The 57,671-nt window shown below is 35.6% G+C and carries 48 protein-coding genes, 2 tRNA genes and 4 pseudogenes (2 of these 54 cut by a window edge); 23 read left to right on the top strand and 31 right to left on the bottom strand.

What is annotated here, in order from left to right; translation table 11 throughout:
• On the bottom strand, window positions 1–2,065 hold the 5' portion of the coding sequence (ileS, locus tag HUB95_RS03250) for an isoleucine--tRNA ligase (RefSeq protein WP_209452285.1). It extends 1,295 nt beyond the left edge of the window; only the first 2,065 of its 3,360 coding nucleotides appear in the window; the start codon lies at window positions 2,063–2,065; its stop codon lies off the left edge, out of view.
• A gap of 176 nt (window positions 2,066–2,241) precedes the next feature.
• Between ileS and HUB95_RS03245 the strand changes: the two genes are divergently transcribed.
• Window positions 2,242–3,708 carry a peptide MFS transporter gene (locus HUB95_RS03245; RefSeq protein WP_007548626.1) on the top strand — a complete coding sequence of 489 codons (1,467 nt, stop codon included), beginning with the start codon at window positions 2,242–2,244 and terminating at the stop codon, window positions 3,706–3,708.
• 139 nt (window positions 3,709–3,847) lie between these two features.
• On the opposite strand, the gene miaB is transcribed toward HUB95_RS03245, so the two are convergent.
• A complete protein-coding gene (gene miaB, locus HUB95_RS03240) occupies window positions 3,848–5,167 on the bottom strand; it encodes a tRNA (N6-isopentenyl adenosine(37)-C2)-methylthiotransferase MiaB (RefSeq protein ID WP_197907213.1) in 1,320 nt (439 codons plus the stop codon).
• Between the two features lie 230 nt (window positions 5,168–5,397).
• Here miaB and HUB95_RS03235 point away from each other — a divergent pair, with 230 nt between their 5' ends.
• The gene (locus HUB95_RS03235; RefSeq protein ID WP_167482809.1) at window positions 5,398–5,541 is read left to right on the top strand and encodes a hypothetical protein; all 144 of its coding nucleotides are present in this window, start codon (window positions 5,398–5,400) and stop codon (window positions 5,539–5,541) included.
• Between the two features lie 194 nt (window positions 5,542–5,735).
• On the opposite strand, the gene hemJ is transcribed toward HUB95_RS03235, so the two are convergent.
• Window positions 5,736–6,164: a protoporphyrinogen oxidase HemJ gene (gene hemJ / locus HUB95_RS03230; RefSeq protein WP_010082641.1), complete on the bottom strand. Its 429-nt coding sequence runs from the start codon at window positions 6,162–6,164 to the stop codon at window positions 5,736–5,738.
• A 55-nt stretch (window positions 6,165–6,219) separates the two neighbouring features.
• Between hemJ and pdhA the strand changes: the two genes are divergently transcribed.
• Together pdhA and HUB95_RS03220 are read left to right on the top strand one after the other, a co-directional pair.
• Window positions 6,220–7,200: a pyruvate dehydrogenase (acetyl-transferring) E1 component subunit alpha gene (gene pdhA, locus HUB95_RS03225; protein ID WP_209452284.1), complete on the top strand. Its 981-nt coding sequence runs from the start codon at window positions 6,220–6,222 to the stop codon at window positions 7,198–7,200.
• 408 nt (window positions 7,201–7,608) lie between these two features.
• Entirely contained in the window at window positions 7,609–8,532 is a 924-nt protein-coding gene (locus tag HUB95_RS03220; RefSeq protein ID WP_006279888.1) for an RluA family pseudouridine synthase, read from the top strand.
• A gap of 7 nt (window positions 8,533–8,539) precedes the next feature.
• On the opposite strand, the gene HUB95_RS03215 is transcribed toward HUB95_RS03220, so the two are convergent.
• Window positions 8,540–9,802 carry an MFS transporter gene (locus HUB95_RS03215; RefSeq protein ID WP_209452283.1) on the bottom strand — a complete coding sequence of 421 codons (1,263 nt, stop codon included), beginning with the start codon at window positions 9,800–9,802 and terminating at the stop codon, window positions 8,540–8,542.
• Window positions 9,803–9,863: 61 nt separating this feature from the next.
• Window positions 9,864–11,666: an aspartate--tRNA ligase gene (aspS, locus tag HUB95_RS03210; RefSeq protein ID WP_209452282.1), complete on the bottom strand. Its 1,803-nt coding sequence runs from the start codon at window positions 11,664–11,666 to the stop codon at window positions 9,864–9,866.
• 196 nt (window positions 11,667–11,862) lie between these two features.
• Between aspS and HUB95_RS03205 the strand changes: the two genes are divergently transcribed.
• The 3 genes from HUB95_RS03205 (at window position 11,863) to HUB95_RS03195 (ending at window position 15,103) form a co-directional block, all read left to right on the top strand.
• Entirely contained in the window at window positions 11,863–12,294 is a 432-nt protein-coding gene (locus HUB95_RS03205) for a hypothetical protein (protein WP_006279891.1), read from the top strand.
• 3 nt (window positions 12,295–12,297) lie between these two features.
• On the top strand, window positions 12,298–12,921 hold the full coding sequence (ccmA, locus tag HUB95_RS03200) for a heme ABC exporter ATP-binding protein CcmA (protein ID WP_015589045.1): 624 nt from the start codon (window positions 12,298–12,300) through the stop codon (window positions 12,919–12,921).
• 886 nt (window positions 12,922–13,807) lie between these two features.
• Entirely contained in the window at window positions 13,808–15,103 is a 1,296-nt protein-coding gene (locus tag HUB95_RS03195; RefSeq protein ID WP_209452281.1) for a Na+/H+ antiporter NhaC family protein, read from the top strand.
• 299 nt (window positions 15,104–15,402) lie between these two features.
• Here the strand turns inward: HUB95_RS03195 and HUB95_RS06360 are convergent, their stop codons facing one another.
• The 4 genes and pseudogenes from HUB95_RS06360 to HUB95_RS03175 all read right to left on the bottom strand — a co-directional run bounded on the left by HUB95_RS06360 (window position 15,403) and on the right by HUB95_RS03175 (window position 18,118).
• Window positions 15,403–15,528, bottom strand: a complete 126-nt coding sequence (locus HUB95_RS06360; RefSeq protein ID WP_256433070.1) for a hypothetical protein — start codon at window positions 15,526–15,528, stop codon at window positions 15,403–15,405.
• A 72-nt stretch (window positions 15,529–15,600) separates the two neighbouring features.
• Window positions 15,601–16,742, bottom strand: a pseudogene (locus HUB95_RS03185) (transposase).
• 221 nt (window positions 16,743–16,963) lie between these two features.
• Window positions 16,964–17,827, bottom strand: a complete 864-nt coding sequence (locus HUB95_RS03180; protein ID WP_015589047.1) for a gamma-glutamyl-gamma-aminobutyrate hydrolase family protein — start codon at window positions 17,825–17,827, stop codon at window positions 16,964–16,966.
• Between the two features lie 218 nt (window positions 17,828–18,045).
• Window positions 18,046–18,118: transfer RNA gene (locus HUB95_RS03175), tRNA-Phe, on the bottom strand.
• 79 nt (window positions 18,119–18,197) lie between these two features.
• Between HUB95_RS03175 and coaD the strand changes: the two genes are divergently transcribed.
• Complete coding sequence (coaD, locus tag HUB95_RS03170) at window positions 18,198–18,704, top strand: pantetheine-phosphate adenylyltransferase (protein WP_015589048.1); 507 nt, start codon at window positions 18,198–18,200, stop codon at window positions 18,702–18,704.
• Between the two features lie 68 nt (window positions 18,705–18,772).
• Entirely contained in the window at window positions 18,773–18,964 is a 192-nt protein-coding gene (locus HUB95_RS03165; protein ID WP_006279326.1) for a zinc-finger domain-containing protein, read from the top strand.
• A 16-nt stretch (window positions 18,965–18,980) separates the two neighbouring features.
• Here the strand turns inward: HUB95_RS03165 and HUB95_RS03160 are convergent, their stop codons facing one another.
• Genes HUB95_RS03160 through rpsB form a run of 7 tightly spaced genes read right to left on the bottom strand, consistent with a single transcriptional unit; the run spans window position 18,981 to window position 23,576 of the window.
• Window positions 18,981–19,607, bottom strand: coding sequence for a phosphatidate cytidylyltransferase (locus HUB95_RS03160; RefSeq protein ID WP_015589049.1), 627 nt, complete (start codon window positions 19,605–19,607; stop codon window positions 18,981–18,983).
• Complete coding sequence (gene uppS / locus HUB95_RS03155; RefSeq protein ID WP_015589050.1) at window positions 19,597–20,292, bottom strand: polyprenyl diphosphate synthase; 696 nt, start codon at window positions 20,290–20,292, stop codon at window positions 19,597–19,599. Before uppS ends, HUB95_RS03160 begins: the two co-directional genes overlap by 11 nt.
• 6 nt (window positions 20,293–20,298) lie before the next feature.
• The gene (locus HUB95_RS06145; RefSeq protein ID WP_039964055.1) at window positions 20,299–20,562 is read right to left on the bottom strand and encodes a hypothetical protein; all 264 of its coding nucleotides are present in this window, start codon (window positions 20,560–20,562) and stop codon (window positions 20,299–20,301) included.
• A gap of 5 nt (window positions 20,563–20,567) precedes the next feature.
• Entirely contained in the window at window positions 20,568–21,125 is a 558-nt protein-coding gene (gene frr, locus HUB95_RS03145) for a ribosome recycling factor (protein ID WP_007549203.1), read from the bottom strand.
• Between the two features lie 7 nt (window positions 21,126–21,132).
• Complete coding sequence (pyrH, locus tag HUB95_RS03140) at window positions 21,133–21,876, bottom strand: UMP kinase (RefSeq protein ID WP_015589052.1); 744 nt, start codon at window positions 21,874–21,876, stop codon at window positions 21,133–21,135.
• A 10-nt stretch (window positions 21,877–21,886) separates the two neighbouring features.
• Complete coding sequence (gene tsf, locus HUB95_RS03135) at window positions 21,887–22,747, bottom strand: translation elongation factor Ts (protein WP_015589053.1); 861 nt, start codon at window positions 22,745–22,747, stop codon at window positions 21,887–21,889.
• Window positions 22,728–23,576, bottom strand: coding sequence for a 30S ribosomal protein S2 (gene rpsB / locus HUB95_RS03130; protein WP_015589054.1), 849 nt, complete (start codon window positions 23,574–23,576; stop codon window positions 22,728–22,730). The genes tsf and rpsB overlap by 20 nt, the downstream gene beginning before the upstream one ends.
• A gap of 191 nt (window positions 23,577–23,767) precedes the next feature.
• Here rpsB and HUB95_RS03125 point away from each other — a divergent pair.
• From HUB95_RS03125 to HUB95_RS03110, 4 genes are all read left to right on the top strand, one after another.
• Window positions 23,768–23,844 (top strand) — tRNA-Asp (locus HUB95_RS03125).
• A gap of 129 nt (window positions 23,845–23,973) precedes the next feature.
• Window positions 23,974–24,345 carry a preprotein translocase subunit YajC gene (yajC, locus tag HUB95_RS03120; RefSeq protein ID WP_015589055.1) on the top strand — a complete coding sequence of 124 codons (372 nt, stop codon included), beginning with the start codon at window positions 23,974–23,976 and terminating at the stop codon, window positions 24,343–24,345.
• Window positions 24,346–24,425: 80 nt separating this feature from the next.
• Window positions 24,426–26,237: a glutamine--fructose-6-phosphate transaminase (isomerizing) gene (gene glmS / locus HUB95_RS03115; RefSeq protein WP_141457364.1), complete on the top strand. Its 1,812-nt coding sequence runs from the start codon at window positions 24,426–24,428 to the stop codon at window positions 26,235–26,237.
• 229 nt (window positions 26,238–26,466) lie between these two features.
• Complete coding sequence (locus tag HUB95_RS03110) at window positions 26,467–27,363, top strand: Rpn family recombination-promoting nuclease/putative transposase (RefSeq protein WP_209452280.1); 897 nt, start codon at window positions 26,467–26,469, stop codon at window positions 27,361–27,363.
• A gap of 114 nt (window positions 27,364–27,477) precedes the next feature.
• On the opposite strand, the gene HUB95_RS03105 is transcribed toward HUB95_RS03110, so the two are convergent.
• From HUB95_RS03105 to hemC, 3 genes are all read right to left on the bottom strand, one after another.
• Entirely contained in the window at window positions 27,478–27,669 is a 192-nt protein-coding gene (locus HUB95_RS03105; RefSeq protein WP_070356842.1) for a hypothetical protein, read from the bottom strand.
• A 96-nt stretch (window positions 27,670–27,765) separates the two neighbouring features.
• The gene (murB, locus tag HUB95_RS03100; protein ID WP_141457145.1) at window positions 27,766–28,653 is read right to left on the bottom strand and encodes a UDP-N-acetylmuramate dehydrogenase; all 888 of its coding nucleotides are present in this window, start codon (window positions 28,651–28,653) and stop codon (window positions 27,766–27,768) included.
• Entirely contained in the window at window positions 28,644–29,522 is an 879-nt protein-coding gene (hemC, locus tag HUB95_RS03095) for a hydroxymethylbilane synthase (protein ID WP_015589059.1), read from the bottom strand. The genes murB and hemC overlap by 10 nt, the downstream gene beginning before the upstream one ends.
• 1,040 nt (window positions 29,523–30,562) lie before the next feature.
• On the opposite strand from hemC, the gene odhB reads away from it, so the two are divergent.
• Complete coding sequence (gene odhB / locus HUB95_RS03090; protein ID WP_197907166.1) at window positions 30,563–31,735, top strand: 2-oxoglutarate dehydrogenase complex dihydrolipoyllysine-residue succinyltransferase; 1,173 nt, start codon at window positions 30,563–30,565, stop codon at window positions 31,733–31,735.
• Window positions 31,736–31,773: 38 nt separating this feature from the next.
• Here the strand turns inward: odhB and HUB95_RS03085 are convergent, their stop codons facing one another.
• On the bottom strand, window positions 31,774–31,950 hold the full coding sequence (locus HUB95_RS03085) for a tetratricopeptide repeat protein (protein WP_141457140.1): 177 nt from the start codon (window positions 31,948–31,950) through the stop codon (window positions 31,774–31,776).
• Window positions 31,937–35,401, bottom strand: a complete 3,465-nt coding sequence (locus HUB95_RS03080; protein WP_209452279.1) for a tetratricopeptide repeat protein — start codon at window positions 35,399–35,401, stop codon at window positions 31,937–31,939. Before HUB95_RS03080 ends, HUB95_RS03085 begins: the two co-directional genes overlap by 14 nt.
• A gap of 219 nt (window positions 35,402–35,620) precedes the next feature.
• On the opposite strand from HUB95_RS03080, the gene secA reads away from it, so the two are divergent.
• A complete protein-coding gene (gene secA / locus HUB95_RS03075) occupies window positions 35,621–38,281 on the top strand; it encodes a preprotein translocase subunit SecA (protein WP_244662721.1) in 2,661 nt (886 codons plus the stop codon).
• A gap of 3 nt (window positions 38,282–38,284) precedes the next feature.
• Here secA and HUB95_RS03070 read toward each other — a convergent pair whose 3' ends face one another.
• The 5 genes from HUB95_RS03070 to HUB95_RS03055 all read right to left on the bottom strand — a co-directional run bounded on the left by HUB95_RS03070 (window position 38,285) and on the right by HUB95_RS03055 (window position 40,738).
• Window positions 38,285–39,097 (bottom strand): ankyrin repeat domain-containing protein, encoded by an 813-nt coding sequence (locus HUB95_RS03070; protein WP_244662720.1) that lies wholly within the window; start codon window positions 39,095–39,097, stop codon window positions 38,285–38,287.
• Window positions 39,073–39,213, bottom strand: coding sequence for a hypothetical protein (locus HUB95_RS06140; RefSeq protein ID WP_242049534.1), 141 nt, complete (start codon window positions 39,211–39,213; stop codon window positions 39,073–39,075). The genes HUB95_RS03070 and HUB95_RS06140 overlap by 25 nt, the downstream gene beginning before the upstream one ends.
• 336 nt (window positions 39,214–39,549) lie before the next feature.
• On the bottom strand, window positions 39,550–40,191 hold the full coding sequence (gene fsa / locus HUB95_RS03065; RefSeq protein ID WP_015589064.1) for a fructose-6-phosphate aldolase: 642 nt from the start codon (window positions 40,189–40,191) through the stop codon (window positions 39,550–39,552).
• 39 nt (window positions 40,192–40,230) lie between these two features.
• Window positions 40,231–40,572 carry a hypothetical protein gene (locus HUB95_RS03060; RefSeq protein ID WP_041573517.1) on the bottom strand — a complete coding sequence of 114 codons (342 nt, stop codon included), beginning with the start codon at window positions 40,570–40,572 and terminating at the stop codon, window positions 40,231–40,233.
• The gene (locus HUB95_RS03055) at window positions 40,553–40,738 is read right to left on the bottom strand and encodes a hypothetical protein (RefSeq protein ID WP_006280029.1); all 186 of its coding nucleotides are present in this window, start codon (window positions 40,736–40,738) and stop codon (window positions 40,553–40,555) included. Before HUB95_RS03055 ends, HUB95_RS03060 begins: the two co-directional genes overlap by 20 nt.
• Window positions 40,739–40,936: 198 nt before the next feature.
• On the opposite strand from HUB95_RS03055, the pseudogene HUB95_RS06600 reads away from it, so the two are divergent.
• The 6 genes and pseudogenes from HUB95_RS06600 (at window position 40,937) to HUB95_RS03010 (ending at window position 49,155) form a co-directional block, all read left to right on the top strand.
• Window positions 40,937–42,023 (top strand): annotated as a pseudogene (locus HUB95_RS06600) (IS3 family transposase).
• A gap of 56 nt (window positions 42,024–42,079) precedes the next feature.
• Window positions 42,080–42,193, top strand: a pseudogene (locus tag HUB95_RS03030) (BRCT domain-containing protein); the annotation flags it as partial.
• Window positions 42,194–42,455: 262 nt separating this feature from the next.
• A pseudogene (locus tag HUB95_RS03025) lies at window positions 42,456–43,339 on the top strand (Rpn family recombination-promoting nuclease/putative transposase).
• Window positions 43,340–43,359: 20 nt separating this feature from the next.
• Window positions 43,360–44,073: a pyrimidine dimer DNA glycosylase/endonuclease V gene (locus tag HUB95_RS03020; protein WP_015588934.1), complete on the top strand. Its 714-nt coding sequence runs from the start codon at window positions 43,360–43,362 to the stop codon at window positions 44,071–44,073.
• Window positions 44,074–44,182: 109 nt separating this feature from the next.
• A complete protein-coding gene (locus HUB95_RS03015) occupies window positions 44,183–45,658 on the top strand; it encodes a cytoplasmic incompatibility factor CifA (protein ID WP_209452277.1) in 1,476 nt (491 codons plus the stop codon).
• 53 nt (window positions 45,659–45,711) lie between these two features.
• Complete coding sequence (locus HUB95_RS03010; RefSeq protein ID WP_275945956.1) at window positions 45,712–49,155, top strand: cytoplasmic incompatibility factor CifB; 3,444 nt, start codon at window positions 45,712–45,714, stop codon at window positions 49,153–49,155.
• 461 nt (window positions 49,156–49,616) lie between these two features.
• Here HUB95_RS03010 and HUB95_RS03005 read toward each other — a convergent pair whose 3' ends face one another.
• From HUB95_RS03005 to HUB95_RS02995, 3 genes are all read right to left on the bottom strand, one after another.
• A complete protein-coding gene (locus tag HUB95_RS03005) occupies window positions 49,617–51,020 on the bottom strand; it encodes an ankyrin repeat domain-containing protein (RefSeq protein WP_209452276.1) in 1,404 nt (467 codons plus the stop codon).
• A gap of 524 nt (window positions 51,021–51,544) precedes the next feature.
• Window positions 51,545–51,919: an ankyrin repeat domain-containing protein gene (locus HUB95_RS03000; protein WP_256433087.1), complete on the bottom strand. Its 375-nt coding sequence runs from the start codon at window positions 51,917–51,919 to the stop codon at window positions 51,545–51,547.
• The gene (locus HUB95_RS02995; RefSeq protein ID WP_209452275.1) at window positions 51,916–52,506 is read right to left on the bottom strand and encodes an ankyrin repeat domain-containing protein; all 591 of its coding nucleotides are present in this window, start codon (window positions 52,504–52,506) and stop codon (window positions 51,916–51,918) included. Before HUB95_RS02995 ends, HUB95_RS03000 begins: the two co-directional genes overlap by 4 nt.
• A 733-nt stretch (window positions 52,507–53,239) precedes the next feature.
• Here HUB95_RS02995 and HUB95_RS06130 point away from each other — a divergent pair.
• Both HUB95_RS06130 and HUB95_RS06125 read left to right on the top strand, forming a co-directional pair.
• Window positions 53,240–55,189, top strand: a complete 1,950-nt coding sequence (locus HUB95_RS06130) for an ankyrin repeat domain-containing protein (RefSeq protein ID WP_244662717.1) — start codon at window positions 53,240–53,242, stop codon at window positions 55,187–55,189.
• A gap of 244 nt (window positions 55,190–55,433) precedes the next feature.
• Complete coding sequence (locus HUB95_RS06125) at window positions 55,434–56,558, top strand: TomO hydrophobic C-terminal domain-containing protein (protein WP_244662716.1); 1,125 nt, start codon at window positions 55,434–55,436, stop codon at window positions 56,556–56,558.
• A gap of 121 nt (window positions 56,559–56,679) precedes the next feature.
• Here HUB95_RS06125 and HUB95_RS06120 read toward each other — a convergent pair whose 3' ends face one another.
• Window positions 56,680–57,417, bottom strand: coding sequence for a hypothetical protein (locus tag HUB95_RS06120; RefSeq protein ID WP_244662715.1), 738 nt, complete (start codon window positions 57,415–57,417; stop codon window positions 56,680–56,682).
• Between the two features lie 30 nt (window positions 57,418–57,447).
• Window positions 57,448–57,671 carry the 3' portion of a recombinase family protein gene (locus HUB95_RS02980; protein WP_209452274.1) on the bottom strand. Its footprint extends 1,300 nt past the window's final position, so 224 of the gene's 1,524 nt are visible here — the last part of the coding sequence; the start codon falls outside the window, past its right edge; its stop codon occupies window positions 57,448–57,450.

Below are 57,671 nucleotides of genomic sequence, written 5' to 3'. Positions count from 1 at the left end.
CTTCTTTATCGAGTAGCAAATTACCACCACAAACAATAGATCCAGAAAGCATAAGAAAACGCAGTGCATCAGAACCGTATCTATCAAAAACCTCCATTGGATCTGCATAGTTATTCAAACGTTTGGACAATTTTTGCCCTTTTACATCCAAAACAACACCGTGGCATATGCAGTTCTTAAATGGTTCCCTATCAAACAAAGCAGTGGACAATACAAAGAGCGTATAAAACCACCCCCTGGTTTGCGCTATGTATTCAGTGATAAAATCCGCAGATTCAAACCACTCCTTATTTTCAAACGGATAGTGGATTTGCGCAAATGGCATCGAGCCAGATTCAAACCAGCAGTCAAACACGTCAGGTACACGGCGCATAACTGATTTTCCTGTTGGATCATCAGGATTTGGTCTTGTTAAAGTATCGATAAATGGTCTGTGCAAGTCGTCTATTTTAACATTAAAATCTCTCTCCAGTTCTTCTATTGAACCATATACATCTACTCTTGGATATCTCGCATCATCTGATTTCCATACAGGGATTGGCGTACCCCAGAATCGATTGCGTGAAATTGACCAGTCGTGTGCCCCTTCAAGCCATTTTCCAAATTGACCATCTCTAATGTGGTTTGGTATCCAATTAACTCTCTTATTTAGCTCTACCATTCTGCTTTTGAATTTTGTAACTGCAACATACCAAGAAGGCATAGTGCGATAGATCAAAGGAGTGTCAGTTCTCCAGCAGTGTGGATAATTGTGAATATATTGCTCAGTTTTAAACCAATTCCCTTGCTCTTTTAATTTTTTTATTACTGTATCATTGGTATCAAAAACATGAACCCCTGCCAAATCTGAAACTTCAGCAGTAAATTTTCCACTGTTATCAATTGGACAAATAACTGGAATATCATGGCTTTGGCAAAGGTAAAAATCTTCCTCACCAAATCCAGGAGCAGTATGCACAACGCCAGTACCATCTTCTTCTGTCACATAATCAGCGATGAAAACGCGGAATGCATTTTTCGTATCTTTAAAGTAATCAAATAGTGGTTTATAAGGAAGACCTGCAAGATCATTCGCTTTAAGTTTTATATTGCAGTTTTCATATGGAATATTGTTTTGTTCAGAGTGGCTGATAAATTTCTCTAGGTAGCTTTCAGCAAAAATATAAATTTCACTGTTCACTGAACTCCTTTCATTAACTTCTGTCATCCCAGTGCTTCGACACTGGGATCCAGAAATAGATTCCAGCGTCACGCGCTGGAATGACATCAAGGAGTGAACTGAAACTGCACAATACTCAATATCTTTCCCTATCGCCAAAGCCAAGTTGCTCGGCAACGTCCAAGGAGTTGTAGTCCAAGCAAGTAATTTACACTTTCGTTTAACACTTTTAAATTGCTGTGGGTTTTCTAAAAGCTCAAATGCAACAGTTACAGCTTTGCTAACTTTTTCTCTATACGCGTTATCAAGCCTTGTTTCGAAATTAGATAATGGAGTTTCGCATGCCCAGCTATATGGTACAACGCGCATTGATTCATACACCAGACCCTTATCATAAAGCTGCTTGAATGCCCACATGACCGACTCCATGAATGATTTATCCATAGTCTTATAGTCATTGTGAAAGTCTACCCACCTTGCTTGCCTATTTACATACCTCTCCCACTCTGATGAAAATTTCATCACAGAAGTACGGCAATGATCGTTAAATTTATCAATACCAAACTTCTCTACTTCAGTTCTGCCAGATATTCCAAGTTCCTTTTCTGCTCCCATCTCAGCCGGTAATCCATGGCAATCCCAGCCAAATCTACGTTCAACCCTTTTTTGAAGCATAGTTTGATATCTTGCAAATGCGTCTTTGATGAAACCAGTGAGTAAATGTCCATAATGCGGAAGTCCATTTGCAAACGGAGGCCCATCGTAAAAGACAAAACAATTATCCTTGGAACGTTCTTCAACTGACCGCTCAAAAACTTTGTTTTCCTGCCAAAATTTTATGATTTCCTTTTCTAACGATGAAAAATCAGGACTACTTACTGTATCAGGATAATGCTTTGACTTCATGTTCGCTATGTAAAACTAAAGAATATAGGGCTTTCTGAAAAATTACAAATTCAAAAATATTTCCGTAGCTCACACCCCAACAAACTATTCTGCCGAGCTTCCAATACCTTTTTTTAAGTTTTACTTGCAGTTTTTATTGTTTTACTTAACATTAACCCAAGCTTTAGGGGTATTTTATGGATCAGAAGACAGATAAGTTTCCACAATTTTTAAAAATGTTGTGCTTTGTTGAAATGTGGGAACGTTTCTCTTACTATGGAATGAGGGCACTTTTGGTCCTATTTTTGACTTCTCACTTAGGTTTCACTGATGAGAGGGCCTTTACTATTTACTCATTATTTGCTGCAACAGGTTATGCTATACCAATACTTGGAGGTTTTTTAGCTGATAAGTTGATGGGATTCCGCAACATGGTGTTGCTTGGAGGGATAGTGATGATAGCAGGTCATGCTTGCATGTCATTGGTTAAGTTTGAACCAGGTTTATTATATTTAGGTTTATCTCTAATAGCCATAGGTACTGGTATGTTTAAAGGGAACGTAACTAACTTACTTAGTTCATGCTATGGCAAAGACGATCCTGAACGTAGCAGAGGCTTTACTTTATTTTACGTAGGTGTGAATATTGGAGCAATATTGGCTTCTATTTCATGTGGTTATGTAGCCCACTTGTTTGGCTGGCACTACGGCTTTGGTTTAGCTGGTATTGGGATGTCTATAGGGCTAATCTTTTTTCTCAAATTTCAGAATCTTTTAGGAGATAGCGGCCTTTCTCCTTATCCAGAGCTTATGAATAAGCGCATATTAGGGATTAAAATTTTTGGTATAGTATTGATAGGAAGCTTTTTGTCATCATCAATAATTGCTAAAATGCTTATACATAGTGAATTTTTTACTAATATGCTCATATTTATTGGAATAACAGCTCTGGGCATATTTATTTATATAATATCTAAATTATCAGCAGAACAAAGACGAAAATTAGTGGCATTATCTATTCTTGTGGTATTTTTCTTGTGTTTTTTTGCTTTAGAAATGCAGCTTGGCTCTTTGGTTAACTTATTCACCGAAAGAAACGTTATTAACAATGTATTAGGTATAACAATCCCAGCTTCAGTTTCTCAAGCCATAAATCCTTTGTCAATTATAATATTTGGCTTTCTTTTTGGAACATACATGAAGTTTAAGCAAAAATATGCAACTTCCATGTTTACCCTTGGCCTTCTGACAATGGCTATGTGTTTTTTCACACTGTACATAGGATGTTTAAACTCTAACATTGAAGGTAAAGTAGAATACTTATATTTAATAATTGCTATCTCCTTTATGGGACTGGGAGAATTATGTATTGCTCCATTAGTCCAAGAACAAGCAACTACACTAGCCCCCAAAAACCTTAGAGGAGTAGTGATGGGTATAGTAATGCTGTCATTAGCGTTTTCTAACCTAGCCGGAGTTGCAATATCAAAATTTATGTCAGTTCCTTCAGTAAATGGTAAAATAAATTATTTAGAATCTTTAGAAATATATAAAGAGGGTTTTTTAAAGGTGGGAATATTTAATTTAATGCTCGTTATTGTATTTTTATTCTTCTTCAATTTTATACATAAAGTTGTTACTAACTCATCTTGTACAAAAAATTGATATAGGTAAGCTCAAATTTGTAGGTTTAAGGTACCCGTTCAGCAGAGGTAGCAATTAAACTTTGTAACTTTTGAAAAAGATTATGATTGCATTTTTTCAATACTCTTTGCTTAAGATTTATATTTAACGCTGCTTAAAATCAGTGAAATGCACACCCCAGCAAACTACTCTGCCGAGCTTCCAACACTTTCACATTTACTATTTTGTCCCTGTATTTATCTTCAGAATCATCAATGCACACTGATTGCATATATGGGCTTTTACCAATAATTTGGTTTTGGTGTTTACCTTTTTTATCGCTAAATAGAACAGGTATAGTTTTACCTACCATACTCTGGTTAAACTCAAGTTGTTGCTTACTAATTAATTTCTGTAAACGAAGAAGGCGCTCTGTTTTAACCTCTTCTGGTACTTGATCTTTTCTTTCCGCTCCCGGTGTGCCTGGTCTTGGGCTGTATTTAAAACTATAAGCCTGAGCATATCTAACTTTTTCTACTAATTTCATAGTTTCTTCAAAATCTTTTTCGGTTTCTCCAGGAAAACCAACAATAAAATCAGAAGAAAATTCGATTTCAGGTTTCAATTTGCGAAATCTGTCTATTATTTCCAAATACTCCTCTGCAGTGTGTTTCCTGTTCATCGCGTGCAATATTTTATTCGAACCAGACTGCACAGGCAGGTGAACAAACGGCATGAGCTTTGGCTCTTCCGCATGTGCCAAGTAGAGAGATTCATGCATATCTCTTGGATGAGAAGTTGTATAACGAATCCTCTCTAGCTTTTCAATTTTAGCAATATGACTAATTAATTTTCCTAAATCCCACACTTCCCCTTCGCACTCCCCATGGTAAGCATTGACGTTCTGACCAAGCAAATTGATCTCATTTGCCCCATTTGCAACTAATTTCAATGCTTCACGAAATATTTCATTCACTGGCCGTGAATACTCAGCTCCACGAGTATAGGACACTACACAAAACGTACAAAATTTATCACAACCCTCTTGTATGGCAAGAAACGCAGAAGACCCCTGGCTATTGCCATAGCATTCATCTGGCAATTTATCAAACTTTGCAACTTCAGGAAAATCAGTGTTTATTACATGACCTTTACTTCTGCTTGCTTTGACTATCAGCTCCGGTAAGGTAGCGATACTCTGCGGACCAACAACAATATCAACAAAAGGAGCCCTTCTGAACACTTCTTCTCCCTCTGCTTGCGCTACACACCCAGCCACCACTATAGTCATTTCTTTTCGTAACGAATGAATCTTCCCAAGCTCTGAGTAAAGTTTTTCTGCTGCCTTCTCTCTAATGTGACAAGTATTCAGTATCACTAAATCGGCTTTCCCTGCATCACTAACAACGTTGAACCCCAAAGGTTTAATTACATTTTCCATTAAAACGGAGTCATAAACGTTCATCTGACAGCCGTAAGTTTTAATATATAGGCCTTTCATATTTGGTATGTCTTTTTCAAAATTTCTTCACCCTACACGTAAATGTCTAACAGACCAGCGCGTGACGCTAGTGAACTTGCTAGCACAATAGATTTTGACAAAATTATACGAAAAACTGGATCCCAGTGTCAAGCACTTGGATGACAAGTTCTCGGCAACCCCTACGTCATACCATCACGGTATCTCTAGATCCCGCTAACAAGTAGCGGGATGACGGTTGTCAGGGTGTCATGAAAGTAGCTAACACTGGCTTCCATCCAAGAGGGCAGTGCCCTCTTCTTGTCATCCCAGTGCTTGACACTGGGATCCAGGAAAAAGAATGGTGTCATCCGAGTAGCTTGACACTGGCATCCAGGAAACTTAATTGCAAGTAATGCATTGAGTTTGGTGAGTATGGGTTTTGCGTTATAGAATGAAGCACTTTTGGTGAATTTGTAAAGAAATCTGGATCCCAGTGTCAAGCACTGGAATGACAAGAAAGGGAGCACTGGAATTTTTATTTCAGTATTGTACATTAGCCATGCATCTGAACAGATACGAGCTTTCTGCTTTTTTTGGGTAAGGTCAGTCAAAAAGGTTTTACAACAACCATAATAACTATAACTATTATCAATACTGTAACTGCTTCATTTAAAACGCGAAAATAAATATGTGACTTCTTATTCGAACCCATTGCAAAATTTTTCCTATATTTTGCAAGTAGCATATGAATAATTAACATCAAAAGTATTGCAAATGCTTTTACATGAAACCATCCTTCACGATATGCTTCCCTAATAACCATTAGTGTAATTCCAAGACCAAGTGAGAAAAGCATTGCAGGGTTTATGATATATCTAAGTAGCCTCTTTTCCATTGTTTGAAGCAAGCTATCATTTTCCGATCCCGGTTTTACAGTTGCATGGTAGACATAAAGCCTGGGTAAATAAAGCATACCTGCCATCCACATGATAACAGAGATAACGTGAAAAGCCTCAAGCCAGTGGTAATAGTTCATTAGCAAAAATTTAAAATTCCTGGTATTGTGTTAGTTTAATGAAAAAGAAATCGATATGAAAGCAGAAAATTTCACTAAAGAACAGATAATTGGATTCTACAGGAAAATGCTACTCATACGCAGATTTGAGGAAAAAGCAGGACAATTATATGGGATGGGATTAATAGGCGGGTTCTGTCACCTATCAATAGGACAAGAAGCAGTTGCAGTTGGAACTCAAGCTGCATCAAAATTAGGTGACGCTTTTATCACAAGTTATAGAGACCATGGCTTAATGCTCGCATGTGATTCTGATCCAAATGTTGTAATGGCAGAGCTTACCGGCAAAGAAACAGGATGCTCGAAAGGTAAAGGTGGTTCGATGCACGTATTTGACGTTGAAAAAAAATTCTTCGGCGGGCATGGAATAGTGGGAGCACAAGTTCCAATTGGCACAGGAATAGCATTTGCTAATAAATATAAGAAAAAAGATAATGTGGTATTTACATATTTTGGCGACGGTGCTGCAAATCAAGGACAAGTATATGAATCGTTTAATATGGCATCTTTGTGGGAGTTGCCTGTGGTTTACATCATAGAAAATAATGAATACGCAATGGGAACCTCCGTGCAAAGGTCAACTTTAGTAACAGAGTTATATAAAAGAGGAGAAAGTTTTGGTATTCCTGGAAAACAAGTTGATGGAATGGATTTTTTCTCTGTTTATGAGGCTACAAGCGAAGCAGCGAAACACACACGCAGCGGAAAAGGGCCTATCCTGCTTGAAATGAAGACATATCGATATCGCGGTCACTCAATGTCAGATCCTGCTACTTATCGCTTAAAAGAAGAAGTTGAAGATATGAAGCAAAATCATGACCCTATAAGCACTTTAAAGAAATACATGACAGATAATAAAATGGCTTCAGAAGAAGAGTGCAAAGTAATTGATAAGGAAATACGTGATTTAGTAAAAAAGTCGGAAGATTTTGCCAAAAATAGTAAAGAACCAAGCGTTGATGAGCTGTATACTGATGTTTATAAATTTGTTAGCTAATTTTTTTATCCAGAACTGTACAAACATTGTATAGTAAACGATGTCATCCAAATAGCTCCTTCTCCCGTCATCCAAGTGCCCTCCTTTTTTTGTCATCCCAGTGCTCTGACTACTTGGATCCAGCTGAGTTGGTGAGTATAAAAGTATAGCTAACGCAAGCTCTACGTCATGCCGCCGCGAACCGTCATACCGCGATTCATTCGCGGTATCTCTAGATCCCGCTAACAAGCAGCGGGATGACGGTTGTCAGGCTAGCTGTCATCTCAGTAGTCTCCTTCTCCTGTCATCCGAGTAGCTGACACTGGTTCCTTTATGACGGCAGTAACCCCTTCGGTGTCATTCCAGTGCTTGACACTGGAATGACACCAATAATTGACATTTCACTAGATATTCATTATAAATAATGGAATGCTACAAAGTATAAAAACCATATTAATAGAAGACGATAACGTTAGGCTGGATAGGTACATCAGAAGAATCTTTCCTGATCTAAAGCAATCTGTAATTGAAAAATCTTTAAGGAAAGGATTAATCAAAGTTGATGATTGCAAAGCAAAGTCCAGTGATAGAGTAAATTCTGGGCAAACTATAACGCTGAAGCACTTGAATTATATTGAAAACGCTAATTCTGATCGCAAATATAATGAAAAGTTAGTGAATCTACTAAGAGAGAACATATTATATGAAGACGAATATATACTAGCTATAAACAAACCCGCAGGGGTCATCGTTCAAGGTGGCGTAAAAGTAAAGATTAGCATGAGTGATTTGCTTGACCAAATAAGAGAGGGAGAAACATTTAAAATTGTCCATAGGCTAGATAGAGATACGAGTGGAGTGATAATATTCGCACGCAACGCTAATGTTGCCAGATACCTTATGGAAGAATTTAAAGGACGAAGAGTAAAAAAAACTTATTTAGCATTAACTTCTGGCATACCGAGCAAGGATAGTGGAACAATAGACTATCCATTGGTGAAAAAATATGTTTCAGGTCAAGAAAAAGTGGTCGTTGATGAAAATTCACCTCAGAATGCCACTACGCATTTTTCAATTATAGCAAAATCCAAACACAATGTTGCTTATTTAAAATTACAACCAATTACCGGCAGAACCCATCAGTTACGTGCACATTTAGCTCATATAAATTGCCCTATTCTTGGTGACGGTAAATATGGTGGTAAAAAAGCTTTTATTGATGGGATAGCAAATAAAATTCACCTTCATTCGCATTCTTTATCTTTAAAACTGCCAAACAATAAAGAAATCACTATCACCGCTCCTATCACTAAACACATCGAAAAATCCATTGAAGCGCTATTTTTCGACTGAAACGATTTCACCAATCAACTTTTCTGTCTTTGGCTTTAATTTGAAGCACAGATATTAGGCTAATTAATGTGCAGGCAGTAAGATAAATGCCTGCTGCAAGTTTTGTTTCGGTTTTTTCTATAAGCCACATGCATATGTATGGAGAAAGGCCACCAAAAATTCCTGCAGATATATTATTTGCTAAGCTTACGCCAGTGCATCTTACTTTTGTTGGAAACAGTTCACAAATAACAGAACCATATATTCCAAAAGATGCACCTACTGGTATAGTAATCAATAAGTAAGTTATTATTACTACATAGTGGTTAACGGAAGATAATAATGGTAATACACATGTACCAATCAGAGATAGCATAATCAGTACAGGAATCATTACGCGTTTTCTTCCAACTTTATCAGATAAAATTGCAAAAAGTACCGCAGATGCTGCAAATACAACCTGTATTACTATCCTCATTAAATCTTTAACACTAATAGATAAAATAACTAGCTCTTTTATTGATATATTATAAAATATTATTGCTGCGTAGACAATTGCATTCTGAGCAATTCCCAGATTGATTGAAATAATAAGCGGTCTTTTATATTTTCTTACTAGTTCTAACAATGGTGAATGTGCTAAATTATTAGCGTACTTATTAGTTTTATATGCTAAGCTTTCTTTTAATATGTACCTAGTTAAAAAACCTATTGTCCCCAAAAAAAAGCAAAAATAAAAAAGCAACTTCCATCCCCATATTTCATAGTTCTCACCTGTAACTCTTTTGCAGATAAATATCATTGTTATGCATAAGAGCGTTCCAAGGGCTCCGCTAAAGGGCTTCATACTTCCTAAGAAACCTAGATTTTTTTTATCTTTTGAATGCTCTATCGTAAATGCTGTATTAATGCTTGTTTCACCTCCTGCAGTTATTCCTTGCACTATTCTACAAAACACAAGCAATACAGGTGAAAGCAACCCTATTTCTTTATACCCAGGTATAATTCCCATAATTGTGGATGATATTGAAATTAATATTACTGAAGTAAGTAAAGTCTTTCTTCTGCCATACTTATCTCCCATATAACCAAAAATTACTGCACCAATTGGTCTAAACGCAAAACCAATTGCAAAAACACCAAGGAATTTGAGTGTACTCAAATAATGATCTTCTGATGGGAAAAAAACGTTGATGATTGTATCTGTTAATACTCCAAAAAGAGTGAGTTCATACCACACAATCATGTTACAGATCATGCCCGATAGTATTGCTTTTCGGATATTATTCATGGTCTTTCAATTTAACATAACCTAATATATCATTAACCGGTGCTCCTTGCTATAAAATTTTTCATTCAATAACCTTCAAGGATAATTCACGTAAATGCTTATCCTCCACCTTGGAAGGAGCACCCATTAGAACATCTTCACCTTGCTGGTTCATAGGAAAACAGATTACTTCACGAATATTTGGCTCATCAGCAAGCAGCATAACTATTCTATCAACTCCTGGTGCTATTCCACCATGAGGAGGAACACCAAATCTGAATGCACGTACAAGTGCACCGAATCTTGTATCAACTTCTCCCCGGCTATAACCTGCAATGGCAAAAGCTTTATACATGATATCCAGTTTGTTATTACGAATCGCCCCACTTGACAGTTCTATTCCATTGCAAACAAGATCATATTGGTAAGCAAGGATATCCAGTGGATTTTTGTCCTCTAAATCTTTCAGACCACCGTGTGGCATGGAGAATGGGTTATGAAAGAAATCTATTTTTTTACTTTTATCGTCATATACAAAATATGGAAAATCAATGATCCAACAAAACTTGAAGATATTATCATCTATAAGACTGAGTTCTGACCCTAAAAGAGTGCGTACTTTTCCTGCAATGTTTGCCGCCTCATTCTCTTTGTCAGAAGCAAAAAATACACTATCTCCTGGCTCTATGTTTGTTGCTTCTCTTATGTGGTTTAGCCTATTTTCATCAAGAAATTTAGCAATTGGGCCTTTCGCAGTTCCATCTTTATCAAACGTTATATATCCAAGACCCTTAGCACCGAATTCTTTTTGCGCATGTTCTATCTTTTTATCAAAGAAGCTGCGTGGTTCCTCTGCTGTTTTAGGTGCAGGGATGGCTCTCACTACCATACCACGCTCAATATTGCTTTTGAAAATATTGAACCCTGAATCACGAAAAATTTCTGTAACATCGCTGATTAATAGTGGATTACGCAAATCTGGCTTGTCAGAACCATACTTAAGCATTGCATCTTTGTATGTAATGCGTGGAAAATCTTTATCGACAGACTTGCGAGAAAATTTGGCGAACACTTTATATAAAGCAGATTCAATAACGTCAAATATGTCCTCTTGAGTCACAAAAGACATTTCAAGATCTAGCTGATAAAACTCTCCCGGAGAACGGTCAGCCCTTGCGTCTTCATCACGAAAACATGGTGCAATTTGGAAATATTTATCAAACCCTGAAACCATGAGCAACTGTTTGAAAATCTGCGGAGCTTGTGGCAATGCATAGAACTTGCCAGGATTTAGCCTGCTTGGCACTAGGTAGTCGCGTGCTCCTTCAGGAGAGGAAGCAGTGAGTATTGGAGTTTGAATCTCTAAAAATCCTCGCTCTATCATGAGCTTGCGGAGCTCTGCGATAATTTGTGAGCGCAAAATAATATTGTTGCGGACTTTTTCACGTCTTAAGTCAAGAAATCGATATTTAAATCTCATGTTTTCTGGGTATTCTTGCTCGCCGGTAATGCTTGCCAATATACTTCTTTCTTCTTTTGCTATTTCTTCATCAAAGTGGAACTCAACTTCCGACTCAACGCGCAAATTGTTGACTATCACCTCGATTTCTCCGGTAGAAATAGAGCTGTTTACCGTATCTTCAGTTCTAGCTTCAACTATTCCTGTAACAGTAATTACACTCTCCAATTTTAAATTTGATATCTCATCAAAAAAGTCTTTGTCATTATTAAATACTAGCTGAGTGATTCCGTAGAAGTCCCTTAAATCAACAAAAATTAGGTTACCATGGTCGCGCTTACGATATAACCATCCAGAAAGGGTAACTTCCTTTTCTACGTCGTTCTTCCTCAGTTCATTGCACGTATGAGTTTTATAGCAGTTCATATTTGTTTTACTTCTAAATTCTTTAAGAAGTATAGAAATAAACCTTATTACATACAAGCCCGTTCGTCAGATATTTGCGCAATTTTCGAAATAGAGCAGTACTGCTTTTATATTGTCTTTACCCGCAAAAAAATTGCACAATTTCTATAATTATGGTATAATAGCAAGGGTATTTTTAATGAATTAGATACAGGAAATGCCACTTACACAGATCATATTATATAGCGTAACATTACTTGCTGTAGCTGCAGTATTTCTCTTTTTGAGAAAAATATACAAAAATCGCATTAGAAAAATCATATTTCCTAGAAAAGTTTTTAAAGAAGAGTGGGAAGAAGACAGAAAATTCAATGAATTATATCAAAAAAATAAGCAAAAAGAGTTGCTGAAACAACAAGAAACGCTACGCGAGAAACAAAAAGATGTGCAAGTTTATAAAGAAGATCCAGAAATAGTTGACATAGCAAAACCGGTAGGTAAATGGACAAAGATGGTTATGATGGGTAATGGTTTAATGCAGCGTTTTGCACAATTGATACATAGAGAAGGCGGACAGAAAGGATTTTGGGAGCTGTTTGTAAAAGCTCAGGCTTCAACTCAAGGTAAACATAAGGGAAAGGGCAGATAATCCATGCTTGAATGTGAAAATTTATCCTGCACTCGTAATAATAAGGTACTATTTAAGAATCTCAGTTTTAAAGCTGAGCTAAAATCAAAGATTCTAATCACTGGTCCAAATGGTAGTGGTAAAACCAGCTTAATTAGAAGTTTATCTGGACTTTTACCGCCGGTATCAGGCAATATAAGGCACTGCGGAAAAGATATATATGATGATCCAAAATCCTATATATCTTCTATGGTCTATATAGGCCATAAGAATGCCTGTAAAGATAGCTTAACTGTTGCTCAAAACGTAGAATTCTGGGCAGGAATACGAAATACTAGAGAATTGATTGTGGCAGCTATTTGTTGCTTGCAGTTGCAACCTGTACTTAATATTAGATATGGCGAACTTTCTGCAGGCTGGAAAAGGAGAGTTGCGCTTGCTCGCCTCTTGATTTCTAATGCAAACGTTTGGCTGATAGATGAACCATTTTGTAATCTTGATAGTGCAACGTGTGAATTAGTGCTGAACTTAATCTCAATACGCTCTGAGCAAAATGGTATAGTAATTATTACAGGGCATAGCTCTACAGAGCAATTGTGTGATTTTACAACGATTGATATACGCGATTTCAATAGACTTCTTGCATAGTTTTTGGCAGCACGTTAACAACCATTAGAAACGAAAAACTTCCTTGACAAACTCCGTCAGCCCCCTTATCATGAAAGTGAAGCTATTTATTTATCTACTCTGTACAGATTAAATGACAAAAAAACTCATCGTATCTGGCGTCTCATGTTTAATTTTTTGTACTATGTGCACTCTATGTCTTTATCAAGTTCTAGGTTTTTACCTATACAAGCTGAAATACGCTTATAAAGCATTTAAAACATCAAAAACCGCCAACTTAAAAAATGGATAGTCAATATTTAGCTACCCTAGGGTTTCTTTTGCCTTTTTTTTATTTGGTGAGTTCCTTAATGTTTATGGCTAAACGACAACCGTCATCCCGCTGCTTGTTAGCGGCTAAGGGATACCGCGAAGGGATACTGCGAATGAATCGCGGTATGACGGTTAATTATTCTGCGGCGGTATGACGTAGAGCTCGCGTTAGCTATACTTTTATACTCACCAACTCAGTATCCAATCTGGATCCAAGTAGTCAGCTACTTGGATGACACCCTGTTGAGGCTGCGCTTACACATTCCACTTTCTATGCTCACCAAACAAATTTGCTTATTCGCAGCAAAATTTTCTGGATCCAAGTATTCAGCTACTCGGATGATATCTTTGTGTTTGAAGCAAAACCAGCTATAACATTTCTTCGCAAACAAATGTTCGTACAGTTGTGCGCGTGATGCTGGAATCTAGACAACAATTAGATCCTATTGTCAAGCAATAAGCTACATGTGCTATTTATTTAGTAGATTAAATATGAAGTTTAAAACTCTGCTATTGACTTCCTGTAGAACTAGTGAAAACCAAACTTGCTTAAAACCACTTAATTAGTTATAGTTATAAGTTTAGGTACAGCAAAATGACAGCTTTTGTCCCCTTGATTATTTTTTTAATCTTGTATCTTGGAAGTGGTGCTTATTTTTCTTTTATCGGAACTGATAATCCACTTCATCAGGTTTCACCAGTAATCTGCTTATTACCAGCACTATTTTTTGCTTTCTCACGTGGTACAAATAAAATTCAGCATAACATCGATACTGTTATCAAGGGCATGGGTGACAAAAACACCCTTACTATGTGTTTAATTTTTTTATTTTCTGGAGCATTTTCTGCGGTGACTCAATCAATCGGTAGCGCAGACACTGTTGCTAATTTAATTCTTAATTTCCTTCCAGCAAGATTACTGCTGCCTGGAGTATTTTTGGCTTCTGCTTTTATTTCAACTGCAATTGGCACATCTATGGGAGTTGTTGCGCTGATGGTACCTATAGCTGTTAATCTGGCAAAAAGTGGAGCTTTTGGTCTCGAAATAGGAACTGCAACTGTAGTAGGTGGTGCCGTGTTTGGCGATAACCTTTCGATGATATCTGATACCACCATTGCATCTGTTTCTTCACAGGAAGCTTCAGCAAAAGATAAACTTAAAATGAACTCTAAAGTTGCACTTATTGCCAGCATTATAACACTCATCTACCTAGCAGTTGCCTCAAATAGTACAAAAATTATTTCTATATCAAATTTAGATTATTATTCTATAATAAAAATTATTCCTTACATTTCTTTAATAATCATGGGGCTGCTTGAAGTCGCCACTTTAGTAACAATAACTATAAACATAATTATTGCTGGTGTGCTAGGAATAACTTTTTTTGACTATGCTATCATTCAATTTCCTCATGACGTGTATGACGGTTTCAAAAAAGTAAACGAAATAGTGATATTTGCTCTATTTATCGGTGGATTGAGCCATATAATGTACAAGCAAGGTCAAAAAGCGTTGCATAAACTCATCGATGAAAGCAATATCACAAAAACTAAAGCTGAATTTGTGATAGCAGGAATTGCGTCTATGTTTACTACCTTAGTTGCCAATAATACCATTGCTATTTTACTAAGTGGTGGAATTGCAAAAAGGCTTGCACAAAAACACAGTATTGCGCCACATCGCAGCGCATACTTATTAGATGTTTTTGCTTGTGCTACAAAAGGTATCTTACCTTATGGTTCCCAACTATTGCTAGCAGGTAGCATCGCCTCTGTATCACCTATTTCTTTATTAACACAGGTATATTATTGCTTTATTCTAGCGGCAGTTACAATAGGCGAAATAATCATCAACAGCAGAAAAGAGAAACATTGTGCGGCTGCAACTTAGAGTTTCTCTTTTTTTACCCATAAGGAACGGAATTACTTGACACCCTTCGCCAACCCCCTTATTATGATGTGTAGTACAATGATACAAATTAAGAATTCCCCCATCCTGTGCTGGTTCTTCGATCTGAAATCCTACTTCTACCTGATCACAACCAATGTTAATTTGTCCTATTAATGCTTTAATAATGCCGCGCTTAGTTTGCCAATCTAGCTGTTCCAGGTTCGATTTTACACTAGAATAAAAATTCTTTATGCTATTTATAATAAGACTTATTCCTTTTTCTACTGCCTTCTGATCAACTACCTTTTTTTCTCTTCTTCTATCCCTTGTAAGCGTTCTTTCATTTTTCTCATTGTCTGTTTAAATTCTTCCTCGCTTATATATCCTTTCTCTCCTGCATTTTCTTGACTATAATAATCTTCCATTAATTTTTCGATACCTTCTTTTATTTGATTTTCTCTTCTTGNCAGCCAATGGCGTCAACTTAAGAACTTTCATTAGCAAACTCTCCTAAAGACATGATGGCGTTTAGGCTTATCTACTTTATTGCGGCTGTCCCGGTCGGATTTTAACTTTAGCGCGTATACTTAAAAAGGGCTTGAAAGTTTTTTGGCGCAATAAGTACCTGATAGAGTTTCTGCCTCATTACACCAAATAAAACTGAAAAATTTAAACGATACTCAGTAATTTGATCTGGGTTCCAAGGCCCTTGTGCATCACACATATGAAGCGATAATATATTGCACATGACCAAGTTTGCCCAAAATTCTTGTAATACAGCCTCTCCAGAAAAATTCTCTAACTCTGCTCCTACTTTGAGTCGTTTATAGCACTCCTCTATGTGCCACCTTAACACATAAGCTTTGCTCCAAAGTCTCGGTCAAACTCTGTTTCTCAGTTGGCTAATGTCAGCACTATAACTCTTACTTTCTGTCCTTTCATTTTATTTTTTAGCTTTTCATTTTCTAATATAAAATCAAAATCTAATTCGCCAGCGTTCCCATAGCTTACTATAATTTCTTTTTTGCAAGCGAAAAATAAAATCTACTTCCAAATCATAATGCTGCTGAATGAATTTTACTGAAGACGATCATAGATAAATAATAATTTCTCTTGATTTAATAAACGCATTTGAGTGATAACTTCGGGTAATTGCTCTGCCGCCAACGTTTGTTCACCTATATTCCAAGCTGCAAGACGAGCACTACAAATTAGCGAAGTACACAAATCAACAAACAAATTGCCAATGGTGCCTGTTGTTCCATTTGGTTCAAACTCGGATACAATTTCCCCAGAGCTGGGTAATCTCATACCAGAACCATCTGCTGCAATAAGTCTATAGCCTCTCCAACTCAGGTTCATCCTGATAGGCTGTTTGGATGCTTAAATTCTTGAAAGCCTGTATGGCAAATCTTATACCTTGCTTTAGAAAAAGCTTGCTTTGAGGGTACATGTCAATGGCTCCATAAGTTCACATTCTATTCCCAAACTTTTTTTAACTAACTTTAAAATCATAGAAAATACTGTCGAAAAAGGAAGTTTTCTTGTTCGTGTAAAACTCAACACAATGGATTTTCTGAAAAGTTTTCGAGTATATTATATTTTTAATTTGTAGAATAAGGTTTTTTCCTTTTTGCATATTTCACCTAAAAAGGACACATTTTAGACTTCTTTGTTGAAATAAAACAGAAACAAAAGTGCTGTCCCTTGCACTCTTTGGATAATTTAATGATAAAAAATTTGGAGAGAAATTTTATACACTATCGCTGATATTTTTCCTTAAGTTGACGCCATTGCCTGAACGGATACATGACAAATCTATCGTTTATCAAATCGTCGGTAAGCCTAAAGCTATAGCCATTAAGCACGATAAAGAAAATCATTCATAATCGCTATAGCAACTAGTGTAGACACTTGACGTTCCTTGTGATTTGATAAATAGAGGTTTTTATCTGACTTCACAACAAGGGCTTCTGGATGACTTTGAAAGTGAACATTACCATGCTTATCTTCAATAGCCTCTATTACCCCCTCACTGGAAAATGCTGCAACTTTATATCCAAGTGACTCCAATTTTCTTCTATTTTCTGGTGTATTACTTACTGCTCCTGAATGAGCATCTGGAAAATATGTTGAAAACCAGCCATTTTCATTAGGTATTAGGAATTTGGCTACTACTTCTGCTAAACGACTATTTGGAACGATCTTTATCTGCTGGAGAGGTACATCCTCTTTCTGTGGATTAGGTGCTGATTTTAAATGAGATCTTCGTTTCTCTTCATCACTCACAACACTCACTACTTCAATTCCCTTTGCATTCATTATGCCTTCACATATGCCAAGCAAATGAATTACAGGGTTATCATCCACTATTTTTACAATTGCTTCAGTAACAAGCTGGCGACAAGGAGTGGGTGCTGAGTGTAAATTATCCGGAATAAATATTCTATTTATTTTGTGCTCTTTAACAAACTTTGCAACTTCAACTTTTATTCGGTCTAATGTTAGCTTCTTTGCCAATGTTTCATCTTGTTTTGCGAGATTAAGTGACTCTGTCTGAATTTTTTTAAGGCTAATTATCTTATTATAATCAATCAGTACAGTCTTAACCCCAAAGTTATTAAACATCTCATAGATATTTTGAGATAGCCCAAGTTCATGTGCTTCTTCCGTTTTCAACAAACCAACAACTACGTCATTATTTACTGTATTTTCTGCCGTCAAGACAGTTGACACTGGTTCTTCTTTTCTGGTTACATGTTGAGATGCCGGTTTTTCACTAACGCCAGCATAAGTAATATTGCTTAATAATAGAACTATAATTAATAAGATATTAAATAGTTTATTATAATATTTATATACTATGACTTGCCTCCCTAATATTTATATTACGATATAGAGTATTTTATAACAAAAAGGCAAGTTTGCCAAGAAAGAGAAGGTGGCCTGAGCAGGAATCGAACCAGCGACACAAGGATTTTCAGTCCTTTGCTCTACCAACTGAGCTATCAGGCCAACTGTATACTTTTATTTTTAGATAAAAAATGTTATTATGTCTATCAAAAGTTTTTAAAGTAGTTTATAAAAATAAAGGATGAACATTAATGACAAAATAGGAATCTATCCTGGCACATTTGACCCTATAACTTTTGGGCATATTGACATAATCAAAAGAGCGTGTAAACTAGTCGATAAATTAATAATAGGAGTTGCAGAAAACGTTAATAAGCATACTGCCTTTGACACAAAGCTACGCACAAGCATGGCTGAAAATGAAATCAAAGGACTAGGAATTGATGCAGATGTTATATCTTTTAATGGGTTGCTAGTGAAGTTTGCCAAAGAGCAGAATGCTTCTGTTATTATTAGGGGATTAAGAGCAGTATCGGATTTTGATTACGAGTTTCAAATGAGCTGGGTAAATTATAAACTTCTTCCTGAAATCGAAACCATATTTCTTCCTGCTTCTGAAGATACTCAATTTATCTCATCAAGTTTTGTAAAGGAAATAGCAAGATTAGGAGAAGATGTTAGCAAATTTGTATCAAAAGGCGTTCAAAACGAATTGATTAACCTGAATAGGATAAAAAATGGAGAATAGTGCTTGTTGTTTTTTATTTCTGAATGGGTATATTCAATATATAAAATGTTATAAGCTAAAGGAGCAGCATGTCAAAAGTGAGGGTTAATAATAGAAAAGTTTGTTGTCATGGTGATGAGAATGATGAGGGTTCTGGCCATCCATTAATATATTTAGATATGGGAGAAGAAGAGGAAATAGCCTGCCCTTATTGTGAAAAGACGTTTGTCCATGACTGCACTGTAGAAGCGGTTGGGGAGCTGACTAGGGATGAACTCTAATGGCACTTCTGCAGACTTAGCTTATGTAAATAGCAATAAGAGGGGCAGTAAAAATGAAACTGTCCATACGGTCGAGCACTCCCCCATGGCCAGGTATCATATTTCCACTATCTTTAACACCGTAAGCTCTTTTAACAAGCGACTCAGTGAAATCGCCAAGTTGCGCTAGAATAGCAATTGCAAGGCCAATGATTGGAGAATAAAAAATTGAAAATAGACCAAAAAATATTGATCCAAAAATTGTGCACACTACTCCAGCTAAAATCGCACCAAGAAGTCCTGTCCAAGTTTTTCCAGGGCTAAGAATTGGGCAAATTTTAGCTCCACCAAAATTCTTACCAAATAGGTAGGCAGTAACGTCAATTCCCCAAATGGTTAAGACGAACCATACTAATGCGTATTTTCCCTGTGGTAGATTATATAAATATATTAATGAGGCGCTTGGTAGTGCAATCAATAATAATGCAAAAACGTATAAAATTTTATTTCCTTGGGTTAGATTATACCATTCAAAAGAAGATAAAACTGCTATTGAAAAAATCAATAGGTAAAACGATAAATCACTGAAATATGTAGCAAAGGAAAATATGAATAATATTACTATTGAGGACAACATTCTAATTATAAAATTATTATCTACCATATTTTTTCTCTCTTTTTGTATAATCTTCTAATGCTTTACTCAAATCTTGACAAGAAAAATCAGGCCATAAAGTATCACAAAAATACAATTCAGCATAAGCTGCTTGCCATAATAAAAAGTTGCTTAACCTTTTTTCGCCGCCAGTGCGAATTAATAAATCCAATTTTGGCAAATCTTTAGTATACAGAAATTTTTCAAATTCCTCTTCTGATACATAAGCAATATTTTCTTTTATAATATTGCTTATAGCTTGTGTAATTTCTTGCTTTGCTCCGTAACTGACTGCCACAGTGAGTAATAAACCATCGTTCTTATGTGTCATTTCTTCTGCTTTTTTAATTTGATCCAATATTTTACTGGATAACAGACTTAAATTGCCAATAAAATTCAACTTAATGTTACAGTTGCAAATGAAATTGACTTTATCTTCATTAGTTAAAACGGAGTAAAATAAATCAAATAGACAGTCAGTTTCGTTTTTGGGTCTAAGCCAATTCTCCATAGAGAATGCATACAAAGTTAAGTAGGGTATGGTTAGGTCCGTACAATACTTGGCAATATCGTATGCAACTTCACTGCCCTTTTTATAACCATCAATTTTTACCTTTCCTTGATTGTTCGCCCATCTACCATTACCATCCATAATAATTGCTAAATGTTTCGGTAAAGATTCTTGATTCAACATTTAAATTTAACCTAATTTTGACTTGAGTGAAATTTTTTGGATTTCAATTGACACCTGGAAGGTGTCAGCTACTTGCATGACAGGAAGAGAGTTACTGTAGTGACACCAATAGTTGATACTTGAATGCAAAATTGGTGTCATCCCAGTGCTCCGACACTGGGATCCAGGAAATTTGATTTCAAACAAGTGCATCAGATAGTTGTATAGTAAAGACTGGATTCCAGTGTCAAGCACTGGAATGACATCATTTGCTATGTAAGCTTTCTCCATATCATTTAGTGATTCAGTATATCCTTTTCTTTGATGGACAATTCACCATCAATTTTTTTTATATTATTATCAGTAATATTTTGTATTTCCTTTTTAGCACCATGAAAATCATCTTCTGAGATTTCTTTATTTTCCTTCATTTTTTCTGTTTCTTCCATAATATCTCTACGTATATTTCTAATGGCAATCCGTGCATTTTCAGCAAACTGATGCAATAATTTCACTAATTTTTCACGGGTTTCTTGTGTTAAGTCCGGAAGAGCTATACGTATGGTATTGCCCTCAACAACAGGATTTAAATTCAAGTTGGCATTTAATATAGCATTTTTCACTTCACCGACAACATTAATATCCCAAATTTTAATTGATAGAGTTTTGTTATCTATAACCGAAACACCTGCAACCTGATTTAACTTTTGATGTCCACCATAGATATTTACAACTATACCATCAAGCAACGATGCGCTAGCTCTACCAGTGCGTACGCCTTTAATATCATCATGAAAGGACTGAATAGTTTTTAGCATTCTTTCTTTTGTTTTAGCTTTTATTTCATTTAACATAAATTACCTAATGTTTACAATCTGAAACTATAGTATAAGTACCTTGACCCTTAATAATATTGACTATTTTTTCTCCCTTCAAAGAAAAAACTATAATTGGAATAGAATTCTCACGAGCAAGTGAAATTGCTGATGCATCCATAACTTTTAAATCACGAGTCAATAAATCCGTGTAAGAAAGCCTATCATACATTACAGCATCCTCATTTTTTTTCGGATCAGCGGAGTATACACCATTTACTTGCGTACCCTTTAGAATAACATCACAATTCATTTCAACAGCACGTAAGGCTGCAGCTGTATCTGTAGTAAAAAATGGGTTGCCTGTGCCTGCTGCAAAAATTACCACTCTACCTTTTTCTAAATGACGAATAGCTTTCCTTCTTATGTAAGGTTCACATACAGTGGCCATGGGTATTGCAGATAATACCCTAGAAGCTATTAAATTTTTTTCTAAAAAGTTTTGTAAAATTAAAGCATTGATTATAGTTGCAAGCATTCCAATATAATCACTACTTGCTCTTTCACAGCCACTTAAAGACGCAGATGTGCCACGAAAGATATTACCACCACCAACAACAATACATACCTGAACTCCAAGCCTGTTAATATCAGCTATATCTTTGCATAATTGGCTTATTATTCCCATATCATAGCCAAAAGACTGTGACCCCATTAAAGCTTCACCAGAGATTTTAAATAACACTCTGGAATATTTTATTTCGCTTTTTTCATTTGTTGAGGGAAACATTTTTTACCATTTAGTTTGCACCACCCAAAACAAGTAACTTGTAATTAGATAATTTAATAGCACTCACCTCGCTTGACTTTATAAAATCAGAAACTTTCATTTTATCATCCTTTATGAACTTTTGTTCTAGTAAAACAACTTCTTCATAGTACTTAGCCATTCGTCCATCTACTATTTTTTTTGCTACTTCTTCAGGTTTATTTAAGCCCCTCACTTGCTCTTCAATTATAGAACGTTCATTTTTCAACTTCATTTGATCTAAATCATCTATAGACAAAGCTTCAGGCTTCATAGCAACTACATGCATAGCTATTTGTTTCCCAATCTCTTGTAGCTTCGCCTTATCACCAGATGATTGCAATGCAATTAAAGCACCAATCTTACCTAAGCCACACACATCACCATGTACGTAGCCAGCAATAACTCCATCCTTAGCTTCTAAGTAACAAAGCTTGCTTAACTCTAGCTTCTCACCAAGAACTGACGTACCATTCATAATAGCTTCCTGCACTGTGCCAATGCTTTCATACTTGGCATTTTTTAACTCATCAACGCTAGTACAGCGTTCTTGATGAGCAATTGATGCTAAATTTGAAACTAACTCTATAAATTTCTCATTCCTTGCAACAAAATCTGTTTCGCAATTGAGTTCAACCAATGCACCATAATTTTCAGTCAAACACATAACAACGAGTCCATCTGAAGCTACTCTATCAGATTTTTTGTCAGCTTTAGCAAGACCTATTGTACGTAACTTATCAACGGCTTTCTTAATGTCACCATCACATTCTTCTAATGCTTTTTTACAGTCACTTAAGCCAAGCCCTGTTCTATCACGTAATTCTCTTATATCATCTGGATTCATCTTCATTTGTTACTACCTCCCTTTCTTCTTCTTTGTAAACTTTACTACGTCTCTTTTTAGTTTGCACAATACCGTCTTCTTTTTCTTGAATAAACTCATCACCCCTTATATCATCAATCTTAACTCCAGATTTTGCTAGACTAGACTCTATTCCAGCTAATATAGAGTCGGTAGCTAATTTACAATAGAGCTCTATTGATTTTCTTGAGTCATCATTTCCAGGTATTAGATAAGTAATACCATCTGGATCAGAATTAGTATCAAGTATTGCAACTATTGGAATTCCTAACTTCTTAGCCTCCTTAACCGCTATATGCTCTTTATTAGTATCAATGATGAATAAGATATCAGGAATTGCTCCCATTTCTCTAATACCGCCAAGCGCCTTATCAAGCTTTTGCTTTTTCTTTTCAATGTTTCCCAATTCTTTCTTTGTTAAAATGCTATCCTCGTCATTTAATATTTTCTCATATTGCATCAAGGTTTTTATCGAAGAAGAAACAGTGCCCCAATTAGTAAGCATACCACCAAGCCAACGATGATTCACATAATATTGACCACAACGAATCGCTTCACTTGCAATAATATCAAAAGCTTGAAACTTTGTACCAACAAATAGAATGCGACCACCTTGAAATGCAACGTCATATAAAGCCTTCATGGCCACCTGTAGCAATGGTAATGTTTTTCGCAAGTCAATTATATGTATACGATTTTCTTGATGTACCCCATATATATATGGAGCCATTTTTGCGTTCCAGCGACTAATTTTGTGACCAAAATGTACACCAGATTCAGCTAAATCACGCACAGTGACTTTAGGCAAATTTGTCATATATCATTCCTCCAAATAGTTTATCTTCCATGGCATAACCCTAATGGGACTACTTGTACAAGCCATGTGTGAAATTAAATTATTTACATAGTAATAGAAAAGACAGCAAAGCGCAAACAAAAAATATTGACAAAGGGCAACATGTTTATTAGCTTTAAAGTTGAAGCCCGAAAACGCTAAAAAGAAATTAGGGGGGTGTAGCTCAGTTGGTTAGAGCGCATGCCTGTCACGCATGAGGTCGTGAGTTCAAGTCTCATCACTCCCGCCATATTAGTTTTAGCATAACTTAGAATTCGCAACCGATATTGAGAAATGCTTCCACCAAACTTGACATGGCATGGTATTGTAATTAATACTTAAATAGGTTTGTTTTTATCATTAACAATTAGGATTAAATATGCTCATTTCTGAAGTTTTTGCAGCAGATGCAACTAGCAATACATCAAGTATCGGCGCATCTTTTGCTAGTTTTACTCCATTGATTTTAATATTTGTGGTATTTTATTTTCTCATTATTCGCCCACAACAAAAAAAACTAAAAGAACATAGAAAGATGATAGATCAAATAAAACGTGGTGATACAGTCATTACTTCTGGTGGAATAATAGGTGAAGTTAATAAAGTTGATGAGGCAAATGCACAATTTATAATAGAAATAGCACCAAAAGTTGAGATAAAAGTTCTAAAGTCCGCTATATCTGAGGTTTTAAGCAAAGAAACTCAAAAAGTAGCAGCTAAACCAATTAAAAAGGTAAAATCGAAAGAATGATAAAAAGAATATAAATCAACCAGTAATAAAGGCAAAAATGCTTAACATGTTTAGAAAAAAGTTTGTTTGGTGATCCATTTGTGTGCGGAATATTTGGTGTAGTAAGTAGCGGTGATTCAGTAATACCAACCTTACTAACTGGGTTACAAAAATTGGAATATAGGGGATATGATTCCTCAGGTATAGCAATCATAAATAACGAAGGTAAGATAGAAGTCAAAAAATCAGAAGGTAAAGTCGAAAGGTTATGTGAAGTTGTTGATGACAGCAAGATGTCTCACAGTACAGTTGGTATAGCACATACTCGCTGGGCTACACATGGAGTTCCAGGCCTTAAAAATGCTCATCCCATTCGTACAAATAATGTTGTTGTTGCTCATAACGGCATAATTGAGAATTACAATCTGCTAAAAAAGGGTCTAGAAGAAAGGGGAATGCCATTCCATACTGACACTGACACAGAGATCATACCAAACATGCTAACCTTATATCTTGATGAAGGATTGTCGCCAGTTGATTCTCTATTTAAGTGTTTAAACAACCTACACGGCTCATTTGCCTTGGTCTTATTATTTGCAGAATATCCAGACGCCTTATTTGTTGCGAAGAGAAATTTGCCTTTAGCAATAGGCTATAACTGTAACACAGTGTTTGCTGCATCTGACTCTAATGCTTTAAGTGCATTTGTGGAAAAAATATCGCATTTGGAAGATGATGACATTGCAGTGATAAAATCTAGTGGAGTTAGTATATACAACAATGGTACACAAGTTAAACGCAGTATAGAAAATAGTAGTCCAAGTGATTTTCTAATTAGCAAAAATGGTTACCCTAGCTTCATGTTAAAAGAGATTTTTGAGCAACCTTGTGCATTAAACAAAACAATAAACCAATTTTACAAGCAATATAAAGAGGTCAACAAAAAATTATTCTCTGAACTGAATCACATTACTATAGTTGGATGCGGGTCATCTTATTTTGCTGGGCTAATAGCAAAGTATTGGCTGGAAAATGTCGCTCAAGTTCGAGTATATCTAGAAATCTCATCAGAATTTAGGTATAGCAACGTCAAGCTGGAAGAAGGCAGCATTGGGTTATTTATCTCTCAATCTGGCGAAACTGCAGATACCATAGAAGCGCTGCGTTATGCGAAATCACAGAAGCAAACAATCATAAGTATAACTAATACATTTAGCAGCAGCATTGAAAAGATCTCAGATATTGTGTTACATACTCTTGCTGGGCCAGAAATTGGTGTTGCTTCAACAAAAACCTTTTCTGCGCAACTTGCAACTTTAGCATGCTTTGCCGTGGAGCTTGGAAAAATAAAAGGTATACTGGGTGGAGAGAGAATAAAACAGCTAAGCAGTGCTATCAATTCTATTCCCGAGTATGTTGAGCACGTTTTGAATGTGATGAAAATACAACATATATCGGGCAGTATATTAGAACACAATAACGTTATTTTAATCGGCAGAGGAAGTTCATACGGAGTTGCAATGGAAGGCGCATTGAAAATAAAAGAGCTTTCATATATCAATACAACTGGTATTGCAGCGGGAGAAATGAAGCATGGTTCTATTGCTTTAATAGACTCTACTGTGCTTGTTATAGCAATTATCCCTTATGATGATTTATTCTTTAAAACGCTATCTAATATACAAGAGATTATTGCAAGAAAAGGCAAAGTAATTGCCTTCAGTGATAAACAAGGAGCGCCATTCCTAAGGGGAGTTTGCGCAGATGTGGTGCAACTTCCAGACACTGATAATTTTATCTCTCCAATCATCTACAGTGTTGCTATGCAATTCCTTGCTTACTTTACTGCAGCAAAAAAAGGGTTAGATGCAGATTGTCCAAGAAATTTAGCTAAGTCTGTCACGGTTGAGTAGTCCATTTAAAGTTAAAGCTAAACTTCTAATAAGGTAACCAGACTGCATTCTGTGATTTTTTTTTAGCAAAGCACGATACACAATCGTCATTCCGCTACTAGTTAGCGGAATCTATGCCGAGATACCGCGGCGGTATGACGGTTCGCGGCGGCATAGCTATCTTCAAAAATATGGTTGAATAATTGTTAATAATAGTGTATAATTATTAATATTTTTAAGCACTTTGGCTATGGCTTTATCTAAGTTTCTCGACCCTAAGCTGGATTTAACCTTTAAAAGAATCTTTGGCACTGAAAAAAATAAGAATATTCTCATACATTTTTTGAATGATATTTTAGGGTTTACCGAGATAAATACTATACAAGAAGTGGAATTCCTCAGTACTATAATGGATCCTGAAATTGCCTCTGATAAGCAAAGTATAGTTGATGTTCTTTGCAGGGATTCTAGTGGGACCAGGTATGTGATTGAAATGCAGCTTACTCGCGATAAAGGCTTCGAAAAACGAGCTCAACTGTATGCTGCTAAGGCTTACTCAAGACAATTAGATAAATCTGGCAACTACATTGATTTAAAGAAAGTCTTCTTTATTGCTATATCAAATTGTAACTTACTTCCTGAAGAAGTTGATTATATATCCAACCACACTATAAGAGATGAGAAAACCAATGAGCATGACTTAAAAGATTTTCAATTTATATTTATTGAACTACCTAAATTTCCTAAGAATAAGAAAGAACAGCTAGAAAGCATAGTGGATCGTTGGTTATTTTTCTTCAAATATGCAGATGAAACTACGGAAGAAGACTTAAGGAAAATAGCAGAAAAAGCACCAATAATAAAGTTAGCCTACGATGAATTAGACAGGTTTAGCTGGAATGAAAAAGATTTAGTAGCTTACGAAGAAAGAATAATGGATCTACGGAAAGAAGAAGCCATTCTTGAATACAGACTTGATCTTGCTACTGAAAAAGGCAAAAAAATTGGTAAAGAGGAAGGCAAAATTGAAGGGAAAATCGAAGTCGCAAAAGCAATGCTGGCTAATAATGTTGATGTTAACACTATTGTCAAGTTTACTGGCCTTTCTATTAGTGAGATTGAAGAATTAAGTGTGAACGGTTACTAATTAAGAACTTTAATTATCAATCATAAATCACTGAATTTCGCTAGTAAATTTGTTGCCATTGTCCATATTGCACAATTGTATATAAGATATAGTATAACAATAGTGTCCGTTCAGCTAATACCAATTCCCACTGCACAATAAACGGATAGATAACAATGGAAAAAAAGCCATACTATTGCCTTTCTTTCTCACTCCACAATTAAATAACTCTACAATATCGCTTATTTGATTCACTAATAATGAGAATTGGTATAACTTTGCTATTTTTCTCTCTAGATTCTTGCAAAGTTCTACAAGATTAACCACATTACCTCACGGTTTCTCTATGATTATTTTTTTAGATTACTTGTTTACCTTATTTGCCGTTCTCCTGAACGAATATACATAAGCTATAAAAACTATCTAATAGCTACCCAAAACCCTTATTTCCCACTCAAGTTCAACATTAAATTTATCCTTTACTGCATCTTTTACTTTGTTGCCAAGGTTTTCCAAGTCAGATGCAGTTGCATTATCGTAATTGAGCAAGAAGTTACAATGTTTCTTAGAGATTCTAGCTCCACCAATATTTAACCCTAGGCAGCCAGATTTATCAATTAACTCCCATGCTCGGTAGTTTTTTGGATTTTTGAATATGCACCCAGCAGTTTTTCCTCTTATTGGCTGGCTTTTATTTTTCCTCTCAATAACTTCCTTTAACCTTTGCAGTATAAGCTCATACTCTGAGTTTATTCCTTTAAACTCAGCTTCAACAAAAATCCAATTTCCTTTTAGGCTATGTCCACGGTAAAAATACCCCATTTCTTCGCTGGAGAACTCATATAGGTTTCCATCCTCTAGATTCACTGCTTTTATGGATTGTACAACACTTGCGATATCACTACCATATGCACCTGCATTCATTTCTATTCCGCCACCAACTGTTCCTGGAATTCCAACTAGAAACTCCAACCCACTAATCTGCTGATTTCCCGCAAAGTGAGCAAGGTTGCTGAGCAGCACAGCTCCCCCAGCTACAATAGAGTTGTTACCCTTACTTTTAATATATGCAAACTCCTTACCTAATTTTACTGTTATTCCTCGAATGCCACTATCTCGCACTATTATGTTGGATGTTGCACCAATAACGCTAACTGGCAGTTCAGTATTTTTAATCAAGTATGTTAAATCTTCAATATCACATGGTTTAAATAATACATCAGCTCGTCCACCAACATTTAACCACGTCGCTTTAGACATTAAGACATCATAACGATAGATTCCACGTACTTTAGGTAAGCTTATAAGCATTTTGATTTCAACTCTAATCCTGCATCCATACCCATTTTCTCCGCATCTTCTATAAATGAAGTGCGCTCAGTGAAGTATATATTTTTTCCACTTGCTAACATACAACGAAGGTGTAGCATATTTTCGCTCACATATTCAGCCAAAGCTGCAAGTGGTGTAAAACATGAACCATTCACTGTCTTCATAAAACTGCGCTCTGATTTCACTCCTATAAAAGACATATTATTATTAATTTTCTCTAAAAGATTGATAATTTTTACATCATTCCTTCTACATTGAATACAAACCGCCCCCTGCCCCACTGCACTTAACATAACTTTTGGTGGCAATACCTCTGTAATCAAGTGATGTTTTTCTAATCTTATGAGTCCTGCTTCAGCTAGAATTATTCCATCAAAACTTTGATTTTGCAATCTGGTTGTTACATTTCCACGTAGCGGTACTATATTTAAATCTGGTCTAACATTTAATAACTGAACTTTTCTTCTTATTGAAGAAGTGGCAATAGTAGCCTGCTGTGGCAAAGACTCAAGGCTATTGTGTTTATGAGAAATAAACGCATCGCATGAACTTAGCCTTTCTAAAACACAAGGAATTGTTAAACCCCCTGAGAAAAACGCAGGCATATCTTTTAGCGAATGAACTGCCATGTCTATATTATTTTCGAGCAATTCAGTCTCAATTTCTTTAATGAATAATCCTTTGCCTCCTATTTCAGCAAGATTTGCGTTTGCATACTTATCTCCAGAAGTTTTTATTTTAACAATTTCAATAGATAAGTTAGGAAAAGAATCCAGCAACTTTTGTTTTGCTTCCAAAGCCTGGGCAACTGCAAGCTTGCTTCCTCTGGTACCTATTTTGACTGGCATGTGTACGACTGTTTGAATACCAAACCTTAACCTAATTAATTATTTAAACACTTTGGTAGCGTGTATCGCATGAACCTCGGTTACCCTCTCTCTGATGTCATTCAAGTACTTTGATCCAGTTTATATGAGCCTTTGCATTTATTGTACTTTAACTTAAAACCAAAAGCAACTTTGACTTTACAAAATAATAGCCTTTTACATGCATAAATAAGCTTACTGGATTCTAGTACTTGCATGACAAGGTATAAACCTTATCGTCATACCGCCGCGAACCGTCATACCGCGATTCATTCGCGGTATCTCAGCCGCTAACAAGAGATCCCGCTAACAAGCAGCGGGATGACGAATTACTTAACCATCATCTACACCGTCATACCGCGATTCATTCGCGGTATCTCAAAGCATAGATCCCGCTAACACGTAGCGGGATGACGATTGTCGTTTAGCTATAAATATTAAGAAATTTACCAAACGAAAAAAAAGGCAAAAGAAGCCCCGTGGTTGGCTAATTACTTACATTATACTTTCAAGTATGGCGTTTTTTTATTCTAAACACTTAATAACCGCGATTCAGCTGCTTTTAAACCGCAACTAATCTAAATTATAAACATTAAGAAATTTACTAAACAGAAAAAAAGGCAAAAGAAACCCTAGGGTAGCTAGTTATTCACTATCCATTTTTTAAGTTGGCGTTTTTTTATGTTTTAAATGCTTTATAAGCATATTTCAGCTTGTGTAGGTAAAAACCCAGAAATTTGATAAAGACATAGAGTGCACATAGTGCAAAAAATTAAACATGAGACGCCAGATACGTGAGTTTTTTTGTCATTTAATCTGTACAGAGAAGATAAATAAATAGCTTCAGTTTCATGATAAGGGGGCTGGCGGAGTTTGTCAAGGAATTTTTATGGCTGCGCTGGAATGACATTTGGGAGTTGTGGTCCACTTCTAAATGATAAGAGCCTCAATGAATTTATTAGTTTATTACATGTCTCTTTTCATGTATAAATCTATAGAAAGTTTTATACGGAAGTTGTTTTATGAGCAAAATTATAGAAATCAGAGCACCAAAAACTCTTGGTGGTGAATCAGTTACAGAAGGTATAGTAAAAATAAAGAAGGGTATTGGAGAAGCAGTAAAAGTAGATGACTTGATCTTTGAAATTGAAACTGACAAAACAGCACTCGAATTAACTGCAGAAGCTTCGGGGCAAATAACTGAATTTCTTGTAAAGGAAGATGATGTAATAAGCCCTGATCAATTGTTAGCAAAGCTTTCCGTGGGAGAAGTAAAAGAGGAAGCGAGAAAAGAAGATAAAAGCGAAAGTGCTGCTAAAAAAGATGCTCCATCAGCTCGTAAAATTATGGAAGAAAATGCAATCAGTGCAGAAAGCGTCAAAGGAACTGGCATGGGAGGCAGAATAACAAAAGCAGATGTGATAGGCCATATGAACAAAGCTGAACAACCTGCAATAAAACAATATGAATTGCCAAAAAGTGTAGTAAGTGGAGAGCAAAGAGAGGAACGAGTAAAAATGAGCAAAATAAGACAAGTAATTGCCGCTCGTTTGAAAGCATCGCAAAATACTGCTGCAATACTGACCACGTTCAATGAAATTGACATGAAGAATGTCATGGATCTAAGAGCAAAATATAAGGACGCCTTTGAAAAAAAATATGGAATAAAACTTGGTTTTATGTCGTTTTTTATAAAGGCAGCGGTGCAAGCATTGAAAGAAATTGCTGAAATTAACGCTGAAATCTCAGGCGATGAAATCATATATAAACATTACTATGACGTAGGTGTTGCTGTTGGCACCGATAAAGGTCTTGTTGTACCAGTTATTCGGGGTGCCGATCAGATGTCATTTGCAGAAATTGAGTTGACTTTAGTTGCTCTTGGCAAAAAAGCACGAGAAGGTAAATTACAAGTATCAGAAATGGAAGGTGCAACATTTACCATTTCAAATGGCGGAGTATATGGTTCGCTCCTTTCTACTCCGATAATAAACCCTCCGCAATCTGGAATACTTGGAATGCATTCAATACAAAACAGGCCAGTTGCCATGGGCAACTCAATTGAGATTAGACCTATGATGTACATTGCCTTCTCTTACGATCACAGAATAGTTGACGGCAAAGGAGCAGTTACTTTCCTCGTTAAAATAAAAAATTATATAGAAGATCCAAATAGATTAGTTTTGGAAGTGTAGCTCAAATGAATTGTTGTTAATCCAGTATTGCTAAAAACCTAAATGTCATCTAGTTCTGCCAGCAGTTTAGCAACTTCCGGATGATCAGGGCCATAATGTTTCTTAAAGATGGATGAAGCCCGTGCAAACAACTCCTTTTGTTTCTTATGGTTACCTAGAGCACCATAAGCGGGGCCTAGAATTTCCCATAGTTCAACAACTTTAGAAGTAATCATGGACATGATGCTTCTCAAGAATAAATGAGGCCTGCTCAAGCAACTCCTTTGCTTTCTGAGGGTTACCTAAATCCCCATAGGTAATACTTAGGTTTGCCAATAGTTTAGCAACTTCAAGATGATCAGGACCGTAATGTTTCTCAAAAATAGGTAAAGCCCGTTCAAACAACTCTTTAGCTTTTTGAGAATCACCTAAGTCTCCATAAGTTCCGCCTAGGTTTTTTAGTATTATAGCAACTGTAAAATGGTTAGGCTCATAATGTTTCTCTTGAATTGCTAAAGCCCGTTTAAGCAACTCTTTTGCTTTCTGAAGATTGCCTAAATCTCCATGAGCGTTACTTAGGTTTGTCAATGTGATAGCAACTTGGAAATGATCGGAGCCATAATGTTTCTCTTGAATTGCTAAAGCCTGTTCAAGTAACTCTTTTGCTTTCTGAGGATCACCTAAAGTCCTATAAGTGGTACCGAAGCTCACTAATGTTCTAGCAACTTCGAAATGATCAGGTCCATAATGTTTTTCTTGAATTGCTAAAGCCCGTTCAAGCAACTCTTTTGCTTTCCGAGAATTACCTAAATTCCCATAGGCATCACCTAGATTGGCCAATGCAATGGCAACCTGAAAATGATCAGAGCCATAGTGTTTCTCAAGAATAGGTAAAGCCTGTTCAAGCAACTCCCTTTGTTTCTGAGGATCACCTGAGGTACCGTAAACAATACCGAGGTTTATCAATGCAATGGCAATTTGAAAATGATCAGAGCCATAATGTTTTTCTTGAATTGCTAAAGCCCGTCCAAGTAACTCTTTTGCTTTCTGAGAATCACCTAAAGCTCTATAAGAGGTACCTAGACCTACTAATGTGCTAGCAACTTGGGAATGATCAGGCTCATAATGTTTCTCTTGAATTGCTAAAGCCCGTTCAAGCAACTCCTTTTTTTCTTCATAGTTACCTAAATTCCCATAAATGATACCGAGGTTTGTCAATATAACAGCAACTTGGGAATGATCAGGCCCATAATGTTCCTCTTGAATTGCTAGAGCCCGTTCAAGTAACTCTTTTGCTTTCTGAGGGTTACCCAGACCCCCATAAGCGTTGCTTAGGTTTGTCAGTATAATAGCAACCTGGAAATGGTCAGAGCCATAATGTTTCTCAAGAATAGGTAAAGCCTGTTTAAGTAACTCCTTTTGTCTCCTATGATTACCCAGATCCCCATAAGCGATACCTAGATTTGCCAGCGCTATAGCAACTTGAAAATTATAAGGCCCATAATATTTCTTAAAGATAGATAAAGCCTGTTCAAGCAGCTCCTTTTGTCTTCTGGGATTACCCAAGTCATGGTATCCATCGTTCATCCATATTAACAAATACACAAGATAATCCTTTTCTATTGTTTGTTTTTCTGAAGGATTTTTTGCTAGCCAATTATCTATATGTGATAAAAACGCTTCTAAGTGCGGCAATAATTGTCGCTTCTTAGCATAATCTTCTAATTTATCACTGTCGTCAGGGAAGCTTTCTTTTAATAATTGAAAAACGGTTTTTATATCTTTTTTAATTTTTCCACTTTCCTTTGACTTTAGCCTAATTACATCTTGTACTAAACAGTGAATAGAAACACTACTACTCTGCTCATTGGACACTAGCATCGAATATCTCAATAATATACCTAATACTTCTTCAAAAGGTTTTTCTTCAGAATTGTTCTCTACAATCTCAGGAAATATTCTTAACAAATCTTTAGGAATATCATTGTCTAAATATGCACAAGCTACTAACAACTTGCTTGCTAGTTTAGACTCATTACGAATTGCGTCCATTGTAATATCCCAAGTAATAAACACAGGCTCATGGTTAGAATCCTTAGGTAGTGTTTTATGAGATAATAAATAAAGCTTCCTTTCTGCATAAATTTCTAAGTAACGTGAGATAGTCATTTTGTTTTCTTTGATGTAAGCGCAAGCCTGAGCTAATGCCAAAGGTAATCTACCTAACTTTTCTGCCAATATACCTATATTTGGCCTATCGCTTTCTGAAACCTGGCCTAGAATTTTCTTAACATATAATTCTGATTCTGGGGGAGTAAAAACGTCTACACCTATACTCCCTTGTGGCCATTCAGTATTACGAGACGTAACTATTATTTTGCCGCCTTTTGTAGGTCTGAGCTTAGAAATGACTTCATAATTTGATACATTATCATAAATCAACAACAAGCCTTCACGTTTAGAATCTTCTAGCCAGTTTTTCACATAATAAGCTCGCTGTGCAATAGAAATGTTGTCTTCATCGTGAATAATATTTAATTTTCTTCCTAAATTAACATATTCACTGAGTAGTTGATCTTCATCTTTTGCATTAAACCAACATATTGCCTTGTATTCTTTCCCATGTTTTTGAATAAAATCTAGCACTGACTGTGTTTTACCTACTCCACCTAACCCGTACAAAGCAGTTAATATAACTGGCTCATTTTTTGTCTTTAGATGATTTACTATTTCTTCATTGAGATATTCTCGTTCAATGAAATTTCCACTAGCTATTTTAGGTGGAATGTTCCACCGTTCAAATAGATCTTCTCTAGGTTTGAGACTATAAAGATGTTCTATAACTTCCCTAAAATAATCGTCTTTTCTTGTTAGATAAGAAACTTTGCTACCCTGTTGTGCCCACCATTTCCCTACCTTATCATATACACGGACAAAAACTGTATCAATATCTTCTTCCCCTGATATTTTGTATATATTCCATATTTCTTTCTTAATAATATCATCTAATTTTGAATGATTAGGTTGATCAACTACAAACCTTATTCTAAGTAAAAAATCTTCTATTTCATCGTCACTACCACAACTGAAGTATTTTTTCAGTTCAGTATGATTTTTTATTTTGTAGCACGTTCCTTTTTGACCTTCATAAATATTTAAAGTGTTATCATTTGTTAACTTTGACTCTTCCAGATACTTCTCTAATGTTTCTACGCTTCCTTGCTTCTCTGTACCTTTTTTTAGGTTCACATTGACATTAGTATGAATGACAAGCGTAATATCACTGTTCTTACACTCAGGGTTTTGCTTAATCTCAGGATGAGATTCAAAATATTTGTTTAACCCGAAATCTTCTTTCTGTTGCTTTCTATCATTTCCATCAATAAACAAATCTTCAAAAGTAATATTCTTCGAAGAGCGATGTGTATTGCAGTGCTTAGCTTGAACCAAGATAATTCTCGATTTGTTCTTCTGATCTTTATACTCAAAAAAAATATCATCAAAGGCTCCAAAACCTTCTATGTTTGATGCTAACCAAAAGTCAATTTTACTACTTAACCCATGAAGTAGATACAGCATTAATAATTTTACTTCATACTTGCGACCATGATCACCTGTTGATGTGCCATCTCTCTTCTTAAATGTACGATTACTAAGTACTTCAGACTGTTTGTTTTCTACATTCATACCCTACTAAACCTACGAATAACTTCTTTCTATAAAAAATTAAAGTCACCAAGTGCCTAAGATAATGCAACAGATTCTTTAACATTGTAATAACAGTGCCGAACAGGGTCAATTTTGTTTGCTGTCTTAAGCATAAAGACTCCCCAAATCTAATATGTAATTGCTGTAGGCTGCATTTAGTAATATAATCTCATATTAAATAAGACTTTACTTAAGTTTATGCTAGATTCTCCGCTAATTTTGACATCCATTCTTATATTTTTCATTTTTACGTTGTCATTCTTTTTTATAAGAAAGATATTTGGGTCAACAAATAAGAAGATAATAAAATCCTTTAGGAAAATTGTTCAGCAAATAAATGCATTAGAAACAGAAATGCAGAGCTTATCTGATGAGGAGCTTGCTGGTAAAACTGAAGAATTCAATCGAGAATTGAAAAATGGGAAAACGTTAAATGATCTTCTCGTACCTGCATTTGCAGTTGTGCGTGAAGCCTCTCGAAGATTTCTTAACATGAGGCACTTTGATGTTCAACTGATTGGTGGAATGGTGCTCCACAATGGCATGATATCAGAAATGAAAACAGGAGAGGGAAAGACACTCGTTGCAACTTTAGCTGCATACCTTAATTCTTTAGAAGGGAAAGGCGTGCACGTCGTAACTGTTAACGATTATCTTGCAAAACGAGACACAGAGTGGATGAGCAAATTATATAATTCTCTTGGGGTTTCTGTTGCGTTTATTACGAATAACTTGACAGACGAAGAGAGGAAAGAGGCTTACAGTGCAGATATCGTGTATTCCACAAATAACGAGCTTGCCTTTGATTACCTGCGAGACAATATGAAATTTTCTCAAGAAGACATGGTTCAGAGAGGCTTTCACTACGGAATAGTTGATGAAGTGGACTCAATACTCATTGATGAAGCTCGCACTCCGCTTATTATTTCTGGCCCGGTTGAGGAAAACAATCAGATATATAAGCATATCAATAAAATAGCAACCAAATTAGTTGACTCCGATTATGAAGTAGATGAAAAAGGTAGAACGGTATTCTTGACTGAAGATGGTATTTCACGAGTGGAGGAACTACTAAGGTCATACAATCTCATTCCTGAAAATTCCTCGCTCTATGATACTGACAGCATGATAATAACTCATTATATAGACCAAGCATTACGTGCACATAAGCTGTTTACTGCTGATAAAGATTATATAGTAAAGGATGGCAAGGTAGTGATTATTGATGAATTTACTGGGCGTATGATGGAGGGCAGGAGATATTCCGATGGTCTTCATCAGGCACTTGAAGCGAAGGAGAATCTTGAAATTCAGCATGAAAACCAAACTTTAGCATCGGTCACATTTCAGAATTACTTTCGTATGTACAATAAACTTTCCGGAATGACTGGAACAGCAGCAACAGAGGCAGAAGAGTTTAGTGATATATACAGATTAAATGTAGTAAAAATTCCAACCAATGTATCTGTAAAAAGAGTTGATATTGATGATGAAATTTATGGCACAGGAAAAGAAAAATTTAATGCTGTGTTAAAGTTCATAGAAGAATGCCATAAACGCCTTCAACCGGTCCTTGTCGGCACGGTAAGCATCGAAAACTCTGAGAAGCTTTCTGCGCTTTTGCAAAGCCATTCTCTTAAGCATTCCGTATTAAACGCTCGTTATCATGAACAAGAGGCGTACATAATAGCACAAGCTGGAGTGCCAGGCAGTGTCACCATAGCAACTAACATGGCAGGACGTGGAACTGATATTCAGCTTGGTGGAAATGCTGAAATGATTGCAAAGGTGGAGCTAAAGAAGATAAAAAATGCTGATGAAAGAGAAAAAAAATACCAAGAAATAGTTGAAAGAGTAAAAAAAGATAAGGAAATTGCTATAAAAGCTGGTGGTTTATGTGTGGTTGGAACCGAAAGACATGAAAGCAGGAGAATAGATGATCAATTACGCGGCCGTTCTGGTCGTCAGGGGAATCCTGGACTTTCTAAGTTCTTTTTATCGCTCGAAGATGACCTAATGAGAATATTTGGCTCTGATAGAATGAGAAGTTTTTTACAAAAAGTAGGGCTAAAGAATAACGAAGCTATTCATCATCCATGGATCAATAAGGCACTCGAGAAAGCACAAAAGAAAGTTGAAGCTAGAAACTATGACGTGCGGAAATCTCTACTTAAGTTTGATGACGTAATCAACAACCAACGTAAAGTTATTTTTAAGCAGAGAAACAATATCTTAGGCAACGAAATTAATGATTTACTTGAAGTATATAGCGAAGTAAATGAGAGCGTAATAGAAGGTATAGTCCAAAGTGGCTATTATGAGGATTATATTGAAGATATAGTCAAAGAATTCCATACAAGGTATGGAATAACGCTTGATAAAGAAGATTTAGCAAAGTTTTTAAACAAACAAGAAGTTTTGGATTATATAAATGATAAGATACAAGAATTTTTTACTGAGAAAGAAAAATATTTCAACAGTCAGCACACTACAGATTTGTGGAATACGATCGTGAAGCAAATGATGATAATGACACTTGATCATTTATGGAGGGAACACCTTTCAGTTCTAGAGAGCCTAAGACAAAGCATAAGCCTACGTGCCATGGGGCAGAAAGATCCACTGAATGAATTTAAACGCGAAGCTTTCTTGATGTTTGAGTCAATGCTTGAAAAATGGAAGGAACTCACCATTCACCGCCTAGCGCACTTTAAGTTGGCAGATAACCAAGAGATAGGCAATAGGTTACATTCTGCTAGAAATAGCAGACTTCCCAAAGTCTCAAGAAACGACAAGTGCCCTTGTAATTCTGGAAAGAAGTACAAACACTGCCACGGCGCGGTTACTGTGGTGAATTAATAATTATGGTTGTACAGTTTGTTTATTTCCATCAACATTACTGCAGCTAACCTCACTTAGCTTACTGTTTAATGAATGCTCTGATGACTTATATGCAACCCCATAGGAAATTCCACCAACGATCAGTGCAGATGCCACAGTAATTACAACTATTGCTAGTGCAGGTAATGCAGTAGCATAAATGAGTGCTAATGGAGCAACAATGGCAGCTAATATACCTACAGTAATTCCTGCTGTTATAGCTTTAGGTCTATGAATAAATGATGGATCTGCACCATAATTTAGCAGAAGTTTCGCTACTTTTGGATGTTGATAATTTAGTCTTGGATGTTCACCATGAGTGTAATAAACAGCATAATATAAAGGAGTTCTTCCGTCTTTATCTTGTGCATTAACGTCTGCTCCCTCTTCTAGCAAAACTTCTACTACTTGTGTGTATCCATTCTCAGCAGCATAATGTAAAGGACTTCTTCCATATCTGTCCACTACATTAACATCTGCCTCTTTTTTTATAAGATGTTTTACTACTTCTATATGACCACTATAAGCAGCATAATGCAAAGGAGTCCCTTTATCTTCATTTTGTGGATTAACGTCTGCTCCTTCTTCTAGCAAAACTTCTACTACTTGTGCATGCCCATGCTGAGCAGAATAATGTAAGGAGGTTTTTTCCCATTCATCTTGTACATTAACATTAGCTCCGTTTTTTGTTAAGTATCTTACTACTTTTTCATAGCCATTTTCAGCTGCTATAAGTAATAAATTGCACTTGAGCACTATAAACGTGTAATTTATATCAAATTCGTTTTTTTCCACTCATCATATATAAGTTGATTTTCCTGCTGCAGCTTATCTTTAATTCTATCAATTAAATTTTCCTTACTCAGATCTGGACTACTGTTGACTTCTTGTAGTATTAACCTTAATGTCATTTCCTTCTCCAAGATATAAAATTTTATTATGGCATATGGAGTGGATTATGTCAATGAAAAACTAAGAAACTGGTTCTTCTTTTTTTCTATAGCTTTAGGTTTACCTACAATTTGAAAAACAACAAATTCGTCATTCCGCTACTCGTTAGCGCCTCGGCGGTATGATGTAGGGAAACCTTTCTTGGGTTAGCTATAAAGTTAAGATTCGACCAGGGCAGCCGCAATAAGGTAGCAAACGCCATCATGTCTTTAGGAGAGTTTGCTAATGAAGGCTCTTAAGTTGACGCCATTGCCTGAACGGATACGCCAATTTTTATGTTCATTTGTAACCGTTTATTATTTTACACCCCAGTCTTTTTCAAATATTGCTAGCCCTTGGTCAGTAAGTGGGTGATTAATTAATTGTCTAAGTACTTTTGCTGGCACAGTAATTGAATCAGCACCAAACCTTGCAGCTTCTATTACATGCGCTGGGCTTCTCACTGATGCAACAAGAACTTTAGTATCAAAACCGTAATTAGAATATATAGTACATATATCTTCTATTAGCGATAAGCCATCATAGCTTATATCATCAAGGCGACCAACAAAGGGGGAAATAAAACAAGCACCGACCTTAGCGGCAAGCAGTGCTTGTCCAGGAGAAAAACATAATGTGATGTTAACAGGTATTTTATGCTCTGTCCATAACTTTTTACAAGAAATTAATCCTTCATGTGTAAGAGGTAATTTGATCACAACATTATCAGCAATTTTTGCTAAATTCAGACCTTCTGTGATCATCTCTTCATGGCTATCTGCAACAACTTCAACACTAACAGGCCCTTTTATAATAGAGCATATTTCACGCACTAAATCCTCGTATTTATCTTTACGCCCGGACTTTGCTATTAAAGAAGGATTAGTTGTTATGCCGTCAATGAACTCCTTTAGTCCTTTAATTTCATTTAAATCAACGCTATCAAGAAAAATTTCCATGTTAATCTCCTATAAAAAAAATACCCTTGCAAAATCTTGTCATCCTACCGCTTGACTTACAACCGTATGAACTTCCTGCGTTGTAAACATCAAACAGCCGATAACACAACTGTACAAATATTGAGACATAAGAGTAATTTGTACCAAGAAAAAAGATGTCATCCCAGTGCCCAGACCCCTTAGACAATGTACCATCTTTTGATTTTGTCCATTCTGGGCGGGGTTTTCAAGTTCTTTGATCTTAAATACTACATCTACTTTATCAAGATCAATGTTGACTTCTTTTACTAATGTCCTAATAAGACTACGTTTGGCTTGCCAATCTAGGTCCGATTTAACACTAGAATAAAAGCCCTTTATGCTATTTGTAATAAGATTCATTTTCTGCCGTATTCCCTTTTACCTTTTTCTTCTCTCCTTTAATCTCTTTTAAACGTTCCTTCATTTTTTTTATTGCCTGCTTAAAGTCTTCCTTACTTATAGTTAGTGCATACTTTGTTGCCGTAAAAACTTCTGGTACCCAAACAATTGTAATAAGTATACACAATCTTTGTCAACTATTTTCGGCACTGGTATATAAATCCAATTCTCTTCATCTGTACTATAAATAGAGTGAGTTCGCCGGCTGTTGCTTTTTTTTGGTTTGACTTCTAGCATTACTGGGCCCGCCTTTGACCTTACCCAGAAAAAGTGGAGAGAAAGAAAGGAGTTTTTTCGGGTAAAATAAAATTTTGGAGGATTAGAAATGGCAAGAGAATATAAGGCAGAATTCAAATTGGAAGCTGTTAAGCTGACAAATGAACAAAGAAAGGTAGGTCAACCAGTTGCAAAAGTAGCAAGAGATCTAGGAATAAGGGATAGTGTATTAGGAAAATGGATGAAGAAATATAACGAAAAAAAGTCAGCGGCAAATGCATTTCCAGATGTAGCACCTTATGACAAAGAGAGATTTGATTTACAGAAAGAGTTAGCAAAAGTAACAAGAGAAAGAGACATTTTAAAAAAAGCCCTGGCCAGTCAAAAAGAGTAAAATATTTTTTCATAAAAGAGCATAGTAAACACTATAAAGTGCAGGAATTATGTAGGGTTTTCTGCTAGTGGCTACTATAAGTGGACTACAAGGAAAATAAGCAGTAGAGAATCAGCAAATAAAGAGTCATTAGCAGATATTCAAAAAATATATCAAGCTTCTAAATGTAGATATGGAGCTCCTAAAATTCATTCTGAATTAAAGGCTTTGGGTAAAAGTTGCAACTTAAAAACAGTGCAAAGTATTATGCAGAAAAATGGTATTCAGGCTATATTGAGAAGAAAATTTAAAATTAAGAAACAACAAACGGACAGTAGCTCCCAATATATTAGACCAAAACTTTATTGTCGATCAACCAAATAAAGTATGGGATTACTTATATAAAAACCAAAGAAGGATGGCTATATTTGGCAACAATAATCGATCTATATTTACGCATGGTAGTTAATGAGCAGTTCAATAAATTGGTTATGGACTCTTTATTAATGGACGTTAACAAGCGTAAACCTGCCAAAAATCTACTATTACATAGTGATAAAGGTTCACAATATACTTCGCAAGGTTATCAATATCTCTTAGCTGTAAAGAATATAGATGAGTCATAAAGGTTGTTGTTACAACAATTCTGTTGTGGAAAGCTTCTTTAGCTCATTGAAAAGAGAAATACTTATTGATACTTCACAACACTCTGCTCAACAAACTAGAACTGCAATATTTGAATACATAGAAATTTTTTATAACAAACAACGTCACTATTAACTATTGCATTCCAGAACAATTTGATGCATCATTCTTTTTGTAAAAAACATTCCAAACTTTCTCTCCACTTTTTCTGGGTAAGGTCATTCAAGTGTATCGCCTAAAACGGACTTCTTGGTTGTCGGCGAAAAACCTGGGTCAAAGCTCGAAAAGGCTAAAAAGCTGGGTATTAAAATTTTAACCGAGGAGGAATTTAATATGAGAGAAAAATAAACGCTATTGAAAGGTATCTTTGATGGCCATTACATTTGCTAAATTCATGACATCCATTTGCTGGCCTTTTAAGATACTTTACAGAATGGTTGATAAAAGAGTACAAAGGAGTCTAGAGTATGAAATGCTATTCTCAGATCATTTATGGAAGACATTTTTTTCATCAACACATTCAAAACTTAAAAAATAAACTAAAAATAAAGAAGTTGAATATTTCTTCAGAATTGTGTATAATTATTAATGCTTTTTAGGTACTCTCGCTATGGCTCTTTCTAAGTTTCTCAATCCAAAATTAGACTTAACCTTCAAAAAGGTCTTTGGTACCGAAAAAAATAAGAACATTCTTATTCACTTCCTCAATGATATCTTAGGATTTACCGGGATAGATACTATACAAGAAGTTGAGTTTCTTAGCACCTACATGGATCCTGAAGTCGCCTCTGATAAACAAAGCATCGTTGAAGTCCTTTGCAAGGATTCTAGTGGGTTCAGATATGTAATCGAGATGCAACTCGCTCGTGATAGGGGCTTTGAGAAACGTGCTCAGCTATATGCTGCTAAAGCTTACTCAAGGCAAGCTGATAAAGGTGACCAGTATCATAACCTTAAGGAAATTATCTTCATTGCTATAGCAGATTGTGTACTGTTTCCTAATAAATCTGAGTACAAATCAAAGCATACTATTCGAGATGAAGACACTAATGAGCATGATCTAAAAGATTTCTATTTTATATTTATTGAGTTGCCTAAATTCGCAAAAAACAAAGTAGAGCAGCTAGAAAGTACAATAGAGCGCTGGTGCTTTTTTTCAAGTACGCAGAAGATACTACAGATGAAGACCTAAAAGATATTGCAGAAAAATCGCCAATAATAAAGCTAGCATACGATGAGTTAGACAAGTTTCGCTGGAATGAGAAAGATCTGATAGCGTACGAAGAAAGGATAATGGATCTGCGGAAAGAAGAAGGCATCCTAGCTCAAAAACTTGATGATGCTAGAGACGAAGGCATCCTTATCGGACATGAAAAAGGCAGAAAAGCAGAGAAAATTGAGGTCGCAAAGAATCTACTAAAAGCAGGTGTTTCTATTGATATTATAGCTCAAACTACTGGTCTTACAGTTAATGAAATTAAAGACTTAAGCTGATTCTATCTTTGGATGTTTAGATGAACATCTTTGTATTAGATGAAAACCCAGAGATTGCGGCAAAAATGTTATGTGATAAGCATATAGTAAAAATGCCATTAGAAACTGCTCAGTTATTAAGTAATGTTTTTTCAATAGCATTAAAAGCGCCAAATCCTTTTGTTAGTGTCATAGATCAGGATATAGAAGTTCCATATAAACTCACTCACAGCAATCATCCTTGTTCTTTGTGGGCTAGGCAATCGAAAGGAAACTTTTGTTGGTTGATAGAGTATGGAAAAGAATTGTGTAAAGAGTATACACAGCGATACAAAAGGAAGCATAAATCAGAGGAAGTAATAAATTGGTGTGATAGTAATAAGGATTTACTCATTTTTCGATCAACTGATATGCAAGCTTTTATACAAGCACTGCCGGATCAGTATAAATGCAGCAGTGCTGTGGAAGCTTATAGGAGATATTATCTCAAGGAAAAGATGAGATTTGCTAAGTGGGAAAATGGCAGAGAAGCACCAGATTGGATAATCTGCTACACAACACCACAGCTAATACAGCTCATAAATAGAGAAGCCATCCAAATCGGACATGAAAAAGGCAGAGCCGAAGGCAGAAAAGCAGAGAAAATCGAAGTTGCAAAGAATTCACTTAAGGCCGGTGTCTCTATAGATGTTATAGCTAAAATGATCGGCCTTTCTATTGATTACATTAAGGACATTCAAGAAGAAAAGTTTTAGCCATAACGTTTTTTTTATTAAGTCCTCTATTCTAGTAATTTTTATGTTGCAATCCATTCTAATGTATGTACAATGCCTTTTTTATATAAATACTTAATAGGAGGGGTTAATGCCAACACAGAAAGAGCTTCGGGCTACGATGTCCAAAAAATTACAGGAAGCTATTAAACATCCAGATCCAGCAGTTGCTGCCGGGAGGAAGTCAGCTATCAAGAGATGGGTGGGAGTCCTTCAAGATAACTTTATGGAGCACATAAAATACTTTAAGGGTGATAAGTTGAAGTTTTTGCACAATGTATTCCAAGATGAAGGTTGCTGGTCAGGTGTAAGGTTGGATAATGCTGCTTTAGGTCAAAGGTTTACTGAAGAAAAAATAGGTGGAATAGATAATCCACTTCGCAAATATGAGATGGCTTGTAGTTACTGTGTGGTAGATAAAATTCATCCACTCTTTCAAAAAGCATTTGAATCCTACAAAAATGGATTTTCTTCTGATGAACTTGATAGTAGAGGTAATCCTATAACTGATGAGTACATACGAAACTCGCTTTTGGGTGGCATTCGAAGGAAAGGTCCTGTATTTGATTTCTGGATCGATAGAGAATCTGGGGAATTAAAGAAGTATGATGCAGTAGAAGGCTTTGACAGTGCTGTAAAACTTAGGTGGAGTGAGGGAGTAGAGTATTTTTATAATCATTTAAAAGAAGAAGATAAAGAGAAGAAGCTTACAGAAGCTATTATTGCTCTTTCTCGTCCTCAATCTGTTGAGAAAGATGCTCCTATTTTAGATTTTTGTGTAAGGAATATAGCTGATAAAGATACTCTTTTACAGAAATTATCGCAGAAAGATAAAGGAATATATTCCATTTTTGCTGAATTAATAGAGTCATGTTTTTTTGATACGGTTCATGATTTGGTACAGTGCTGGTGTTATGAGGAAGCTTCAGCACGAGGTGATCATTCAAAGGAAATACTCTCACAGGATGAGTATGACCTCCTTCTTTACTCACTTTCAAATGTAATGTTGAAAAATCCTGAATCAAATGTTCAAGCTAGATCTCTTATTATGAAGATTTGGAAATGTGACTGCTTTATTGAATACAGAAAGATTTCTGTTAATATTTCTAATTGTATAGTTCCTATACAGGACATGCTTGCAGGGTTAATAATTAACTGGAAACGAGAAGACATTTATAAGTCTGATGAGGAAAAAGAAGTAGAGAAAAAAGAAATATTAGATGTAATATTATTTGCTAAAGATTGCTTTCCTGAAAAGTTTGAGTTCTTTAAGGAAAAGATAATAAAAAACCTTAGATTATGCGGTAGGGAAGGAATGAAGGATTACGTAGATTACGGTTTGTTTGCAGAAGAGTTATTCTCTGAGTTAGAGAAAACAACTCTACCTCTTGGTCCTGTAGGTGATGGTCCTTGGAATAATTTACGGTCACGATCTAAAGCTCATGGTAGTAAGGAAACAACTTTGCCAGTTGATGATGGTCCGCAGTCTGAGCTTGGCACTCCTAGTGTAAGTGGTGTTTCTTCTTATAAGAAAAAAAGCGTCTTTACGCTTAGTGGTAATAAGTAATCTACTTATGAACTCTTGGTGTTTCTGGTCGTAGTAAATAAGGGGTATTTTGTATGAGTAATGGTGATGGACTTATTAGGAGTTTGGTGGATGGAGATCTTGAAGGATTCAGACAAGGATTTGAATCTTTTTTAGATCAATGTCCATCTTTCTTGTATCATGTAAGTGCAGGTCGTTTCCTTCCTGTATTCTTTTTTAGCATGTTTGCTACTGCACATGATGCTGATATCTTGGATGCAAATGAGAGAGTCTATTTTCGTTTTGATAATCATGGTATTGATACAGGTGGTAGGAATAGAAATACAGGAAACTTAAAGGTTGCTGTTTTAACTCGTAGTCGTGACGGACAGCGAGTTGTCAAGTGTTACAGCATTTCTGATCGCCCTAACAGTGATGGGTTAAGGTTTAGTACAAGGGAGAGAAATGCTCTAATACAAAAGATTATACAGCAAAATCCAGATTTAAGGGAAGGAGACCTAGATTTTGAGCAATATAAAGTATGCATGCATGGAAAAGGCAAGAGTCAGGGAGAGGCAATTGCAACAGTATTCGAGGTGATTCGTGAAAAGGATTTTAGGGGTAGAGATAAATTTGCCAAATATTCAGCATCTGAGATTAGTCTTCTTAGACAACTCTTAGGAGATCACAGATTGACAATTCAGGAAATAAAAGGAAGACAACTCAATCAAAATCAGCTCAGACAACTTGATAGATCAGTCAATTTTGCACAGGTAGCACAAGGTCAACAAAGGATTGACAACTTTATGGAAATACTAGCAAATAACCAAAGACAAAATGTAGAACGTAGAATGCACAGGGAAGTTTTGCCATATATAACTGACATCTATGATAATTGCAGACAAGCGCTAGAAAATAATATTGAAAATCGCAATCAAAAATTTGAGAGTCACGGGTTTTTATTAGGTTTTTTAGCAAATTTTAGTCATCGCTACACAATAGGCATCGATCTTGACTTATCTCCTAGAAACTCACATGTTGCATTTCTTATACATCATCAAGCAGAAAGAGAAAATATTCCTATTGTTATTAATCTTGCTATATTTGACACACCGTCAGATGTTGCATTAAACTGTGCCATAGGCTATGCTGGAAGGTTACACAATTCTTCATTTATACCTATCCATACTGAATCAAGAAATACTGTCTGTGTTGGATTAAATTTTAATTTAAATCGAATTCCTTTTAGGGTTGATACAGTAGGGCTTCAACAGGGCAGGTTTCCTTTAGTACAAAGATTGTTTGAGTATATAGAAGATGAAGAGGTTGGAGAGAATATTAGAGATTTCTTGCTTCAACATCTTCCTGGTGAAATACCAAGAAATGCAGAGAATTATAACAGAATATTTGATTGTATAACTGGTTTTGCTTTTGGAAGTAGTGCTTTTGATAGAGAGTATTTAGAGCTGGAAGAAGGAGAAGATCGAGTACGTGTAAGAAAGTATATATTTAGATACGGTGATGGAGATTTAAGAAGACATACTTTAACTATGGTCTCTTATGCTCAGGGTTATAATATAGTTACACTTCATATTAGAGCTTACGATGCGCAACAGCAAGAAGCTATCGATTTACAAGCTCTTAATGTTAATAGAAATAATGTTCATGTATGGGAAGTTTCATGCACACTTAATGACCAATTTGAGCTAGATATTGATCAACCAAATGACCTTGGTTTATATCACGATTACCAAAATAATAATGCAAATAATTTTCTTGATGGTGATCTTGTACAAGTACCTAATGCTGAAAATGTACATGGTATTTCAGAAAGGGTTATGAATGATGGCTGGAAAAATGTAGGTCAGCATAGAGAACTATTTCAAGAGATCTCTGGAGCATTGATGCCACTTAGGGACGCAATAAATGTTAATAGTGAGGATAAGTTTCGTTCTATACTACATGGTACATTTTATGCTAGTGATAATCCTTATAAAGTGCTTGCTATGTATAAAGTTGGTCAAACATATAGTTTGAAAAGTGGTCAGGAAGAAGAAGGAGAAAGGGCAATACTCACAAGAATTACAGAACAGAGATTAGACCTTTTATTATTAAGGCAACCTACAGCAGATACTCATCCAATTGGATATATATTAAGATTTGCTGGTAATGCAGAAGAAATAATACAAAAGGAGAATAACGCAAAAGATCAAATAAAAGAACTTATAAACAAGCAGAGAGGATATGTGCCTATTACTTCTGGAAATGAGGTGGTTTTACTTCCTCTTATATTTAATGCAGGTGCAGAGAGAGTAGAAGGTCTTATATCTATTCCAGAAGGAATAGGAAGAGAAGAGTATGTACATAGACTTGATCGTGGTGGTCGTGACTCAAGACCAGGAGTATTAGTGGGACCTGAAAGTGTTATTGATGAAAATCCACCAGAGGGTCTATTATCAGATCAGACTCGTGAAAATTTCAGGCGCTTTTACACGGAAAGAAAACCAGGACAGAACTCGATTTTTTTGCTTGATATAGATGATAATCTGCACGTTCCATTTAGTTACTTGCAAAGTACTAGAGCACAGGTAATAGAAACATTAAAGTCAAGAATAAGGAGAGGTGATAATTCCATTCCTACAGCACAAGAGATAAGAAGACAAATAAGAGATATTCTTAGAAATCAAGGGATAGAAGTAAATGATCTACTTACGCTAGAATTTGCGACGAGAAATGGACATTATGATTACTGGCTTCAACAAATTGATATAGCTCACGCTGGAAGATTGCGATATCAGCTTCGTACTGAAGGTAATCACACTTTTGAAGTAGCTAATTTGGCAAGGAATGACGGTAACGAGCACATTGTTAGAGTATTAAATCAATTTAGGGAAAATGAAAAACAACAGCGTTTAACTTTAATCATTACTTTAAATAATACTCATTGGGTTACACTAGTGATTGAACGTCAAAATGGGAACTATGTTTGGTACTATGCTGATTCAACTGCTACTGCTGTTCCAGGTGGTATTACTGATATCATTCAAAATAACTTAGGAAATAATATCAGGATTAATAATGTTTCTGTTAGTCAGCAAACAGATGGTTGGAATTGTGGTTTATGGGCATTAGAAAATGCTAGTGATATTAATCGAGTTCTAAACGAAAATCCTGTTGGGCAAGTGCAGAATATCATAAATATAATACGCGATTTTCTTGGAAGAGGCCACCCAAACAGAGATAGAAATTACTTTCAGAACATAAGAGTGGGCATTTCACAATTATTCAGGAATGATCCGGGATTTCAAAGTGTGCAATTGCAAGCATACATTCAAAATAGAGAACAAATTGATCCATTACTACGTACTTATCTAGAATTAGGATATCACAGAGTGGGAGGAGGGTGTGGACCAGTAGAAGCACCTATATCGCTTAGTGTTAGTGATTCCAGTAATTTTGGTGGCCTGCCACAGTCGAGTTTAGAAGGTCCTGAAGCTAGTCGTGTTTCTGACCTTAGCAAAGGTAAAGGCGGTAGGTAGAGGTAATCGGTAGATGAAAGGAGTGTAACAAAAACCTTATGCATCAAGTAAAGATTGTGAGCAAATTTAAAGAAGTTAAGGTGGGTAACCTGTTTTTTTCTACTTGCAGCAATGTTTCAAAAAGTATATGTGTCGAGTTGGGTAAAGTTGAAGGAGGTTCTTATAATTTGGTAGTGTATAACATTAATAAATTTAAACGATGCAACCATTTCCAGCAACCAAAACCAGCCAGCGTGAGAACAATTTTTTTTTGGAATGGGTAGGTTTTGCAGCACACTACCCCTAGATTTTTCACTTTTTCATATAGCTTGAACAAACTTTTTCTAACTCATTCATGTATATTTAATAATTGAAACGACGTCTATGAGTCAGATACCGCCCATACCACTACACTTTGGGGATGCACATCAAGCCGATAGTAGTTGCATATTCCATACACAAGGAGCTAAACTTCAACAAGCCTAAGTTCTGCAGATGTATGTTTCTTCACATTCGATTCTCTCTATTTTAGCACTGGGCTTTAATATCATATATGTAGTCCCACCAACCGCTAACGCAAGTGTTGTGGCTGCAGCAACCGCCCCTACTATAGGCAGAAATCCAATTGTAAATACTGTTGCAAAAATGGTTGTCGCAGCTATACCTAATACTGCTGTTGATCCGCCACTAACAAGACCCCACTTGGTTGCATTATATTCTTGTTGTTTTATTTCTGCTTCCCCGAAAAGCTGTATTAAACTTTCATCTGTGGCTAACTCTCTTGGAGTTTTACCATTAGTGTCTTTTAACAAAGGATTTTCCCACTTTTTCAGTAAAGACTCTGCTACTTCTGTGCAGTCATAAATAGCAGCTAAATGTAAAGGAGTACGACCTTTTAGTAACGTATGTGCTCTATCTTCTACTACACACCTCACTAGATGCTCTACAACTTCTTTCATACTTGGTTCTTTTCCTATTAAATACTTAACTACCTTTGTGCAATTATTATAGAAAGCACTATGTAAAGGAGTATTTCCGTCTTTATTCACTACATTAAGATCTGATCCTTTTTTCACTAGAAGTTCTATTATGTCTATATGGCCATTTGCAGCAGCTAAGTGCAAGGAAGTATTTCCGTCTTTATTCACTACATTAAGGTCTGATCCTTCTTTCACTAGAAGTTCTACTATGTCTATATAGCCATTGGATGCGGATAAGTGCAAAGAAGTATTTCCGTTTTGATCTTTTATATCAACACCTGCTCCTCCTTCTAACAGTAATTTTGTAACATTTATATCCCCAAAATTTGCAGCAAAATGTAATAATGTATATTCTTTTGTATGGTTAGAATCATCTTGTACTTTGAAAATGTAATTTATATCAAACCCATGTTTTTTCCACTGATTACATTCATGCATTATATGTTTTATACTACAACGCTCCTGCTCTAACTCTCTGAGCTCATTCTCATATTTCTTGAATTCCATATTAAATTTTGCTTCGCTATCTTTCAAACTATTATTATACCTTTCATATTCCCAATCATAATCAGGTATAGCATGTCTAGAATCATAATTGGATTTACTACTATTGGCATTGTTATGCAGCTCCTGTAACAATTTACTATTGTACTGGTAGTTTAACGACTGTATCTTTCTGCCATAGTTTTCACTCAATAACTGTGTCTCTCTGTTATAGTTTTCATCCAATAGCTGCATTTTGTGGTGAATAGATTCACTAGATTCATTAATTTCGCTTGACCTTCTTGAATTATATTCTTGTAATTCATTTGCTATTCTTGTAGTTGTGTTATTGCTGTATATACTTGGATTTTCCTCTATCCCCTGCAATATTATTTCAAATTCATTCTTCATAAAGTCTATCATACCTATACCTCAAAATTAAAAACACATGCCTAAATTGTACACGTATTTAATAAAAAAGCAAGTTTTTGCTTGTCAGTTCTAATTTCTTATATTCTTTTCTTCTGTCTTTTTCTTAATTATATGTATGTCTTTATGTAGATATTAAAACAATATTTCTACTATTCCACAAACCAATAAATGCAACAGAGAAGAAGTTGCTTTGGAATCGGAAGGTCCGCTGCGGAGGCTTAAGACCTGCTGCAAAAGGAAAGCCCAGTTTTTGTGGTAATTATGATCTTTAAAAAAACCACGTTTAAAAATACTTCATACAAGCGAGGAACACCTCTTCTTGTTTTCGCAGCAGGTCTCCATGTATCCTTCTTTAATTAAGAGAATGACTAGCTCCTTGAGTTTGTTCAGTGCTTGGGCACTCAAGGTTACTATTTATATCTTTATTTTTAACCATCTCTGCAAATGTCTTGACTTTCAGTGTAGGAACATGTCTTGTTGTAACATCTTCGAAGTCTACAAAGTAAATTAGTATATTATTTCGTACTCCTGTTCTTTATACCAGTAAATGTCATTGCTTGAAAATTACTTCCATAATGCGTCGATAAAGCATCAATCAATGGTTTATGATTATGTAGAAATATTCTTTTTTCTATTTCTGGCATTATCTGAGCTTTAAGTTGTATATTCTCTGGACTGACATATAAGCCAGTAGCTTCCAGTTTTGCTATGTGATTTACTATTAACTCAGCATTGTCTATTTTATTCGAGATAATAACGCAATTTAAAGGAGTATTGCCATCACCATCTATCACATCAATATTCGCTCCTTTTTCAAGTAAAGACTCTATCACACCTTTTTGGCTATGTTCAGCAGCCCAACTTAAAGGAGTATTGCCATTATCATCTATCGCATCAATATGCGCGCCCCCTCTCCGATTAAAAGCTCTACCACTTCTCTTTTGCCACTTAAAGTAGCAGCATGTAAAGGAGTATTTTTACTCTCATTCACCGCATTAATATTCGCCCCTTTTTCGATTAAGAACTCTACTACTTCTCTTTTGCCACTTAAAGCAGCAGCATGTAAAGGAGTATTTTTAACCTTATTCACCGCATCAACATTCGCCCTTTTTTCGATTAAAAGCTCTACCATCTCTCTTTTGCCACTTAAAGCAGCAGAAAATAAAGGAGTATTGCCATTATCATCCACCGCATCAACATTCGCCCCTTCTTTGATTAAAAGCTCTACCATCTCTCTGCCACTTAAAACAGCATAATGTAAAGGAGTGAGTCTAAGTTGCTGAATATTCGCTGCCTCTACTACCCCTCTTTCCCTTGTATTACTTAAAGCAGAAAGACGTGAAAAAGCTTTTTCACCCTCATCTACCGCATTAACCTCTGCTCCAGCTACTATTAACTCCTCAATTTGCCCTATATTACCCTGTACAACAGCATTAAAAAGTTGTTCATTTAACTCTCTTTGTTGTATTTCGTTCATAAATTACCTCTAATTTGTTAGTATGCTAGATGATAATGCAGTATAAATATTTGATATTTATTAATATTACTACACTTACATTATATATAAAATTTTTAATTCAATTCATCATCACCTGCAACATCAGCAAGCCAAACGCCTCCCTTTTTTCGTTGAGCGTCATAAAGCTTTTTCTATATACTTCCACAATCTTTGCCTCTTTTCCATGAGAGTTTCTATTGCATCTTTGTCATAAGATGAGCACAAACCTTTTTTGCTATAAATTTACCTTAGTTTTCCTTTTTATCCTCAAATGAATTGGTATTAATTTAGTAAAATATATTACTAATAACCTAACCGATACAACCACTTTCAGCAACTTAAAATAACAAGCGTGAGAACAAGTTTTTTGGGATCAGTTGGTCTACCGCTAGATCTGTGCGAACTTTTCTATATAGTAACTTTACTACACCACAAAATCAGCTATATTAGCCTATTTTTACTAAATTTATATACGAACTAATACACCTAACTTTGTTACAACAATTTTGTGTTTTTATTTTCACAACGCCGCTTTTATTTAAATTGTTCTCACAAATATACGTACTATTTTTATGTTTTTGAAGAAAGTAAACAAATAAATGTTCGTTGATGCTAGAAAGTGAGTGATTTTTTAAACTAGAACAGAATTTATGTTGACAAAAGCTAAGTTTAGGATACCATTAACATAAAAAGGAAATATCATTAGGGGGGTATGCCGGTTAGTGAGGAGATAAATTTTGAAAATTTTAAACACTCTTTTAAAGTTGACGTTAACTACTATAAAATATTGAAAGTAGGTGTAGATGCTAAGCAAGATGACATAAAAAAAGCATATAGAAAATTAGCACTAGAATATTACCCAGATAGAAATTGTGACAATGAAGAAGCAAAGAAAAAATTTCAACAACTCATGAAAGCACATGAAGTACTAGTAGATCCAGAACAAAGAAAGAAGTATGACGAAGGTAGAAAATCGCGTATACATAATGAGCATAGTGAAACACCAAGAGCAGGAAACAAAAAAGATATTGCAAGTCGTTTATTTAAGGCATTTCTTTACAGAAATTTACAAGAAGCAGAAGAGCTAATAAAGAAAGTAAAGAACCTTCATATAACTTACCCGGACGATTCTAAACATGTGTTATACAATCTTATCGTTAACGCTTGCATGTTCAAAGATTGGTTCAAGTTCTTCGAAGATATTTTATCAAAGCGAGATGGCAAAATTGACCTTAACATTGATATATGTCCAGAGGGCACAGCTTTAAGCGTTGCATGTATGTTCAGCAATATAGATGTTGCAAAATTATTGTTGAGGTATGGAGCTGATGTTAATAAAGTTAGTCAATCAAAAGATAGAACACCAATTTATCACGCTCTAAAATGCAATAAACATGGCTTAGCATCTTTACTTTTTCAATGTGGAGCAAGAATTAATGTCACTTCTGAATTAGAACAAGCAATTATCACTAATAGCTATAGCATACTAGGTAAATATACAAAGGAGACAATGCAGGTTCTGTTGCAACATACTTCTCTTAAACAAAATACTGAAATACTAGAGCGCTTTTCAAATAATAAAACCTTAGGGGATAAAGATATTGAAATTGTGAATTTGCTTTTAAGTAGAGGGGCTGAGCCTTATTTTGGAAACCCATCTGCAATGAAACTTGCCACTGATAAAGGCAATACTCAGCTTATAACTTTATTTCGTAAGGATTTAAATTGTAGATTAGTTAAAGCTTTTCTAGGTGAAGATTTAGAAACGGTGAGCAATCTAATACTAGAAGTGGAGAACCTTGAAAAGTTCCTAATGCGACGTGTCAAGATTTCCAAAGCTGAAAAAGTATGCTTGTTACACTGTTTCATTGCAAACACCAAATGTCCACGTTGGCTTGCATTGTTTGAACAAGCTCTTCATCATTTTCAGCAAAGTACTGAAATTAGTTTTGATGATACTATTGCTTCTGAAGCTTTAAGTTATGCATGCAGATTTAATCAGGTACATGTTGTAGAATTACTATTTAGGTATGTTGATAAAATTGATATTGATAAAGCAAATAAAGATGGGTCTACTCCTTTAGTTTTAGCTGCTTACAATGGCTATGAAGAGATAGTAAGATTTTTAATAGGCAAAAAAGCTGATGTTAATAAAGCACATAAAAATGGAATTACTCCCTTAATTGGGGCTGCTTACAAGAACTATACAGAGGTAGCAAAGGCTCTAATAGAAGCAGGGGCTGATGTTAATAAAGTTATCGAATCAAATAATGGATCACCAATTTATTACGCTCTAGAACACAATAATCATAACTTAGCATCTTTCCTTTTTCAACGTGGAGCAAAAATTGATGTCACTCCTGAATTAGAACAAGCAATTATTGCTAATAGCTACAGCGAAAAAAGTCAATATACAAGAAAAACAATGGAAGTTCTATTGCGACATACTTCTCCTGAGCAAAATACTGAGATGCTAAAGCGTTTTTCAAACAATGTGACCTTAAGAAATGAAGATATTGAAATTGTAAAATTGCTTTTAAATAAAGGAGCTGACCCCTATCTTGGAAACCTAAATGCAGTAGCGCTTGCAACTGAGCAAGGTAATACTCAGCTTATAGATCTATTTAGTCAATCACAAAAAAAAAGAGTCTGTTCCACTTAGTAGTGAACAAAATTTTGAAGAGAGTGATGATGAATTCTATGATGCAGAAGAAAGTATACTGAAAGGTGCTAGTGAAGATGAGTCTGAAGTCAATACACAACAAGCAACAGTTGAGGAAAGTAATAACGGTCAATCAGGCGATCAAAAAAGTCCAGAACCTGAAAGTACTGGCAGCCAACAGATAGAAAAAAATGTTCTTTCATCAACAAAAGAAAGTAATACAATAAATAATGTAGGGACTTCAATGGAGGAACCTGTAAGCAATGATTTCAGTGAGGGTAAAATGCCTACAAACACACAGCAGGTCGGAAGCTCATTAGGACAAGAGGAACCTGAGAATATGAGAAATCAGCTTGAAAAGCTACAAAAAGAATTGAATGAAAAAACTCAGGCACTTGAAAGCACGAAAACTCAGCTTGCAGAGAAAGAGGAAAAGCTGAAGGGTGCACAAGTTCAATTAGAAACAAAGGAAGCAGAACTACAAAATGAACTCACAGAGAAAGATGTGCAGCTAAAGAATGCACAAGCTCAATTAGAGCAAGAGAAAACAAAACTGCAAGATGCACTCAAGAAGAAAGAAGAAGAGCTGGAAAGCAAAATTGGAAAAGTAACCAAGCTTAATGGTACTATAGAGAAGTTAGAAGCTCAGCTCAAAGAGCAGAAGGGAGAGCTGGATAGTACAAGGCAAGACTTGGATAGCAAAACTAGCGAAGTAACTAAGCTTATAACAAAGATTGAGGAACTTGAGAGAACAAAAGTTCAACTCGCAGAGAAAGAGAAAGCGTTGGGTATCGTACAGAAAAGCTTGGCTGACGAAGATGTTAAAGTAACTCAACTTACTAGTGAAACAAACAAACTTAACGCTACTATAGGGACACTAAACACCCAACTTACAAAGCAGAAGGAAGCACTAGGTAGTGCAAATCAAGAAGTAACTCGACTTAAAAATACTATAGAAGAACTTGAAGGCATAAAAAATCAACTCACAGAAAAAGAGCAAGAGCTGAATAGTACAAAGCAAGACTTGGTTAAAAAAGCTAGTGAAGTAACTCAACTTTCATCAGAAAATATCCAACTTCAAACTCAAAATCTGAATGCTAAAAACAAAAAACTCTTAGCAGTAAGCGCTCAGAGTAGAAAGCAAGTAACCTATGCCTCTGTTTCTTTTGTATTATCTGGGGCATTTGCTGTTGGTGCAAGTTTAACAATACCTTATTTAGCGATATGTATTACATTTGCTGTAGCTGCATCGATTTTTCTTGCAGTAGGATGTTACTGTTCGTATAAGGCAAATACAGCGCTTAGTAATGTTGAAGTTAAAAATGGTATTGATTCTGCGGCTGTGGAAGTTTTAAATAGCCCAAGTTGAGAAAGGATAGCAGGAATAGAATAATTGTTTAGGTATTAAGTTAATAATTTAGAGATTCTTCTAAATAAGTTATCTTATTTAAAAACTTTCTTGACATTTATGGTTTTTTGGACATGGCCTTTTATGTTGGATTCAAATGAGGATGAGCAGTAATCGATTGTTCCTCTACTTTCTCAAGCTTTGTATTCGGCTTTAGCACACTATACAACGCATAACTCACACAAGCTAATCCAACTATTCCCCCAATCACCGCTATGGCGTACATTTTCAATAAATAAGCTATGATACTACTGACTAGTAATGCCGCACCAACAACACCAGCCAGGATTGCTTGCCTTTGTTGCATTGATGGTTTTTCTTTTTTGTCTGCAGTATTTTCTTTGCTAGACCCATTATCAAAACATGCAGCAGAAGAAAGGCTGTTGGAAGCATTTTGCTCTTGTATGTCAGTTTCTGTTACAGCAGTTTCATTTTTTTCGCATATTCCAGTATTATCAAGCTTTTCTATTGAAGTAGCGATGTGCTCTATAGCTATTGTATTACTTTCATTACTATTTTCGCATGGTTTATGTTCTATAAATTCTTCAAGACTACTTTTATTACTATTTTCATATGCGTCAGCCGGTGTCTCGATATTACCGATTATAGAAGCAGTATCCTGGATCAGACTCACACTTTCAGTTTTGCCTGTTACAACCTGCTGCTTTATGGTTACTTCCTTATTAAGAACTTCTTCTGAAAGTTTTTTGCCTTCTTCTAAAATATCTTTGTCTGCACTGCTAGAAACGTTTGCTTTTGCGGCAGTGCTATTTTTGAATTTTTTAGCAATACTTTTCCATATTTTTTTCGGTGTTTTCATAGTTTTTTCCTCTTGTTGCTTTTATAAACGTTACGACACTAATCCATAAAATTTTTCCATCTGCTCACTCCACAGCGTCGGTATTTCCCTTAAATCAACTAACCGCAAATTACTTGGTTGTCTCCCATTTACTATGTCTTCTTTGATCTTTGGAGCTAAATAATTTAACCTTAAAATTTGTTGTATGCGCCTTGTACCTATATTAATTTTAACGCTCAGCTCCTTCAGACTTGCATATTTTCTTTCCTCTAGTT

Source organism: Wolbachia endosymbiont of Ceratosolen solmsi, from assembly GCF_017869155.1.
Classification (GTDB): domain Bacteria; phylum Pseudomonadota; class Alphaproteobacteria; order Rickettsiales; family Anaplasmataceae; genus Wolbachia; species Wolbachia pipientis.
The sequence above is the reverse complement of the archived record's forward strand: the minus strand, read 5'-3'. Positions and strand labels throughout refer to the sequence as shown.

Bases quoted from the DNA above. Each gene is read 5' to 3' on its own strand.
- HUB95_RS06140 (WP_242049534.1), bottom strand. From the start codon at position 39,213: ATGACATTAAGGTTAATACTACAAGAAGTCAACAGTAGTCCAGATCTG.
- HUB95_RS03215 (WP_209452283.1), bottom strand. From the start codon at position 9,802: ATGAATAATATCCGAAAAGCAATACTATCGGGCATGATCTGTAACATG.
- HUB95_RS03245 (WP_007548626.1), top strand. From the start codon at position 2,242: ATGGATCAGAAGACAGATAAGTTTCCACAATTTTTAAAAATGTTGTGC.
- frr (WP_007549203.1), bottom strand. From the start codon at position 21,125: ATGTTAAATGAAATAAAAGCTAAAACAAAAGAAAGAATGCTAAAAACT.
- coaD (WP_015589048.1), top strand. From the start codon at position 18,198: ATGAACATTAATGACAAAATAGGAATCTATCCTGGCACATTTGACCCT.
- HUB95_RS03235 (WP_167482809.1), top strand. From the start codon at position 5,398: ATGAAAGTAGCTAACACTGGCTTCCATCCAAGAGGGCAGTGCCCTCTT.
- hemJ (WP_010082641.1), bottom strand. From the start codon at position 6,164: ATGAACTATTACCACTGGCTTGAGGCTTTTCACGTTATCTCTGTTATC.
- secA (WP_244662721.1), top strand. From the start codon at position 35,621: ATGCTAGATTCTCCGCTAATTTTGACATCCATTCTTATATTTTTCATT.
- uppS (WP_015589050.1), bottom strand. From the start codon at position 20,292: ATGTTGAATCAAGAATCTTTACCGAAACATTTAGCAATTATTATGGAT.
- yajC (WP_015589055.1), top strand. From the start codon at position 23,974: ATGCTCATTTCTGAAGTTTTTGCAGCAGATGCAACTAGCAATACATCA.
- HUB95_RS03110 (WP_209452280.1), top strand. From the start codon at position 26,467: ATGGCTTTATCTAAGTTTCTCGACCCTAAGCTGGATTTAACCTTTAAA.
- HUB95_RS03015 (WP_209452277.1), top strand. From the start codon at position 44,183: ATGCCAACACAGAAAGAGCTTCGGGCTACGATGTCCAAAAAATTACAG.
- miaB (WP_197907213.1), bottom strand. From the start codon at position 5,167: ATGAAAGGCCTATATATTAAAACTTACGGCTGTCAGATGAACGTTTAT.
- pyrH (WP_015589052.1), bottom strand. From the start codon at position 21,876: ATGTTTCCCTCAACAAATGAAAAAAGCGAAATAAAATATTCCAGAGTG.
- HUB95_RS03205 (WP_006279891.1), top strand. From the start codon at position 11,863: ATGCCACTTACACAGATCATATTATATAGCGTAACATTACTTGCTGTA.
- rpsB (WP_015589054.1), bottom strand. From the start codon at position 23,576: ATGACAAATTTGCCTAAAGTCACTGTGCGTGATTTAGCTGAATCTGGT.
- HUB95_RS03085 (WP_141457140.1), bottom strand. From the start codon at position 31,950: ATGATTACTTCTAAAGTTGTTGAACTATGGGAAATTCTAGGCCCCGCT.
- tsf (WP_015589053.1), bottom strand. From the start codon at position 22,747: ATGAAGATGAATCCAGATGATATAAGAGAATTACGTGATAGAACAGGG.
- HUB95_RS02995 (WP_209452275.1), bottom strand. From the start codon at position 52,506: ATGAACGAAATACAACAAAGAGAGTTAAATGAACAACTTTTTAATGCT.
- HUB95_RS06125 (WP_244662716.1), top strand. From the start codon at position 55,434: ATGGAGGAACCTGTAAGCAATGATTTCAGTGAGGGTAAAATGCCTACA.
- HUB95_RS03080 (WP_209452279.1), bottom strand. From the start codon at position 35,401: ATGAATGTAGAAAACAAACAGTCTGAAGTACTTAGTAATCGTACATTT.
- ccmA (WP_015589045.1), top strand. From the start codon at position 12,298: ATGCTTGAATGTGAAAATTTATCCTGCACTCGTAATAATAAGGTACTA.
- murB (WP_141457145.1), bottom strand. From the start codon at position 28,653: ATGCTTATAAGCTTACCTAAAGTACGTGGAATCTATCGTTATGATGTC.
- HUB95_RS03010 (WP_275945956.1), top strand. From the start codon at position 45,712: ATGAGTAATGGTGATGGACTTATTAGGAGTTTGGTGGATGGAGATCTT.
- HUB95_RS06145 (WP_039964055.1), bottom strand. From the start codon at position 20,562: ATGGAGAAAGCTTACATAGCAAATGATGTCATTCCAGTGCTTGACACT.
- hemC (WP_015589059.1), bottom strand. From the start codon at position 29,522: ATGCCAGTCAAAATAGGTACCAGAGGAAGCAAGCTTGCAGTTGCCCAG.
- HUB95_RS03060 (WP_041573517.1), bottom strand. From the start codon at position 40,572: ATGAATCTTATTACAAATAGCATAAAGGGCTTTTATTCTAGTGTTAAA.
- HUB95_RS03005 (WP_209452276.1), bottom strand. From the start codon at position 51,020: ATGATAGACTTTATGAAGAATGAATTTGAAATAATATTGCAGGGGATA.
- HUB95_RS06360 (WP_256433070.1), bottom strand. From the start codon at position 15,528: ATGGAAGATTATTATAGTCAAGAAAATGCAGGAGAGAAAGGATATATA.
- HUB95_RS06120 (WP_244662715.1), bottom strand. From the start codon at position 57,417: ATGAAAACACCGAAAAAAATATGGAAAAGTATTGCTAAAAAATTCAAA.
- HUB95_RS03220 (WP_006279888.1), top strand. From the start codon at position 7,609: ATGCTACAAAGTATAAAAACCATATTAATAGAAGACGATAACGTTAGG.
- fsa (WP_015589064.1), bottom strand. From the start codon at position 40,191: ATGGAAATTTTTCTTGATAGCGTTGATTTAAATGAAATTAAAGGACTA.
- HUB95_RS03160 (WP_015589049.1), bottom strand. From the start codon at position 19,607: ATGGTAGATAATAATTTTATAATTAGAATGTTGTCCTCAATAGTAATA.
- odhB (WP_197907166.1), top strand. From the start codon at position 30,563: ATGAGCAAAATTATAGAAATCAGAGCACCAAAAACTCTTGGTGGTGAA.
- HUB95_RS03165 (WP_006279326.1), top strand. From the start codon at position 18,773: ATGTCAAAAGTGAGGGTTAATAATAGAAAAGTTTGTTGTCATGGTGAT.
- aspS (WP_209452282.1), bottom strand. From the start codon at position 11,666: ATGAACTGCTATAAAACTCATACGTGCAATGAACTGAGGAAGAACGAC.
- HUB95_RS03020 (WP_015588934.1), top strand. From the start codon at position 43,360: ATGAACATCTTTGTATTAGATGAAAACCCAGAGATTGCGGCAAAAATG.
- pdhA (WP_209452284.1), top strand. From the start codon at position 6,220: ATGAAAGCAGAAAATTTCACTAAAGAACAGATAATTGGATTCTACAGG.
- HUB95_RS03195 (WP_209452281.1), top strand. From the start codon at position 13,808: ATGACAGCTTTTGTCCCCTTGATTATTTTTTTAATCTTGTATCTTGGA.
- HUB95_RS06130 (WP_244662717.1), top strand. From the start codon at position 53,240: ATGCCGGTTAGTGAGGAGATAAATTTTGAAAATTTTAAACACTCTTTT.